Here is a 55647-nt window from a genome sequence, read left to right on the forward strand (position 1 = left end):
TGAACAGGTAGATGAACGGCACCGCGCCGTAAGCGAAGCCGCCGTTCACGAAACCGGTGCGGGCGCCGCGCTTCTCCGGGTACCACTTGCCGACCATGTTGATGCAGGTCGCGTACACCAGCCCGGCGCCGGTCCCGCCGAGCACGGAATACCCGATGAACGCGATCACCAGGTTCCCGCTGTGCGCGATGGTGAAATAGCCGATCCCGCTCAGGACCGCGCCGACGAGCATGGCGGTCTTGGCCGAGACGATGTTCTTCTCGCGCAGCCGCCCGGCGGGGAAGGCGACCCCCGCCTGGAAGACGGCCCAGATGCTGGCCAGCCAGAACGCGTCCGACAGGGACCAGCCGTATTTCTCTTCGAGTGTTCCCTCGACGGCTCCCCAGCCGTACTCGAACACACTGACCGCCATCATGGCGATCCAGGGCAACCAGACCATGAAACTGCGTGAGCGCCCCAGGATGTCGCGGGGACTCTCACCGATCCGGTAGACCCGGCCGTTGTCGTCGATGATCTCCTGGTAAGGCGGTTGGGCTGCGGTCATGAGAGTTCTCTTTCGTCACCGTTGACTTCGGTTCCCTCTTCGTAGCGCGGCGTGCGGTGGATCTTCGTCCTTTCCCTCGGGTGAGGCCAGCCCCTGTGGAGTTTTTTCAGAGCCGGCCCGCGGACCTGGCCCAGCGGTACTTGGCGCCGAGCACGGCCACCGGCTTTTCGGTCGTGTACGGGTAGGCGACGATCCCGTTGGCGTACAGGTGGTCGCTCGCCTCCTCGACCTCGACGTCGCCGGAAAGCGAAGCCACCACGGGCTTGTGGATGCCCTTCCGGCGGAATTCCTCGACGACGTCGACCACCAGCTCGGCGAAGACCATCGGCGGTGTGACGATGGTGTGCCAGTAGCCGAGGATCAGGGAGTGGACGCGCTCGTCGGACAGGCCGAGCGCGATGGTGTTGCGGTAGGTCGACGGCGGCTCGCCGCCGGTGATGTCCACCGGGTTGCCGGCCGCGCCGAACGGCGGGATGAACTTGCGGAACGCCTCGTCGAGGTCGCCGGGGATCTCCATCAGCGACAGGCCGTTGTCCACACAGGCGTCCGACAGCAGCACGCCCGAGCCGCCGGCGCCGGTGATGATCACGACGTTCTCGCCCTTGGGCGTGGGCAAAAGCGGAATGCCGCGGGCGTACTCGAGCATGTCGTTCAGCCCGGGCGCCCGGATCACCCCGCTCTGGCGCAGGATGTCGTCGTAGACCTTGTCGTCGCCGGCCAATGCGCCGGTGTGCGAGCTGGCCGCCTTCGCGCCCTGCGAGGTGCGGCCGGCCTTGAGCACCACCACCGGCTTCTTCAGCGAGACCCGCTTGGCTGTCTCGGCGAACGAGCGGCCGTCCTTGAGGTCTTCCAGGTGCATGGCGATCAGCTGGGTGTTGTCGTCCTGCTCGAAGAAGGTGAGCAGGTCGTCCTCGTCGATGTCGGCCTTGTTGCCCACGCCGACGATCGAGGACACGCCCATCTTCGCCGACCGGCTGAAGCCCAGGATCGCCATGCCGATGCCGCCGCTCTGCGAGGAGAGCGCGACCCCGCCCTTGACGTCGTACGGCGTGCAGAAGGTCGCCGAAAGGTTCTCCGGCGTGTAGTAGTAGCCGTAGATGTTGGGCCCGAGGACGCGCACGCCGTGTTTGCGCGCGATCGCCACGACCTCGTCCTGCAGCGCGATGTTGCCGGTTTCGCCGAAGCCGGACGGGATCAGGATCGCCCCGGCGACGCCCTTCGCGCCCGCTTCCTCCAGCGCGGCGGGCACGAACTTCGCCGGGATGGCGAACACCGCCACGTCGATCTCGCCGGGCACGTCGGCGATGCTGGCGTAGGCCTTGCGGTCCAGGATCTCGCTCGCCTTGGGGTTGATCGGGTGGATCTCGCCCGCGTAGCCGCCGTTGACGAGGTTCTTCATCACCGAATTGCCGATCTTCCCGGCCTCGGCGGAGGCGCCGATCACCGCGATGGCGGACGGCTTCATGATCCGGGTCATCGACGCCAGGATCTCCTCCTGGGTGAACCGCAGCGGCTCCTTCGCCGCCTCCGGGTCGACCAGGATCCGGACGTCGACGGCGGTCGCGCCGGACGCCGTGGCCAGCACCGGGTTGAGGTCGACCTCGGCCAGCTGCGGGAAGTCGGTGACCAGCTGCCCGAGCCGGTGGATGATCCCGGCCAGCGCGGCCTTGTCCACCGCCTCGGCGCCGCGGACCCCGTTGAGGATCTCCGCCGCGGCGATCCCGTCCACCATGGACAGTGCCTCTTCGGTGCTGGTCGGGGCCAGCCGGAAGGTGACGTCCTTGAGCACCTCCACCAGTACGCCGCCGAGGCCGAAGGCGACGACCTTGCCGAAGGTCTGGTCGCTGACCGAGCCGATGATCACCTCCTGCCCGGAGGTCAGCATCTGCTGTACCTGGACGCCGAGGATCTGCGCGTTCGCGTTGTAGGCCTTGGCATTCGCGAGGATGGTGGCGAAGCCTTCGGCCACCTCCTCGACGCTGCGCAGGCCGACGAGCACACCGCCGGCCTCGGTCTTGTGCAGGATGTCCGGCGACACGATCTTCAGCACCACCGGCAGGCCGATCTCCTCGGCCTGGGCGACCGCTTCGGCCGCGGTGGCGGCGAGCCGTTCCTGCGGGGTGGCGATCCCGTAGGCCTCGCAGACCGCCCGGCCCTCGGGCGCGGTGAGCGAACTGCGTCCCTCCGCCGCGGCCCTGGCGAGGATCTTTTCGACCGCGGCGCGGTCGGTTCCCGTGGTCATTCCCTGCTCTCCTTCAGATCACGCCTGCGGTGCGAAGCCGGTCGAGGTCCTGTGGCCCGTAGCCCAGCTCGCCGAGCACCTCGTTGTTGTGCTCGCCCAGCAGGGGCGAGCGCTCGATCTCGACCGGGGAGTCCGACAGCTTCAGCGGGCAGCCGACGGTCTTGAAGGCGCCGCGCTCCGGGTGCTGCACCTCGACCACGGTGCCCAGCTCGGCCAGCGTCTCGTCCTCGATCAGCTCCTGGGTGGACAGGATCGGGCCGCACGGGATGTTGTGCGCGTTGAGCCGTTCCATCACCTCCCATTTGGTGTGCTGCTCGGTCCACTGCTCGACCAGCGCGAACACCTTGTCCAGTTTGGACAGACGGGACTCCGGGGTGGCCCACTCCGGGTCTTCGGCCAGCTCGGGCTGGCCGATCAGCTCCGTGATCGGCGCCCAGCCGACGGGCTGGATGATCACGTAGATGTAGTCGTTGGGGCCGCCGGGCGCGCAGCGCACCGCCCAGCCGGGCTGGCCGCCGCCCGAGGCGTTGCCCGACCGCGGCACCTCGTCGCTGAACACCTCGTTCGGGTACTCCCCCAGCGGGCCGTGCGCCAGGCGCTGCTGGTCGCGCAGCTTCACCCGGCACAGGTTCAGCACGGCGTCCTGCATCGCGACCTGCACCCGCTGGCCACGGCCGGTGTTCGTGCGCTGGTACAGCGCCGCCAGGATCGCGGCCACCAGGTGGATGCCGGTGCCCGAGTCGCCGATCTGCGCGCCGGTCGCCGTCGGCGGGCCCTCCTCGAAACCGGTGGTGCTCATCGACCCGCCCATGGCCTGCGCGATCACCTCGTAGGCCTTGAAGTCGGCGTACCGGCCCGGGCCGAAGCCCTTGATCGAGGCGTAGACCAGCTTTTCGTTGATCTCGTGCAGCTTCTCCCACGGGAAGCCGAACCGGTCGACCACGCCGGGGCCGAAGTTCTCCACCAGCACGTCCACAGAGGACACCAGTTCGGTGAAGAGCTTCTTGCCCTCCTCACTCTTCATGTTCAGCGTGATGCTGCGCTTGTTCGCGTTCAGCATCGTGAAGTAGAGACTGTCCACCCCGGGCAGGTCGCGCAGCTGCCCGCGGGTGATGTCGCCGCGGCCCGGCGTCTCGAGCTTGATGACGTCCGCGCCGAGCCAGGCGAGGATCTGGGTCGACGACGGTCCTGATTGGACGTGGGTCATGTCGAGGACGCGGACGCCCTCAAGTGCCTTTCCCATTTCGGCCTCCGACTACTTGTACATCGTCTGGTTCATGGTCCCGGGGGCGTAGGCGTCCGGGTCGACCCAGACGTTGATCAGCGAGGGCTTGCCCGACTCGCGGGCCCGCTGCAGCGCCGGCGCGATGTCCGCGGGGTCGCGGACCTCCTCGCCGTAGCCGCCGAGCATCCGGGCGAACTCGTCGTAGCGGACGTCGCCCAGGGTGTTGCCGATGCGCTCGCGGGCCACGCCGTACTTCTGCGCCTGGCCGTAGCGGATCTGGTTCATCGAGGAGTTGTTGCCGACGATCCCGACGAACGGCAGGTTGAACCGCACCAGCGTCTCGAAGTCCCAGCCGGTGAGGGAGAAGGCGCCGTCGCCGAACAGCGCGACGACCTCCTTGTCCGGGCGGGCGTGCTTGGCCGCGAGCACGAACGGGATGCCGACACCGAGCGTGCCCAGCGGGCCCGGGTCCATCCAGTGGCCCGGCGACTTCGGCTGGACGACCTGGCCGGAGAAGGTGACGATGTCGCCGCCGTCGCCGATGTAGATCGAGTCCTCGGTGAGGAACTCGTTGATCTCGTGCACCAGCCGGTACGGGTGGATCGGGTTCGCGTCGGAATGCTGCTGCGGCAGGCGCTTCTGCTTCGCCTTCTCCTCCACCGCGCGAAGTTCCTCCAGCCACGGCTTGCGCGCCACCGCACCGGTGTCCACACGTCCGGAAGCGGCCTGCGAGACGGCGGCGAGGACCTGTCCGGCGTCGCCCACGATGCCCAGGTCGATGTCGCGGTTCTTGCCGACGGTGCGGTAGTCGAGGTCGATCTGCACCACCGTGGCGTCCGGCGAAAGCCGCTTGCCGTACCCCATCCGGAAGTCGAACGGGGTGCCGACGATGACGATCACGTCGGCGTTGTCGAAGGCGTACCGGCGCGAAAGCTGGAAGTGGTGCGGGTCGCCCGGCGCCAGGGTGCCGCGGCCGGCGCCGTTCATGTACGCGGGGATGTTCAGCGAGCGCACCAGTTCGGTGGCCGGCTCCGTCGCCCGCGTGGTCCAGACCTGGCTGCCCAGCAGGATCGCCGGCTTCTTCGCGTGCACCAGCAGGTCCGCGAGCTTTTCGATGTCCGCCGGGTCGCCGGCACTGCGGGTGGACGCGCGGTACTGGCCCGCCGACGGGATGCGCGCGTTGGCCAGCGGTACCCGCGCGTCGAGGACGTCACGCGGGATCTCCAGGAACGACGGCCCGGGCGCGCCCGCGAACGCCTCCCGGAACGCCATCGACACCAGGTCCGCCGCCCGCGCCGTGGACGGGACGGTCGCCGCGAACTTGGTGATCGGCGTCATCATGTCCACGTGCGGGAGGTCCTGCAGTGAACCCATCTTGTGCTGCGCCAGCGCGCCCTGGCCGCCGATCAGCAGCATCGGGCTCTCGGCCCGCAGCGCGTTGGCCACGCCGGTGACCGCGTCGGTGGTGCCCGGCCCCGCGGTGACGACCGCGCAGCCGGGCTTGCCGGTGATCCGGGCGTAGCCGTCGGCGGCGTGCGCGGCGACCTGCTCGTGCCGCACGTCGATGACGTTGATGCCCTCGTCCACGCAGCCGTCGTAGATGTCGATGATGTGCCCGCCGCACAGCGTGAAGATCGTGTCGACGCCCTCGGCCTTGAGCGCCTTGGCGACCAGGTGCCCGCCGGAGATGGTGTCCGGGGCCGCCGGGGTGCCGTTCGCGGCCGCCCGGCCCTGCTCGGCGTCCTGGCCCGTGGTGGTTGGCGCCATGGCTCAGCTCCTCTGCTGCTCTCGCGCCGGACCTCTCTGATCCGCGCGCTCGTTCCGGTGTGCTCGTCCGTCCGCGGCCCGGCGTGAGGGCCATCCCTCCAGGTCAGCGGCACCTTCGGGACAAACTGTAGATTGCATACCGTATGCGGTAGGCATTAGGATTACTCTCAGAGTCGCCCGCTGTCCAGGGCTATCCGCAGGTTTTTCCCGGCCCGGGCACCCGGATTCGCGCACTGGCGAGGCCGGTCCCGGCGCGGAGCACCCCCAGCCGAAGCAGAAAGGAATCCGATGGATCTTTTCGAGCACGAGGCGCGCGAGCTGTTCGAGGCCCGCGGCGTACCGGTCCCCCGCGGCCGGGTCGCCGCGAGCCCCGAAGAAGCCCGCGCCGCCGCCGTCGAGATCGGCGGCACCGTGGTGGTCAAGGCGCAGGTGAAGACCGGCGGCCGGGGCAAGGCCGGCGGGGTCAAGCTCGCCGCCCGGCCCGACGACGCCGAGCAGGTCGCCGAGGACATCCTCGGCATGGACATCAAGGGCCACACCGTGCACCAGGTCCTGGTCACCGAGGCGAGCGAAATCGCCGAGGAGTACTACGCGTCCTTCCTGCTGGACCGCGCGAACCGCACGTTCCTGGCGATGGCCTCGGTCGAGGGCGGCATGGAGATCGAGGAGGTGGCCGCCACCAAGCCCGACGCGCTGGCCAAGGTCCCGATCGACGCGCTCACCGGCGTCGACGCGGAAAAGGCGCGCGAGATCGTGGCCGCCGCCCGGTTCCCGGCCGAGGTCGCCGACGGCGTCGCGGAGGCGCTGATCCGGCTGTGGGAGGTCTTCGTCGCCGAGGACGCCACCCTGGTCGAGGTGAACCCGCTGGTGCGCACCAAAAGCGGCGAGATCGTCGCGCTCGACGGCAAGGTCACCCTCGACGAGAACGCCGCCTTCCGCCACCCCGGGCACGCCGCGTTCACCGACCCGGCGGCCGGCGACCCGCTGGAGCGCCAGGCCCACGAGCAGGGCCTCAACTACGTCAAGCTCGACGGCGACATCGGCGTGATCGGCAACGGCGCGGGGCTGGTGATGTCCACATTGGACGTCGTCGCGGACGCCGCGGCCGAAGCCGGCGCGGTGGGCCCGGCGAACTTCCTCGACATCGGCGGCGGCGCCTCGGCCGAGATCATGTCGGCCGGGCTCGGCGTGATCCTCGGCGACCCGGGCGTGCGCAGCGTGTTCGTGAACGTGTTCGGCGGCATCACCGCGTGCGACGCGGTGGCCGACGGCATCGTCAAGGCGCTCGCCTTGCTCGGCGACCGCGCCACCAAACCGCTGGTCGTCCGGCTCGACGGCAACAACGTCGCCGAGGGCCGGCGGATCCTCGCCGAGGCGGCCCACCCGCTCGTCACCGTCGTGGCCACGATGGACGACGCCGCCCGTACCGCGGCCGAGCTGGCCGCCGTCGTCACCCCGGAGGCCTGAGATGGCAATCTTCCTGGACAGCAACAGCCGCATCATCGTGTCGGGCATGACCGGCGCCGAGGGCACGAAGCACACGAAGCGGATGCTCGACGCCGGCACGAACGTCGTCGGCGGCGTCAACCCGCGCAAGGCCGGGCAGTCCGTGGCCATCGGCGGGCGCGAGCTGCCGGTGTTCGGCACCGTCGCGGACGCGATGGCCGCGACCGGCGCGGACGTGGTGGTGCTGTTCGTGCCCCCGCCGTTCGTCAAGGACGCGGTGATCGAGGCCGTCGACGCCGAAATCGGGCTGGCCGTGGTGATCACCGAGGGCGTGCCTGTGCACGATTCCGCGGTGTTCTGGGCGCACGCCGTGACCCGCGGCGGCAAGACCCGGATCATCGGGCCCAACTGCCCCGGGCTGATCTCCCCCGGGCTGTCCGGCGCCGGGATCATCCCCGCCGACATCACCGGGCCCGGCCGGATCGGGCTGGTGTCGAAGTCCGGCACGCTGACCTACCAGCTCATGCACGAGCTGCGCGACCTCGGCTTCTCCAGCTGCATCGGCATCGGCGGCGACCCGGTGATCGGGACGACGCACATCGACGCCGTCGAAGCCTTCGAGAAGGACCCCGACACCGACGTGATCGTGCTGATCGGCGAGATCGGCGGAGACGCCGAAGAGCGCGCCGCCGCGTACGTGCGTGACAACGTCAGCAAGCCCGTCGTCGGCTACGTCGCGGGATTCACCGCGCCCGAAGGCAAGACCATGGGCCACGCGGGCGCGATCGTCTCCGGTTCGGCGGGCACGGCGGCCGCGAAGCAGGCGGCGCTGGAGGCCGCGGGCATCCGGGTCGGGCGGACGCCGAGTGAAACCGCGCGGCTGGTCCGCGAAGTGCTGGCCGGCTGACCGTGGGCGAAATCGACGAGCTGGTCGCCCACGCGCGCGGCTACCACCACCGGCTCGACCACACCCGGCTCGTGCGGCGGCCGCGGCGGCGGGTCGCGGTGATCGCCTGCATGGACGCGCGCATCAGCGTCTACCGGCTGCTCGGCCTCGAGGAGGGCGACGCGCACGTGATCCGCAACGCCGGCGGCGCCGTCACCGACGACGCCATCCGGTCGCTCGCGGTCAGCCAGCGGCTGCTCGGCACGCGGGAGGTGATCCTCGTCCACCACGAGGACTGCGGCATGCGAACCTTCACCGACACCGAGTTCGCCCGGCAGGTCGAGGCGGGCACCGGGATCCGGCCGCCCTGGTCGGCCGAGTCGTTCGCCGATCCGGCGCAGGACGTCCGGCAGTGCCTGCGGCGGGTGCGGTCCAGCCCGTTCCTGCCGCACACCGCTTCGGTGCGCGGGTTCGTCTACGACGAGCGGACCGGGGCGATGACGGAAGTCGACGGCAGAGTTTGAGGAGGCCACGGATGCACTGGGCCGAGGCTCGCCAAACCGCGCGCGATGCGGTGAAGCCGCTGGAGTCGGTCGAACTGCCGCTGGCCGACGCGCTGGGGATGGCGCTGGCGAGCCCGGTCCGGGCGCTGGTGGCGCTGCCCGGCCACGACAACTCGGCGATGGACGGGTACGCCGTCGCCGGGCCCGGGCCGTGGACGGTGGCCGGTGCGGTCCGGGCCGGTGGCGCACCGCATCCGTCGCCGCTCACGCCCGGCACGGCGGTCGAGATCGCCACCGGGGCGCCGGTGCCGCCGGGCACGCGGGCGGTGCTGCCGGTCGAGCACGCCGTCCACAAAGGACGGCGGGTGGCCGGGACGGTGCCCGACGGCAAGCACGTCCGCCGCCGGGGCGAGGACTGCCCGGAAGGCCGCGAACTGCTCGGCACCGCCACCACGATGACCGCGGCCGGGCTCGGCGCGGCCGCCCAGGCCGGGCACGACACGCTGCTGGTGCACCGCCGTCCGCGGGTCGCGGTGGTGGTCACCGGCGACGAGCTGGAGACGTCCGGGCGGCCGCGCCCTGGACGGGTGCGCGACGCGATCGGCCCCATGCTGCCGGGCTTGTTACGCGCTTCCGGTGCCGAGGAGCACGGGCTGACCCGCCTCGCGGACCGGCCGGACGGGCTGACCGAAGCGCTCACCGAAAGCGAAGCGGACGTGGTGGTCGTCTGCGGCGCGACGTCCGCCGGCCCGGCCGACCACCTGCGCGGAGTGCTGCGCGCGCTGCGGGCCGAGGTGCGGGTGAGCGGGGTCGCGTGCCGTCCCGGGCACCCGCAGCTGCTCGCGGTGCTGCTGGACGGCCGGTGTGTCGTCGGCCTGCCGGGCAACCCGTTCGCCGCGCTGGCGGCCGGGCTGACCCTGCTGCAGCCGTTGCTCACCACGCTCGGCGGGCACCGCGTGCCGTCCCCGCTGACCGCGCGGCTCACCTCGCCGGTGACGCCGCATGCCGAAGACACGAAGCTCGTCGCGGTCACGCGATCGGGCGCCACGGCCACCCCCACCGGCCACGACCGGCCGGGCTCGCTGTGGGGCGCGGCGCTGGCCGACGCGCTCGCGGTGCTCCCGCCGGACTGGGACGGCGCCGAGGCCGAACTGCTCCCGCTCCCCCGCTGAGCGGAACCCGAACCCGGGAGGACGGATGGACCTGCGGCAGCTCGAGATCGCCGTAGCGGTCGCCGAGGAAGGCGGGTTCACCGCCGCGGCGCAGCGGCTGCACACCGTGCAGTCGACGGTCTCGACCGTCATCCGCGCGCTGGAGCGGGACCTCGGCACGGCCCTGTTCGAACGCACCACCCACCGGGTCGCGCTGACCCCCGCCGGGCTGGCGTTCCTGCCGGCCGCCCGCGCCGCATTGACCGCGGCCGAACAAGCCCGCGCGACCGTGAACGGGGCTCGGTGGACGGTCAGCGGCTGCGTGCGGATCGGCGTGGTGCCCGGCTGCTGGGCGGAGCCGCACCGGGTGCTGGCCAAGCTGCAGCGCGAGCACCCGGCGGTACGGGCCGAGGTGCGGATGGCGCAGCCGGGCGAGCTGCGGGCGGCCGTGCGGGAGTCCACTGTGGACGTCATGGTGGGCGTGGCGGGCTCGGCCGCCACCGACGGCCTGGCACGGCGGCCGCTGCGGCGGGAGGAAATGGTGCTGGTGACGCCGCCATCCTCGGACGGCGGGGCCGTGACGATGGCCGAGGCGGCCAAACTGGCGGTGGTGGATTTCGCACCGGGCTGGGCGGTGCGGGAGGTGGCCGACCGGGCTTTTCGCGAGGCCGGGGTTTCGCGGGTGATTTCCTGTGAGGTGGCCGAGATCGGCGCGGCCGTGGAGCTGGTCCGCCACGACTTCGGGGCCTGCCTGCTGCCGGAGTCGGTGGCGGAGCGGTTCCCGGAGTTGCGGGTGCGCCGGTTCGCCGGGGCCGGTCCTCGATGGGACGTGGCGGCGTGGTGGGCCGGCGGCGAGGTTTCCGCTGCCGTCAGCGCGGTCGTGAAGGCGCTCGGATGACGCTTCCCGTGCCGCGTGCCGTGCGGCATGATCGGCGGGGTGTTGCTGCGTCAGCTGGAGTACCTCGTCGCGCTTGCGCGGGAGCGGCATTTCGCGCGCGCGGCCGACGCGTGCCACGTGTCGCAGCCGTCGCTGTCGGCCGGGATCCGGAAGCTGGAACAGGAACTCGACACCGCGATCGTGCGGCGGGGCCACCGCTTCGAGGGCCTGACCCCCGAAGGCGAGCGGGTGCTGCTCTGGGCGCACCGCATCCTGGCGGAGTGCGACGGGCTGCGCCACGACCTGTCGACCATGCGCCACAGCCTTTCCGGGGTGCTGCGGGCCGGGGCGATCCCCACCGCGCTGACCGCCGCGACGTTGCTGACCACCCCGTTCTGCGAACGCCACCCGCATGCGCGCGTGAGCCTGGAATCCCTTTCGTCACGGGAAATCACGCGGCGGCTCGGCGAGTTCGAGCTCGACATCGCACTGACCTATGTGGACGACGAGGAGCTGGGCGCCGTCCGGACCTTCCCGCTGTATGAGGAGCACTACCTGCTCCTGACGCCCCGAGACGGAGAGTTCGCCACCCGCGACGTCGTCCGCTGGGACGAGGTCGCGGGCCTTCCGCTGTGCCTGCTGGGCCGGCAGATGCGCAACCGCCGGGTGCTGGACGGGCTGTTCGCCGCCGCGGGCGCGACGGTGGTGCCCGCGATCGAAACCGACACCGTCTCCGCGCTCTACGCGCACGTCGCGTCACGGCGGTGGTCCAGCGTGATCTCGCACGCCTGGCTGCACATGTTCGGGGTGCCGCCGGGCATGCGGGTGGTGCCGCTGGAGGAACCGGCGCACCCGCCGCAGATCGGGCTGGTGCTGGCCGACCGGGATCCCGAGCCCATCCTCGCCCGCGCACTGCTCGACGTGACCGACGGCGCCGATGTCCGGGGGACGCTGGAGCGCGTCCTCGCGCGTTTCCTCGGGCCCGCCCGATAGCCGCGGGCTATGCCCGGATAGGCACGAACGCTTTGACCGCCCGAACGCGCGAGAGGAGGGTAAAAGCATTGAATGCCAACGACTTCTCTCGGGAGACACATCATGGCAAAGGTGCTTTGCGTGCTCTACGACGACCCGGCGGCCGGGTACCCCACGAGCTACGCCCGTGACGACCTCCCCCGGCTCGAGGGCTACCCCGGCGGCCAGACCCTGCCGACGCCGAAGGCACTCGACTTCACGCCGGGCCAGTTGCTCGGCAGCGTGTCCGGTGAGCTCGGGCTGCGGAAGTTCCTGGAGTCCCAGGGCCACCAGCTCGTCGTGACGTCCGACAAGGACGGTGCCGGCTCGGTCTTCGACCGCGAGCTGCCGGACGCCGAAATCGTGATCTCCCAGCCATTCTGGCCCGCCTACCTGACCGCCGAGCGGTTCGAGCGCGCGAAGGAGCTCAAGCTGGTCGTCACCGCCGGCATCGGCTCCGACCACACCGACATCGACGCGGCGATCTCGCACGGCGTCACGGTCGCCGAAGTGACGTACAGCAACAGCATCAGCGTCGCCGAGCACGTGGTGATGATGATCCTCTCGCAGGTGCGCAATTACCTGCCCTCGTACCAGACCGTGCTCGACGGCGGCTGGGACATCGCCGACTGCGTGGCCCGCTCGTACGACGTGGAGGGCATGCACGTCGGCACGGTGGCGGCCGGCCGGATCGGGCTGGCGGTGCTGAAGCGGCTCAAGCCGTTCGACGTCCACCTGCACTACACCGACCGGCACCGGCTGCCCGCCGAGGTCGAGCGCGAGCTGAACCTGACCTTCCACGAGGACGCCGCCGCGATGGTGCCGCACTGCGACGTCGTCACGGTGAACGCCCCGCTGCACCCGGAGACCGAGGGCCTGTTCGGCGACAGCCTGATCTCCGGCATGAAGCGCGGCGCGTACCTGATCAACACCGCACGCGCCCGCATCGCCGACCGCGACGCGATCGTGCGCGCGCTGGAGAGCGGCCGGCTCGCCGGCTACGCGGGCGACGTCTGGTTCCCGCAGCCCGCCCCGGCCGGCCACCCGTGGCGCACCATGCCGCACCACGGCATGACACCGCACATCTCCGGCTCGTCGCTCTCGGCCCAGGCCCGCTACTCCGCGGGCACCCGCGAAATCCTCGAGTCCTGGTTCGACGGCACCCCGATCCGCGACGAGTACCTGATCGTCGACGGCGGCAAGCTCGCCGGCACCGGCGCGCACTCGTACTCCGCCAGCCGCTGACCACACCCGGACGGCTTGCCTGCTGCCACCAGGGAAAGGCTGAAATACGGCCGCGCCGGATCGGTGAAGAAGCACAGCAAAGGCACCGGAGGGAGCCGGCCATGAGTTTCGCCACCGTCGATCCGGCCGGTGGCGGAGCGGGCCCGGATCATCGAGGTCGGCCTCGTCGCCGACACCCTCGATTACTACGCCGCGAACGGTTCCTCGCGGCGCAGGCCGTGCCGGGTGAGACCGGCGCGACCGTGGTCACCGGTCGGGCCTGAAACCGGCCGCCGAGGTGTGGTGGCGGCGGGCGCAGGACTGGATCGAACCGCACCCGGCCCGGGTGCGGTTCGACGTCGACGCGAACTGATCCGGCGCGCGCGGGCCTCGGTGGTCAGCAGCCCTTGAACCGGCCGTCGGCGACCCAGCCGGTGTTGGCCCAGTCCTGGGCAGGGGGTGGCTTGAGGGCGGGGTCCAGTTTCGCCAGTTCCCCGAGCAACCAGCTGGTGAAGCGGGCCGCGCCTTGCGGGCATGGGTGGATCCCGTCGGAGCTGCGGTCGGCCTTGCCTTCGCGCGTCTGCTGGTAGGTGGTGCCCCACACGGCATTCGCGTCGAGCACCGTGGCCCGCCCGGCCGAACTCGCCGCGACTGCTTGCGCGGCGGCGCCGGCGTGGCCGAGCTCGGCCATGTGCGGCTGGTAGAAGTCGTCGGGCCGGATCGGTGGCATGGTGACGAAGACCAGCTTCGCGCCCGCCCCGGTGACGGTGGTCAGCAGCCGGCCGTAAGCGGCCTGCTGCTCAGGCTGGCTGCCCCAGTCGTAGGTGGTGATCTGGTAGACGACCACGGCCGGCTTGGCCGCGGTGATCTGCCCGGGCAGCTGCTCCCAGTTCTTGTCGGCGAAGGGGCCGACCACGTTGCCGCCGCCGTCCGCGGCGATCGACTGGAACGGGGCGCCGCCGGCCTGGAACGCGGCGGTCAGGGCCAGTGCCTCGTCGGCGGCGACGGAGTCACCGGTGAAGAGCACTTTCGGCGGCGCGGCACCGGCAGCCCGGGAGGGCGCGGCGGACGGCTCGGAGCAGGCCGCGGCCAGCAGGAGCGACAGCCCGGCCAGGCCGACGACGAGGTTTCGGGTCTTGGTCATGGCTTCGACCGTGCCGCCGCCGTGTCCCGGCGGTTCCGCGGCCGTGTCCCGGTTGTGTCGCAGGAAGCCTTCGCGGTCGGCGGGCGGGGGCGGCTTTGTCCATACTGGACGGGTGGCAGCGATCCTGTTGATCGAGGACGATCCCCTGGTCCGGCGCGGGCTCCAGCTCGCGCTGGGCCGGCACGGCCACGAGGTCCGCACGGCCGAAACCGGTGAGGACGGCCTCGGCGCGCTGCGGGAGTCCCGGCCGGACCTGGTGGTGCTCGACGTGATGCTGCCCGGGATCGACGGATTCGAGGTGTGCCGCCGGATCCGCGCCGCGGGCGAGGTGCCGGTGATCATGCTGACCGCGCGCGGGGACGACTTCGACGTCGTCGGCGGCCTGGCGGCGGGCGCGGACGATTACGTGGTCAAACCCGCCCAGCCGACCGTGCTCGACGCGCGGATCCGCGCGGTCCTGCGCCGCGGCCCCGGCACCGACGGCCTGCGGGTGCATCGCGACCTGCACCTCGACACGGCGTCGCTGGCGGTGTCCCTGCACGGCGCGCCGGTGCCGCTGACGCCGACCGAAATGCGGCTGCTGCTGACGTTGTCCGGCGCGCCCGGGCGGGTGTTCAGCCGGCAGCAGCTGCTGGAACTGGTCTGGGAGCACGACTACCTCGGCGACTCCCGGCTGGTCGACAACTGCGTGCAGCGGCTGCGCGCGAAGATCGAGGCCGACCCGGCGAGCCCGGAGTACGTCCAGACCGTGCGCGGGTTCGGCTACCGGTTCGGGCCGCTGTGAGACCACGGGCGTGGCCACGCGGGCTGCGCGCCCGGCTGCTGGTCGCGTTTGTCCTGGTCACCGTGCTCGGCGCGGCCGCCGCGGCCTGGGCGAGCGCGAAGTCGGCGAGCACCGCGCTGGTCACCGGCACCCAGCAGCAGCTCACCGCGGCCGTGGCCGGCCAGATCGCCGCGATCACGCCGCAGCTGACCTACCCGCCGAGCCAGACCACCCTGGAGCAGCTGCGCGTCGCGGTCGGCCCGGACACGCTGGTCGGTTACCGGGACCTCCGAGCCGCCGACGGTTCCGGCACCGTCCTGATCACCGACGGGCTGCGCGCGGCCGTACGCAGCCGGAATCAGCTGGTGACGGAGCGAGTGGTCGCCGGCGGCACACCGTGGCTGCTGATCGGCGCGCCGCTCATGATCACCGCGGCGGACGGCGCGCGCACGCCGTCCGGCATCGAGGTGTACGCCGTGCGCGACCTCACCGGCGTCGAGCAGCAGGTCGACGGCCTCACCCGGTCCGCGGGCATCACCGCGGCCGCCGCGGTCCCGTTGGCGGTGCTGCTGGCGCTGCTCGCCGCGGGCAGCGTGCTGCGCCCGGTGCGCGAAGTCCGTGACACCGCGCGGAAACTGGCCGCCGGCGACCTGGGCGCCCGCTCGCCGCCGAAGGGCGTCGACGAGCTGGCCGAGCTGACCGTCACGATCAACGAAATGGCCGAGTCCGTCCAGACGTCGATGGTGGCGATGCAGCGGATGCAGGCCGACGCCAGGCGGTTCGCCGCCGACGTCTCCCACGAGCTGCGCACCCCGCTGAGCACGTTGACGGCGGTGGTGGAGGTGCTGGCCGACACGGCCGAGGAGATGGAGCCGGACGCCCGCGAGTCCGCGCAGCTGGCGATCGCCGAAACGCACCGGCTGGTGCGGCTCGTCGAGGACCTGATGGAGGTGTCCCGGTTCGACGCCGGCACCGCGCGGCTGCGGCTGGAGGAGGTCGACGTGGCCGACGCGGTGCGCGACTGCCTGCGCGCCCGCGGCTGGCTGGACCGCGTGGAACTGGTGGCGCCCCAGGGAATCCGGCTGCGCTCGGACCGGCGGCGGCTGGACGTGATCGTGGCCAACCTGGTCGGCAACGCGCTGCGGCACGGCGAACCACCGGTGCGCGTGCGGGTCTCGGCCTCGCCCGGGGAAGTCCGCCTCGAGGTCGCCGACCACGGACCGGGCCTGCCCGAATCGGTGCTGCCGCACGTGTTCGACCGCTTCTACAAGGCCGACGCCGCGCGCGGCCGCACCCCGGGCAGCGGGCTCGGACTGGCGATCGCGCTGGAAAACGCCCGCCTGCACGGTGGCGACCTCACCGCGGGCAACGCCGAAGGCGGCGGGGCGCGGTTCGTCCTGCGCCTGCCGAGAGACCTGGAGGACCGGTGAAACGAATCTGGCCGGCGGCTTTCCTGCTCGCGGCCGGCGGTCTGCTCGCGAGCTGCGGCGTCCAGCCGGCCGGGCCGGCCGACGCGGGGCAGGCACCGACCGGCCTGGCCCCCGGGGTGACGTTGTACTTCGTCGACGCGCACGAGCGGCTCCGGCCGCAGCTGCGGGAGACCGGCCGTCTCGGCACGATTCCCGAAGCGCTGTCGCTGCTGCTGACCGGGCCGGGAGCCGACGACCCCGGTGTGCACACGGAGATCGCGTCGGCGGGGACCACCCAGGTCGGGGTGACCACCGCGTTCGGCGTGCTGCGGCTGCGGGTCCCGGTCACCGCCGACGACGTGACCCCGCTGGGCATCGACCAGTTCGTGTGCACCGCGCTGGGCCTGGCCACGCAGAGCGGCGACGCGAGGACCGTCAAGGCGCAGGTGCTGTTCACCCGGCCCACCCCGGAATCGGACCGGCTGCGGACTTGCCCGCTGTTCAGCCCAGCCCGCTGACGTCGATGGTCACCGGCGCCGGGGCGGGCAGCGCGAGCCACAGCCCGGCCAGCCCGATCGTGAGCGCCGCGAACAGCAGCAGCCCGGAGCGGCCCTTCGCCCACCCGGCCCGGAACCGGATCGGGTCCTCGATCAGGTACTTCGACGCCGCGGCCAGCCCGATCGAGACGGCACACACCATCGCGGTCCACGCCCACCCCGCCCGCTGCGGGGCGAGCAGCACGATCACCGGCCAGTGCCACAGATAGAGGCTGTAGGAGATCAGTCCCAGCCGGCGCAACGGCTGCCAGGCCAGAGTTCTGGCGACCACGGAATCCGGCGCCTGCGCGCACAACCCGATCAGCAGCGCGGCCGCCGCCGACAGCGCGAAGAGCCCTCCCCGGTACAGCCACAACGAGCCTTCCCCATCCGCGAATGCCCACGCCGCACCGATTCCGGCCACGAGCACCCCCGCCACAACGCCCGTCCAACGGCCAGTCAGCCGGGCGCGCACCGGCCGAGTGGCCACGGCGGCGCCCAGCAGCAACGAGAACGCCCGGGTGTCGGTGCCGGTGTAAACCCGGGTCGGGTCCGCCGGGTCGGTCAGCAGGACCATCACCACCAACGACACCGCCGAAGCGACGGCCGCCAGCACCAGGACCCGGACGTCCAGCCGCCGTCCACATCGGACGGTGATCAGCAGGAGTACCGGCCACACCAGGTAGAACTGCTCCTCGACCGCGATGCTCCACAGGTGCTCGAAGACCCGCGGCGAGCCGAACCGGTCCCAGTAGCTCGCCGACTCCGCGAGCAGGTGCCAGTTGGCCAGGTTCGCCTGCACCCACGGGCCGTCGGAAAGCGTGGTGCGCACCAGATCCGGCGGCCCCACCACCCAGACCAGCACGGTGACGCCGACGAGCATGGCGGCCAGCGCGGGCACCAGCCGGCGGACCCGTCGCCCCCAGAAGGCGACCAGTGAGACGCCGCCGGTCTCGCGTGCCTCACGCAGCAGCAGGTCGGTGATGAGGTACCCGGACAGCGTGAAGAACAGGTCCACGCCCAGGAATCCGCCGGGCAGGTGCCCGGTGTGGAACAGCAGGACCCCGAGGATGGCCAGGCCCCGCAGCCCGTCCAGCGCGTGAAGGTGCGTCTTGCCGGTGGCCCGGGCCGGCTGAACTGATGTCATGCCCTAGACCTTGCGACGCGGGTGTCGGGGCGCCGTCTCCGCCGCGTCGCAGTCCTGTCGCGACTCAGCGTGCGAGCTGGTCGAGCCAGTCGCGCAGGAGGGCGGTTTCGGCCGGGCGCAGCGGCGGCCGGTCGGTGGCGGCGAGGGCGGCGTCGAGCGCGAGCGCCCGCGACGCCAAGCCGGGATCCGCGACCGGAGCCGGGCCGGTGGTGAGGGAGTCGATCACGGTGTCACGCAGTCTCGGGGAAAGCTCCGGGTCACGGTCTTCGGCGGCGGTGCCGACCAGCGACAGCGTGACGCCGACGATCGCGGCCGAGGACAAGCCGGCGGCCAGCGGGGCCGGCACCCGGAGCCGGCCCGCGGCGGCGATCCGGTCCAGGGCCTTCATCAGGCGATCGTGGGCCTCGTCGGCGGCGGGCGGCCGGCGGCCCGGGCGGCCGGTGCCGAACATCAGCAGGTAGAACGCGGGGTGGCGCAGGCCGAAGTCGACGTGGATGTCCCAGCCGCGGCGGAAATCCTCGACCGGGTCGTCGGAGTGCGCGAGGTTCTGCTTCTTCGCCAGGTAGCTGTCGAACGCGTGGATGGCCAGCGCTGAGAGAAGGCCGTCCTTGTCGCCGAAGAGCTGGTACAGCGAGGCGGCGCGGATGCCGGCCGCCGCGGCGACCGAACGGGTGGACACGGCCTGGGCGCCGTCCCGTTCCAGGATTTCGGCCGCCACTTCGAGGATCTGCCGCCGGGTCCGCGCCTTGGTGTCCGCCACGGTTGCGATGCTACGCCATTTCGCGTATCACTGAAACACGCAGTGCTACGCGATTCGTCGTGGCAGTGATACAGCAAGGGAGCGCCCATGAACCAGGTCGGGTACGGCGCCATGCAGCTCGCCGGTCCGAAGGTCTGGGGACCGCCGGACGACCCGGATTCGGCGCGGCGGCTGCTGCGCCTGGCGGTCGAACTGGGCGTCACGTTCTTCGACACCGCGAACGCGTACGGGCCGCGCGTGGTGAACCGGCTGATCGGCGAGGCGCTGCGGCCGTTCCCGGAGGGCGTGATCGTCGGCAACAAGGTCGGCGCCGGACGCGGGCCGGACCGGTCGTGGATCATCACCGACCACCCGGACACAGTCCGCCGCCAGGTGCACGAGGCACTGGCCGACTTCGGCACCGAGACGAGCGAGCTGACCTACCTGCGGCTCGGCGGCGACGGCCCCGCCCCGCCGAGCGGCGTGCCGCTGGAGGACTCGCTCGGCGCGCTCGTCGAACTGCGCGAGCAGGGCCTCATCCGCCGCATCGGCCTGTCCGGCGCGTCACCGGAAATGCTGGCGCGCGCCCAGAAACTCACCCCGATCGCGGCCGTGCAGAACCGGTTCAACCTGCTCGACCGCAGCGGCGCCGGGGTGCTGGCCGGCTGCGAGGCCGACGGCATCATGTTCGTCCCCTACTTCCCGCTGGCCTCGGGCCGCCTCAGCCGCCACGACGCGCTGACCGCCCCCGCCGAACGCCTCGGCGCGACAGCGTCCCAGATCGCGCTGGCCTGGCTGCTGCGCCGTTCCCCCGCCATCGTGGCCATCCCCGGCACGGCGAACCCCGGGCACCTGCGCGCCAACGTCGCCGCCGCCTCGATCGCCGAGCACCTGACCGACGCCGAAGTCGCCCGCCTGACCGGCCTCGTCGACGAGTCGGCGGCCGTCCTCGACCAGCCGACCTGATCAGCGCGGCTCAGTGCGGCCGGGAGAGATCGCCGGGCTTGAAGGCGCTCACCGTGTCGGTGACGAGCTTGCCGAGGTCCTTCTGGTACTCGGCCGGGTAGACCCAGCGCAGCCCGGCCGTCGAACCGGTTCCGATGGACTCGTGCTCGTAGTAGACCTTGCCGTCGCCCTGGTAGCCGGAAACCGTGTAGCCGTCGCTGTCGGCGGAGTGGACGGTCACCCGGCCGCCGTTGCCTTCCAGCGAGGTGACCAGCTGGTCCATCTTCGCCGCCGGGCTGAGGCCGCCGGAGCCGGTTCCCGAATTGGTTCCCCACACCGTCAGCGTCGCGCCGAAACCGTCATCGATGAAGCTCATCCCCTCGCCGTTCTCCGGGGTCCACTTCAACGCGGCGTAGCCCGGCGGCACCTGCGTGGTGAACCCGAAACGGGCGTTCGTGTACGTGGCCCCGGTGCCCGGCTGCCCCGGCGTTGACTGCGAGGTCGGGGCAGCGGCCGTCTTTCCCAGCATCGTCAGGAACTTCGGCAGCAGCAGGTCTTGGAGTTCGGCGTACGGCAGCGCCACGCTCTCACTCCCGGAAGCGCTGGCACAGCCGAGTTCGTACCAGCGGATTTCGAACTCCGCGCCGGTCTCGGTGAACCCGAACGTCGAGGCCGGCACGTGGTCACCGCCACCGACCATGTCCGCGGCGTCCATGGTGGCCTTCCGCGTCGGATACCCGTCGACCGTGGGTATGGTGCAGAACTCACCCACCTGCGGCTCCAGCCGCTGAGTCAGCCGCCGCATGCCGACGGCGGTCAGGATCTCGGACCGGAACATGTCCTTCGGCCCCAGCACCTTCCCCGTGGTGAGGTCGACGGAGAACGCTTCGGGGAACCGCCAGGTGGTGTGGCCCAGCACCGTCGAGTCGAGATCATGGTCGTACCGCACGGAAAGCACGTCCGGCGTCTGCAGCAGGATCCGCGCGGACGAGTGCAGCGCGGCCGTTTCGCCCTGCTGCCGGAACATGTCGAGCGTGCTCGGGACGGCGACCCCGTCCCGCACCGACTTGAGCCGCTTGTCGATCGGCGCCCGCAACGCGTCGTTGACCCGTTGCCGGAGCCCGGCGTCCGTACCGCCGGACACCTGCGGGTACTGCAGCTCGTAGCTGATCGGCAGCGCCTGATCCCGCCCGGACAGGGTTTGCATGGCCACCGTCAGCGGCGGCGGGGCGGGCGGGTCGTCCCCGGGCCGGAAGACCACCAGCCCGCCGGCGACCAGCCCGGCGACGACCACGACCGCGATGGCGATCTTGCCCACCACCGTCGCGGTCACCCCGGCCCCGGTGCTCGTGGCCACACCCGTCCCGGTGCCCGCCGCCACCCCGGTCCCCGCCGTCACTCCGGTCCCGGCACCGGCCGCCGCGATCGGAGCGGCGGCCGTGCCGGCGGAGGTCAGGAGCGCCAACGGGGTCAGCGCCGTCAGCGCCGCGGCCGAGGTGGCCAGCCGCTTCCAGCCGCGCTTCTCCCAGTTCTTGCCGTAAGCCTTGCGGGCCACGGTTTCCAGCTCGGTCACGAAGGCAGCCGCCGTCGCCGGTCGCCACGCCGGGTCCTTCGCCATGCCTCGCGCGATCAGCGGGCGCAGCGCCTCCGGCACCGCTTCCAGCGGCACCGACGCTCCCCCGTGCATGGCGCGCAGCTGCTCGCTCGTGTCCGCCTCGAACGGCCGGTGCCCGGTGATGCACTGGTAGAACACGCAAGTGGCCGCGTACACGTCGGTGGCGGGCAGGCCGGGCTGCCCGGCCCACTGCTCCGGCGCCATGTAGGACGGCGAGCCTGCGGTCAGTCCGTTGTGGCCGTCCAAAGTGGCCAGTCCGAAGTCGACCAGCTTCGACGCGCCCTCCCGCGACACCAGCACGTTCGCCGGCTTGTAGTCCCGGTGGACGACGCCGGCCGCGTGCGCGTCGGCGAGGCCGAGCAGCGAGCCCTTCAGGATCGTCAGCGCCGCCTCGGGCGCCAGGACGTTCTCCGCCGCCAGGAGCGCGCGCAGCGACACGCCGGGCACCGCCTCCATGACCAGCGCGGCGCCCTGCGGCGTCTCGACGAAATCGAAGAGGCGGACCACGTGCGGGCTCCGCACGCCGGACAGCATCCAGGCCTCGTGCCGGAACCCGGCCACGATCCGCGCGTCGGCGAGGAAGTCCGCGTGCAGGTACTTGATCGCGGCCATCTTCCCCGAGTCCTCGTGCTTGGCCAGCACGACCCGCCCGAAACCACCGGTGCCGAGCACGTCCACTTCGGCGTACCCGGGCACACGCCAGGTGTCGTTCATCCCCGCCGCTTCCCCTCGCTGCGCCCTCGCACAGAGGGCCTTCGACCACCGGCTCCACGATCCGGATGTGGCATCTTACCCAGAATTGTCACAGCTGCGCCGGACAATTCAGGCGAAAGTGCCACTCTTGGCCGGTGGCGACGCTAGCCCGCGGGCAGCAAGGACTTCGGCCGTCCCGGCTGGGTGAGACGGCCGGTGAGCAGGGCGCCGGCCAGGCTGAGCGCGGCGGCCGCGGCGAACGCGCCCGAGTAGCCGTGCGAGGTCACCACGATCGCGGCCAGGCCGACGCCGAGGACCGCGCCGACGGCCTTCGCGCTGTAGAGCACGCCGAAGTTCTGCATCATCGACTCCTCGCCGAAGTACTCGCGCACGAGCCCGACGAGCAAGGTGTAGCAGCAGCCGTTGCCGAGGCCCGCCAGTGCGACGCCGAGGATCAGCCCGGCCGCGTGGTGGTGCTCGCCGGCGTAGGACAGCACCAGCTGCCCGATCCCGCCGGCCACCAGGGCGAGCCGCAGGACGCGGCGCCGGCCGAGCCGGTCGGAGAGCCAGCCCAGCAGCACCCGGCCGGTGCCGGTGACCCCGGCCAGCACCGCGAGCGCGACCGCGGCGAGGCCGGGGCCACCGCCCTGCTCGGCGACGGACGTGGCGAGGTAGGCGAGGTCGAACAGCAGCACAGCGGCCGCCAGCACCACCGTCAGGTACAGCGAAAGCGTTGTGCCACAACGAAACAGCTCGGCCGGCCGGTAGTGCCGCACCGCCGGGCGGTTGGCCGAGACGCTGCGGTTGCGCACCTTGTCGAGCGCCCACGCCCGCGGGTCCGGCTCGGCGGGCCACCAATGACGCGGCGGGAAGCGCAGCAGCGCGCCGGCCGCGGCGATGACCACGAGCACCACCGCCGCCGTCACGTCGAGCAGCATCGCGCGGTTGCCGATCGACAGCCCGAAGCCCGCGATGAGCACAAACGGCACGCTGCCGTAGGCGAAAGCGCCGCTCACCGCGCCGACGCGGGCGGCCGTGCGGTCCGGGAACCAGCGCATCACCGCGCCGACGCAGGTGGCGTACACGAGCCCGGTGCCGATGCCGCCGAGCACCGAGTAGCCGAGGAACACCGCGGTCAGGCTGGACGCGTGCCCGAGCGTGACCAGACCGGTCGCGCACAGCACCCCGCCCACGGTGACCGCCACGGCAGCCGGGAGCTTGCCGTGCTCGCGCAGCCACGCGGCGGGGAACGCGACGCTCGCCTGGCACACCGCCCAGAGCGCCAGCGACAGGACGACCTCGGTGAACGTCCAGCCGTGCGCGCCCGTCAGCACCGGCGCGATCACCCCGAACCCGTACTGCTGCACGCCGGCCGCGAACATCGCCGCCCCGCCGAGCCAGATCATCCACGCCCGCGACCGGCCGATCAGCTGCCGGTCGGTCTCCCCCACCCGGTACCGCCGCCCGTAGACGTCGCGGACCTCTTTCACCTCGGGCGTCTCTCGCACCGGCAGGACGGTCTGGGGCTCGGACATCGCGCCACCCACTTGACTGTATGTTGTATGCAGTATGGAGTACGCCGTTTATAGCATCCGTGGTGAGTGGTGTCCACGGGTCTGCCCCGTCCGGCTCAAGCCCCCGGCCTCACCCGGCGGAGTGCGCTCCGGTCATCAGCGCCGCGAGGTCGTCGGGTTCGAGGAACGACGGGGGCGGCGGCGGTCCCCAGGCGTAAAGCCCTTGCAGGCCCTGGAGCACCTCGGGACTCCACAGTTCGTCCTCGGGCACGGTGTCCATGTCGGAGTAGTACTCGGAGAAGTTGCCGGCCGGGTCCTTGAGGTACCAGAAGAAGTTCGCGCCCGCGTAGTGCCGGCCCAGTCCCCAGATGTGGCGTTCCGGGTTGCCTTCGAGCATCGCGTGCGCGCCCCGGCCGACCTCGTCGACGTCGTCGACCTGCCAGCTGGTGTGGTGCAGGAAATTCACCGGCGCCGCCATCACCAGCACGTTGTGGTGCTCGACCGAGCAGCGCAGGAACGCGGCCTTGTCCCCCATGTAGTCGCTGACCTTGAAGCCGACGCCCTCGGTGAAGAACCGCATCGTCGTCTCCAGGTCGGTGCTGCCGAGCACGGCGTGGCCGAGCTTGTGCGGCCGCACCGGGCCGCTGCGGGCGATGAACGGCGCCCGCCCCCACCGGTCGATCCGGCCGGGGCCGTTGTAGCGCGTCGCCGGCACCGGGGGCTCGACCACGATCCGGGGTCGCACCGCGACGCGGATCCCGGTCCCGGTGACCGGCTCGACGGCGCGCACGACCGTGGTCGTCGCCTCCACGGCGATGTCCAGGGCACGCAGCCGCCGGGCGATCGCCGCGATGTCGTCGGGGTCGTCGGCCGCGACCGTCAGTTCCACCAGGCGGCGGGTCGGCGCCTGGACGATCCGGAGCTGGTCGCCCCCGTCGAGGGTCGCGAAGGAGCCGTCGCCGCGGTGCTGCAGCCCGAAGTCGGTGTAATAGGCGATGGTCTCCGCGACATTGGGCACGCCGATGACGACGTTTCCCAGTCCGTGCAGTGGCATGAGGAGTCTCCTTACCTGGCGGCCGGGGCGGGAACGAAGGTCTGGTGCAGTTCGCCGATGCCGGCGATCCAGCTGTCGAGCCGCTCGCCGGCGCGCAGGAACCGTTGCGGCTCCCGGCCCATCCCGACGCCGGCCGGGGTGCCGGTGAAGATCACGTCGCCCGGGTGGAGCGTGACGTTCCCCGACAGGGCCGCGATCACCCGGGGAATGCCGAAGATGAGGTCCCTGGTTTGTCCTTTCTGGACTTCCACGCCGTCGATCGCGCACCCCAGCTCGAGGTCGCCGGGGTCGGCGAACTCGTCCGGGGTCACCAGCCACGGCCCCTGCGGGGAGAATCCCGGGTACGACTTGCCCAGGCCGAACTGCGGCGCGGGGCCCCGCAGCTGCGTGAGCCGCTCGGACAGGTCCTGGCCCGCGGTGAGCCCGGCGACGTACGACCAGGCGTCGGCTTCGGCTACATCGCGTGCTTCCCGGCCCACGACGACGACGAGCTCGATCTCCCAGTCGACGTTGCCCCCTGGCGGCAGCACGACCTCGGTGTCGGGCCCGGAGAAGCTCGACACGTACTTGGTGAACACCGGGGGCAGGTCGGTGGGCGCGGTGAAACCGGACTCGGCGGCGTGTGCGCGGTAGTTCAGGCCGAGCGCGAAAACCTGGCGTGGCGCGGGCGAGGGCGCGCCGAGCCGGGCGCGGTCGACCGGCACGAGCTGCTCGGCCGGCACGTCCGCTTCGGCCGCCCAGGCGGTGACCTCCGCCCAATCCCGGAAGACCTCCGGCAGCCCCGGGCCCCATCGGCCGTCCGACGCGCTGGCGAGGTCGAGAGCCTTCTCGGCGCCGTCCTGCCCGATGACGAGGGCGGCCCGGTTGTCGATGTTGGCTAGACGCATGAGATCGGTTCTCCCGTGGCAGTGGTGACGAGGTCGCGGTAACGGGCAACGAGTTCTTTCGTGTCGGCGAGGTCGGTGACCGCGCCGAAGATGTAGTGGTCGGGGCGGATGAACACCGCGCGGAGGCGGTGGGCTTCGAACCAGCGCGCCCAGGCCCCGTCCGGGTCACGCAGGTCGGTGCCGATCGTGAAGGCACGCCCGTCGAAGTCCTCGCTCACCTCGTCGAGGGTCAGGAGCACGGCGCCGTCGCCGGTGGCATCGTCGAGCAGCGCGCGTTGGCCGGCCCGCCCGACCGGGAACTGCGGGGCCAGGGTGCCGCGCAGCGTGCTGGTGGCGGGGCTGTCGGCGAGGACGCCGTCGCCGAGCACGGGCAGCGCGGACACCGGGAGGACACGGGCCGGGTCGGCGCCGCCGGCGATCATGCGCCGGTCGCGGTCGGCGGCCTGCCGCTCGTCCAGGACGCAGATGACGCGTCCCAGCTCGACGGACATCGCGATCGCGTGCTGCAGGTGGGCGCGGCGTTCGGAGGTGTAGGTGTCCAGCAGCGCGAACGCCGATTCACCGCGCAGCACCCGGTCGAGCTTCCAGCAGAGGTTGGCGACGTCGCGCAGGCCCGAGCACAGGCCCTGCCCCGCGAAGGGCGGCATCTGATGGGCCGCGTCGCCCGCGATCGCCAGCCGGCCGCGGTTCCAGCGGTCGGCCCAGCGGGCGGCGAACGTGTAGACGGCGTGCCGCTCCAGGCGGGAGTTCTCCGGCGTGCGCCCCCACGGGCCGAGCAGTTCCCAGGCCTTCTCGGCGGTGTTGAGCTCTTCCCGGGTTTCGCCGGGCAGCCGCATGAACTCCCAGCGGCGCCGGCCGGGGCCGCCGGAGACGATCGTGGTCGGCCGGGCCGGATCGCACAGCTGCCAGTTCTGCGGCGACCAGTCCCGCTCGTCGAGGGGGATGGTGTCGACGATGAGCCAGTCGTAGAAGAAACCCTGATCGTGCCAGCCAACGCCCAGGTGCTCGCGGACGAAGCTGTTCGCGCCGTCGCAGCCGATCACGAACCGGGCCCGCGCGCTGCGGTGCCCGACGGCCGTGTACGTCACCAGCACGTCCTCGGCCCGTTCCTCGACGCCCACGACCTCGGCGCCGCGGAGCAGAGTCACCTCCGGCATCGCCTCGACGGCCTCGGCGAGCACCTTCTCCAGATCCGGCTGGGAGAAGAAGCTCGCCGTCGGCCAGCCGCCGGGCCCGAGCCCGGACCAGTCGATCCGGACCAGGGATTCGCCGGCGGCGTTACGCCACTCGTAGTGGTCCGGCACGGCTTCGGAGATCGCCTTCACCGGCCCGGCGAGGCCCAGGCCCTGGAAGACCCGGCCGATCTCGTCGTCGAAGTGCACGGCCCGCGGCCGCGGGTACGGCTCCGGCCAGCGCTCCAGCACCAGCACGGAAAACCCGCGCCGGCCCAGCATCCGGGCCGCGGCGAGGCCCACCGGGCCGGCGCCGACGACCACCACATCGTGAACTGTGTCCATACCGCCCGCTTCGTCGGAGGTCTTTCCTGACGGTCTTTCCTGACTACGCCTCCATGTTCGAGATGTCAATGAACTTTCGAATCTCACGTGGGTAGTTGAATGTTGCTAGGCTGGCCGGTATGACCGGCACCGGCTCGACCCGCGCGGAGGGCGTTTACCAGCGCTTGCGCCACGACATCCTCGGCGGCCGCCTCGTCCCCGGCGAGCGGCTGAAGTTCCCGGACCTGTGCCGGCGCTACGAAACCAGCGTCGGCGCGGCCCGGGAGGCGTTGACGCGCCTGGTCGCCGACGGCTTCGTGCGAACGCAGTCCAACCTCGGCTTCAGCGTGATGCCGCTGTCCCACGAGGATCTGGCGGAGCTGACCTACGCCCGGCTGGAGATCGAGTCACTGGTGCTCAGGCTGTCGGTGCGCGACGGCGACATGGCCTGGGAGGCGGCCGCGGTCGCCGCCCACCACCTCCTCAAGCGCACGCCGTTCCTGGCGCAGGACGACGCGACGCACCCGACGAACGCGTGGTCCGCCGCGCACGCCGCGTTCCACCGCGCGTTGCTGGCCGGGTGCCGCAACCACCGGCTGCTCGCCACGGCCACCGGGCTGCGCCAAGAGGCCGAGTTGTACCTCCAGTGGTCGGTCTCGTTCGGCCGGGAGCCCGACCGCGACCTCACGGGGGAGCATCAGGCCCTGCTCGACGCCGCCGTGGCCCGCGACGCCGACCGGGCCGCGGAACTGCTGCGCGATCACCTCGCCCACACCGCCCAGCTGCTGATCAGCGTCGCGACCGACGAGCCGAACCCGGCCCAGCCCGCGCGTCCATGACGAGCACCCGCGACCACCGGACCGACCGTCCGGAGAGGTCAGCTCGCCACCGCGAGACCGGAGTGCGTGCCGAAGACCCGGCGCGCGTAGACCAGCGGAGCGGTGGCGGTCGGCTCGGCCTCTTCGACGCCGACGACGAGCAGGACGTGGTCACCACCGTCCACGTGGCGTTCGACGCGCCCCGCCGTCCAGCCCGCGGACCCGGGCAGGTGGGGCAGCCCGGCCCGGACGGTCCAGGTGACGCCGTCGAACTTCCCGCCCGGTCCCCGGTGCGGCCGCGCGAAGGCCGAGGCCAGCTCCTGCTGGTGGGCCGCGAGGATGTTCACGCCCACCCGGCCGCCCGGCCGGAGCCGGGCCAGCAGCCCCGAGCCGCGGTCCAGGGCGAAGCTCACCAGCGGAGGGTCGAGGGAGAGCGAGGCGAAGCTCGACACGGTGCTGCCGTGCGGCCGCCCGTCCGCGGTCATCGCCGTCACCACGGTGACCGGGGCACACACCCCGCTCATCAGCTCGACGAAGGTCTCTCGGTCGATCATCACGCGCCTCCCGGTGGGTCCGCCTGGGTCGGGGTGCGCGGCCTCGTGGGAGCACCGCGTCCGACGATCACCGAGTCAACTCCGGTTCGCGGGACGGCCGCTTGGTCCGCGGGCTCAGGATCCCGTGCGCGCGTTGGTCTGCCGCACCTGGGGCGAAAAGGACGGTGAAGATCATGGACGACGAGTGCGACTGGCTGGCCTCACTGGTCCCGTCGACGGGCATCGGCCTGGACCGGGCGGCGTCCTCGGCCGCGGCCGTCGCCGATGCGGTGGCACGGGTCGGCGAGCAGCCGGTGTGCTGGGCCATCGAGCAGGGCGAGCTGGCCGCCGCTCGCATCAAGGCCGAGATTCCGCCCTTCACCGGTGGCAGCACCGCCGACGAGGTCTTGCGACGCGGCAGCGAGGCCGCGAGTCTGCGGGCCCTGCTGGTACTCGCCGAGCCGTCCGCGAACCTCGCGCCGGTCAGCGACGCGGCGCTGGCCGGGATCCGTGACTTCGTGCGCCGGAACATCCCGCTGGACCGGGTCCTGCGGGCGATCCGGATCGGCCACGCCCAGCTGGCACAGGCGTACCTGCGGGCCTGTGAAGAGCTGGCCGCGCCGGACCGGCTCGGCTGGGAGATGAAGCGCGTCAGCGACGAGCTGTTCCGGTTCGTCGACGGGTTCTCCGACGGCATGACCCAGGAGTACCTCGCGGAGTACGACCGCTGGGTCACCAGCGCGGCCGCCACCCGCGCGGCGACGGTCCGCGCGCTGCTGGCGGGCGAGACCACCGACGTCGCGGCGGCGTCCCGGACGCTCGGCTACCACCTGGCCTGCACCCACGTGGCGGCGATCGTCTGGGCCGCGGCCCCGGCCGAGGACCCCCGGCTGCACTCGGCGGCCGAGGGGCTGCTGCGCGGGAGCGGCGCCACCACCACCTTGGTGGTTCCGGTCGGAGCGGGCCGGGTTTGGGCCTGGGGAACGGTTCCGGCCACCGCGCGGCCGCACGGGCACCTCGACGTCGAGGAAGGGCTCCGAGCCGCGGTGGGGACTCCGGGCACGGGGATCGAGGGCTTCCGCCGGACGCACCGGGAAGCGGCGCGCACCGAGTGGCTGCGCGGCGTCGACGGCGCGGACCGGCCCCGGGTGACCGGCTACGACGAAGTCGTCCTGCCGGTGCTGCTCAGCGCCGACCTGGAGGCGGCCCGGGAGTTCACGCGCCGCGAGCTGGGCGACCTGACCGGTCCCGGCGAGATGATGCAGGCGCTGCGCACCACGCTGCTGCACTACCTGTCCGCCGAGCGGAGCCTCGTCCGGGTCGCGGCGGAGCTGCACATCGCCCGCGGCACCGTGGCCTATCGCGTCAAGCGGGCGCAGGAAATCCTCGGCGGCGGGATCGCGGACCGCGGCTTCCGGCTCCAGGCCGCGCTGCTCCTGGCCGAAGAGATCGGCGAGGCGGTCCTCGGCTCCACGCCCGCGCCGCACCGGCCGTTTCCCGGCCCGCCGGCCACCTGACCCGGCAGCCGCGGACCCGGGGTCCAGCCCGGCCGCGGGATGTTGGACCCGGGGACCAAGCGAATCGCCCCGGCCCGGGGGTTGGGTGGGAACTCCGGCCGCCACGGCGGCACACCCGGACCTCGAGGAAGTGGACCGATGCCGATCACCCTGGACCGCCCCGGAGCCAGCACCGCCGACCGCGAGCTGCGCGCCGAGCTGGTGGATCGCGCCGCGAAGCTGCTCCCGCTGCTGGCCGGAAACGCCGACCGCACCGACCGCGACCGGCTGGTGGTGAAGGAGAACATCGACGCCATCGCCGGCGCCGGGCTGTTGTCCATCCTGCAGCCGGCCCGCTACGGCGGCCTCCAGACCGACTTCCGGACCTGCTTGGAGGTGTCCCGGGAGATCGCGCGGGCGTGCGGTTCGACCGCCTGGTCGACCACGCTGCTCAACGTCTGCGCGTGGTACGCCGGGCTGTTCCCGGGCCAGGCCCAGGACGACATCTGGGCCCGGGAGCCCGGCACCCGGATCGCGGGTGTCCTCGCCCCCACCGGCACCGCGCGCGAGGCCGACGGCGGCATCGTCGTCAGCGGCCGCTGGAGCCCGGCGTCGGGCTCGGCCCATGCCCAGTGGGCGATCCTCGGTGTGCTGCGCGGGACCGGCGACGGCCTCGAACCGGGGCTGGTCCTGGTCCCGATGGCCGAGCTGGCCGTCGAGGACACCTGGTTCGTGGCCGGCATGCGGGGCACCGCGTCCAACACGCTGGCCGCCGACGAGGTTCTCGTTCCCGGGCACCGTTATCTGGCCATGCCGGACGCCTTGGAGGGCCGTTACCCGACCCCGCACACCGACGTGGCGCTTTACCGTTCGGCCTTCGTCCCGGTGTCCGCGCTGGTACTCGCCGGGCCGCAGCTCGGCCTGGCGCAGGCCGCCCTCGACCTGGTCGTGGAGAAGGCGCCCCATCGGAAGATGACCTACACCTTCTACGACAGCCAGTCCGCGGCTCCCACCACGCAGCTCGCCTTGGCGCAGGCGGCGTCGCTGATCGATTCGGCGCACCTGCACGCCTACCGGGCCGCCGCCGAGATCGACGAGGCCGCCGCGCGCGGCACGTATCCCGGCTACGACGCCCGCGCCCGCCTGCGCATGGACACGGGCGTGGCCGCGGTCAACGCCCGCGAGGCCATCCGCATCCTGATGTCCGCCCACGGCGCCGGCAGCTTCGCCGAGGCCAATCCCCTGCAGCGCATCTGGCGTGACAGCGAGACCGGCAGCCGGCACGCGATCGTCAGCCCCGAGGTCAGCGCGGAGGTGTACGGAAAGTCGCTGCTCGGCATCCGCGGCACCGTCACCGACCTCGTCTGAGGTCCCCGTTCCGCTCAGGCGCCGAGGACGGAAAGCCTCGCCGTTCGCGCAAGCGCCGAGGTCGGTGCCGTCGGCGGCGGACAGCGCCAGTCCGGCCACCGTTGCCGCACGCGACGGGTCTCCGGCATCCGGCCGTTCTCCCCGCCGCGGCCGGGAAGCGCTCAGTCCGGCAGGATCCGGGGCGCGGGCAGGACCGCTTCCGCCGCAACGGCTTGCCAGGACGGCAGCCCGTCCGGCCCGGGGACGACGCGGCCGAAAACCTGGTCCCCGAAATGGCAGGCGAACCCGACCGTGTCCGGGCGAGCGAGTTCGGCGGCCAGCCGGCGGCGGGCGGCGAGCACACCGGCGGCGTCGACGTCGGGGCGCGAGGGCCACTCGGGGTGCGCGATCTGGCCCGGGAAGTGGAAAACGTCGCCGAACGCGATCACCCGGAGCGGCCCGGCCTCGATCACGTACGAGGTGTGGCCCGGGCTGTGGCCGGGCGTCACGAGGGCCCGCACGCCCGGGAAGACCTCCTCGCCATCGGCGATCTCGGTGCGGCGAGCGGCGAGCGGGCCGAGCACGGCTTCACGCGACGGCGCGCCCGGCAGCGTCTCGCCGCTCTCGTGCGGCGCCCATTCCTCGGCGGCGACCAGGTAGCGGGCGGCCGGGAAAACCGGCTGCCCGCCGTCGAAGGCCCAGCCGGTGTGGTCGACGTGCAGATGCGTGAAGGCGAGCGCTTCGAGCTCCGCCGGCGCGATTCCCAGCGCTGCCAGCGTCTCCGGCAGCGCGCCGGAATCGGCGAACCCGATCGACGCGCCGCCGACCCCCATTCCCCGGCTCACCACCCCGAGCCCCGCGTCGATCAGCAGCGCGCGGCCGTCGCGCTCCACGAGCAGGCCGCCGGCCGACATCGCCACGCGGCCCGCGCCGTCGAGGGCCTCCGGGTGCTCGGTCCAGTACGACTCCGGCACCTCCGGGAAGAACCCCGCCGGGGTGAGCCCCATCGCGCCGTCCACCGCGTAGGTGCACCGGACGCCGCCGGAGACCAGCACCCGCACGGCCGACTGCTCGTTCAGCGCTCCCGGCATCCCGTGGTCTCCCTTGCTGCGTGCGCCCCCGGTTCGATCATGCTCCGACCAGGGACCGCGTGCCCGGCGGAAGGTGACCGGCCCCACCCTCGCCGTGCAGGAACCGGACGATGCCGTCCTGCAGCGCCCGCACCGCGCGCGGCTGCTCGACGTCACGGCGGTAGGCCAGGCGCACCACCCGGCTGAGCCCCGGCTCGGTGAACTGCGTCATCCGGAACCGGTCCCCGACCACGGTGCTCGGCACCACGGCCAGCCCGATGCCCGCCTGCACCAGCTCCAGCACGGCGTCCATCTCCCCGCCCTCGATCGCGAAGACCGGGTCGAAACCCTCGGCACGGCAGGCGTTCACGGTCGCCTCGCGCAGGTCGTACCCGCGCCGGAACATCACCAGCGGCCGGTCCCGCAGGTCGCCGATCGCCAGCCGGCCGCGCACCGGCGCCCGCGCGGCCTTCGGCGAGATGACCACCAGCTCCTCGACGAACAGCGGCGTGCTCGACAGCCGGGGGTCGTCGTGGACCCGGCTGTCGACGATCATCGCGAGGTCCAGCGCGCCCTCGGACAGCTCGGTCTGGAGGTCGCGCGAGCCGCTTTCGTGCAGTACCAGCTCGATGCCCGGGTACGCGCGGCGGAACGCGGCGAGCATGGCCGGCAGCAGGCCGGTGCACAGGCTCGGGGTCGCGCCGAGCCGGACGCGGCCCCGGCCCAGCTCGTCCAGCTCGCGGATCGCCCGGTACGCCGTCTCGGTCTCGGCGAGGATGCGGCGCGCGATCGGCAGCAGCGTCTCCCCCGCCTCCGTCAGCGTCACGTTGCCGCGGATGCGGTGGAAGAGCGTGGCGCCGACGTCGCGTTCGAGGGCCCGGACTTGTTGCGACAGCGAGGGTTGCGCCACCCGCGCCTGTTCCGCCGCGCGCGTGAAATGACGCGTTTCCGCGACCGCCACGAAGTAGGCAAGCTGCTGGAACTGCATGAACCCATCATAGCCGTAAGCTCTGATGACCAGAGAAATCGTGTGTTTGCCCTCTGATCGAACCGCACCTACCGTCGAAGACGTGGCACGTGAACTCGCGACGGCGCGGCGAAGCAAGCCGGCCCTGCGGCTCTTCTGGGACTCGACGATCGGCAAGAAGGCCGTGATGGCGGCGACCGGTCTGCTGTTCGTCGTCTTCCTGCTGGCGCACATGGCCGGCAACCTCAAGATCTTCTTCGGCGCGGGCACCTTCGACCACTACGCGAGCTGGCTCCGCACGATCGGCGAGCCCGTGCTGCCGTACGCGTGGTTCCTCTGGATCCAGCGGGTGGCGCTGGTCGTCGCGCTGGTGCTGCACGTCGTGGCGGCGGTGCAGCTTTCGCGGCGGGACCGCAAGGCCCGGCCGGTGCGCTACGTCCACGGGCAGCGGCCGCGCGCGAGTTTCGCCACGCACACCATGCGGTGGGGCGGCGCCACGCTGGCGGTGTACATCGTCTGGCACATCCTCGACCTGACGGTCGGCGTGGCGAACCAGGACTTCGTGGCGGGGCAGCCGTTCCACAACGTGGTCGTGGACTTCCAGGTGTGGTGGGTCGACGTCATCTACCTGGTGGCGCTGCTCATGCTGGGGCTGCACATCAACCACGGCTTCTGGAGCGCGGCGCAGACGCTCGGCATCAAGAGCGCTTCGCGGGACCGGACGATCAAGACGGTCGGCAGCGTGCTCGCCGTGGTGATCACCGGCGGCTTCATGATCGTGCCGATCGCCGTCATGGCGGGATGGGTGAGTTGAGATGCTCGAATACACCGTGGGCGCGCCGATCGCCGACGACAAGGCGCCGGACGGCCCGATCGAAGGCCGCTGGGCCGCGCGCAAGTTCTCCGCGAAGCTGGTGAACCCGGCGAACCGGCGCAAGCACCGCGTGATCGTCGTGGGCACCGGGCTGGCCGGCGGGTCGGCGGGAGCCACGCTCGCGGAGCAGGGCTACCACGTCGTCCAGTTCTGCTTCCAGGACTCGCCCCGGCGGGCGCACTCCGTGGCCGCGCAGGGCGGCATCAACGCGGCGAAGAACTACCGCAACGACGGCGACTCGGTGTACCGGCTGTTCTACGACACCGTGAAGGGCGGCGACTTCCGCTCGCGGGAGTCCAATGTGTACCGGCTGGCGGAGGTCTCCGCGCAGATCATCGACCAGGCCGTGGCGCAGGGGGTGCCGTTCGCCCGCGAGTACGGCGGGCTGCTCGACACCCGCTCGTTCGGCGGAGTCCAGGTGCAGCGCACGTTCTACGCGCGCGGCCAGACCGGCCAGCAGCTGCTGCTGGGCGCGTACCAGGCGCTGTCGCGGCAGATCGACGCCGGGAACGTCGAGCTGCACGCGCGCACCGAGATGCTCGACCTGGTGGTCATCGACGGGCGGGCGCGCGGGATCGTCGCGCGCGACCTCGTCACCGGCGAGGTCACCACGCACCTGGCCGACGCCGTGGTGCTGGCCAGCGGCGGCTACGGCAACGTGTTCTACCTGTGCACCAACGCCAAGGGGTCCAACGCGACCGCGATCTGGCGGGCCCACAAGCGCGGCGCGTACCTGGCGAACCCGTGTTTCACCCAGATCCACCCGACCTGCATCCCGCGCTCGGGCGAGCACCAGTCGAAGCTCACGCTGATGAGCGAGTCGCTGCGCAACGACGGCCGCATCTGGGTGCCCAAAACCCAGGGCGACCCGCGTCCGCCGGGCGAAATCCCCGAGGACGAGCGCGACTACTACCTGGAGCGGATCTACCCGAGCTTCGGCAACCTCGTCCCGCGTGACATCGCCTCGCGCGCCGCGAAGAACATCTGCGACGCCGGTTTCGGCGTCGGCCCGGGCGGGCTCGGCGTGTACCTCGACTTCGCCGACGCCATCGAGCGGATGGGCCGCCCGGCCGTGGAAGCCAAGTACGGCAACCTCTTCGACATGTACCAGCGCATCACCGCGGAGAACCCGTACCAGGTCCCGATGCGCATCTACCCCGCCATCCACTACACGATGGGCGGGCTCTGGGTCGACTACGACCTGCAGGCCACCGTCCCCGGCCTGTTCGTGATCGGCGAGGCCAACTTCTCCGACCACGGCGCGAACCGGCTCGGCGCGTCCGCGCTGATGCAGGGGCTCGCGGACGGCTACTTCGTCCTCCCGTCCACCCTGAACGACTACATCGCCCGCGGCGGGTTCGCCGAGGTGAGCGCCGCCGACCCCGCCGTCACCGAGGTCGAGACGCAGGTCCGCGCGCGGATCGACCGGCTGCTGTCGGTCGGCGGCACGCGCAGCGCCGACTCGTTCCACCGCGAGCTGGGCCACCTGATGTGGGAGTTCTGCGGCATGTCCCGCACCGAGGAGGGCCTGCGCAAGGCGCTCGAACGGGTGCCTGAGCTGCGCGCGGAGTTCTGGCGGGAGATCCGCGTGCCCGGCTCCGGTGCCGAGCTGAACCAGGAGCTGGAAAAAGCCAACCGCGTCGCCGACTTCCTGGAGCTGGCCGAACTGCTCCTGCTCGACGCCCTCGTCCGCGAGGAATCCTGCGGCGGGCACTTCCGTGAGGAGTACCGGACTCCCGACGGCGAGGCCCGGCGCGAAGACGAGCGCTTCAGCCACGTCTCGGCCTGGGAGTACGGCCAGACACCCGTGCTGCACAAGGAAGAACTGACTTTCGAGCACGTCCACCCCACCCAGCGGAGCTACACATGAAACTCACCGTGCGCGTCTGGCGCCAGGCCGGGCCGGACGCCGAGGGCCGCCTGGTCGGCTACCCGGTCGACGACGCCAGCCCGGACATGTCGTTCCTGGAGCTGCTCGACGTGCTCAACGAGGGCCTCGTCGAGGCGGGCGAGCAGCCGGTCGCGTTCGACCACGACTGCCGCGAGGGCATCTGCGGCTCCTGCGGCGTGGTGATCAACGGCCGCGCCCACGGCCCCGAGCGGACCACCGCCTGCCAGCTGCACCTGCGCTCGTTCGCCGACGGCGACGTGATCGACGTCGAACCCTGGCGTGCCAAGGGTTTCCCGGTGATCAAGGACCTCGTTGTGGACCGGTCGGCCTTCGACCGAATCATCCAGTCCGGCGGTTACGTCACCGCGCCCACCGGCAGCGCGCCGGACGCCCACGCGACCCCGGTGCCGAAGCCGGACGCGGACCTCGCGTTCGACAACGCCACCTGCATCGGCTGCGGCGCCTGTGTCGCGGCCTGCCCGAACGGCTCGGCGATGCTGTTCACCTCGGCCAAGGTGGCGCACCTCAACAGCCTGCCGCAGGGCCGGCCCGAGCGGGCGCGGCGCGTGCTGGACATGGTGGACACCATGGACGCCGAGGGTTTCGGCGGCTGCACCAACACCGGCGAGTGCGTCGCGTCGTGTCCGAAGGGCATCCCGCTGACCAGCATCGCGAACCTCAACCGCGAGTTCCTCAAGGCCGCGCGCACGTCACGGAAGTAGCGCTCACTCCGCGAGCACGCGCCGCAGCCAGTTGACGCGTGAGGCGCGGGCTTCGCGGGACATCGGCGCGTGCGGCAAGACCTCGTCGAACCCGTGGCAACCGCCCGGCCAGACGTGCAGCTCGGCCTGACCGCCGGCCTGCCAGAGGCCCGACGCGTAGGCGACCGCCTCGTCGCGGAACGTCTCCACCGCGCCAACCTCAACGAAGGCCTGCGGAAGTCCGGAAAGGTCGGTGGCGCGCGCGGGCGCGGCGTACGGCGACACTCCCTCGCCGCCCGCCGCGTCGCCGAGCAGGGCCGTCCAACCGGTGGCGTTGGAAACGCTGTCCCACACGCCTTCGCCGACGAGTTCCGTGCTGGAAGGCGTGATCGCGCGGTCGTCGAGCATCGGGCAGACGAGCAGCTGACCGCGCAGCTCCGGGCCGCCTCGGTCGCGCGCGAGCAGCGCGGTGCCCGCCGCGAGCCCGCCGCCCGCGCTGCCCCCGGCGATCACCAGCCGTCCCGGGTCGATGCCGAGTTCCGTCAGATGGTCGCCGACCCAGCGCAGCCCGGCGTAACAGTCCTCGACGGGCGTGGGATGCGGGTGCTCGGGCGCGAGGCGGTAATCGGCGCTGACGGCGACCATCGGGATCTCCGCCATCCAGTCCAGCGCCCGGTCGATCCCGGTGCGGTGGGTGCCGGCCATCATCCCGCCGCCGTGCAGGAAGTACAGGCCGGGCAACGGAATCGCCGGGTCGGTGCCCTTCGGCCGCAGCACCAGCAACGGCACGTCGCCGGCCGTCGTCTCCTCGACGTCGGCGCGCCGGCGGATCTCGTCCAGCGACGGCGTGTGCCCGGCGTCCGTCAGCGCGCGCAGCCGGCCGACCAGCTCGGGCGTGATCGACGACGGCAGCGCCGCGTTCACCGCCGCCAGCGCCGCCGCGATCTCGGGGTCGAACGGGGGATGCGGCATCGGGCGCTCCTTCTCGGTCGGCACGCTTTCGGGGCCACGTTAAGGCCGGCGGTGCGGTGGGTCAGCCCGTCGCGTGGCGGCTTTTTCCCGCCGTGTGGCGGTTCAGCGGTTGCGTCGCAGCAGCCGCAGCGCCAGGGCGATGGTCAGCCGGGTCCGGCCCGCGGGCGTGGTCACGGCGTAACCGAGCCGGTGTTCGAGCACCTCGACGCGGCTCTGCAGGGTCGAGTGGTGGACGTGCAGCACCCCGGCCGCACCCCTCAGGCTGGCTTCCGCCGCGACGGCGGTGAGCGTCGCCAGCGCCCAGGAGTGCGCCGCCGTCACCCGTTCCAGCCCCGCGACCTCGGCCACCGCCGCCGGGGAGTCGCACCCCTCGGCCAGCGCCGGCAGGCCACCCAGGTCCACCGTGTCCACATGAGACGGACCGGGCGCACCGGCGAGCCGCAGCCCGATCCGGGCTTGCCGATACCCCACCGGCAACTCCCGCACCCCGACAACCGGCCCGGCCGCCGACCGCTCCCCTCGCCGGAGCCGGGGCCGGCTCGCTGGTTCGATCGTCACCTCCACGTCGCCGAGCCGTACTGCCCACGACTGGTGTCCCGCCGCATCCGCGCTGCCGGCACCCTCGGCAGTGCCCAGCTCGACCGAGGCCACGGTCACCACGAAATCGCCGTCCGGTGCGAGGCCCAGCCGACGGGCGGCGGCCAGGCGGGTGGCCTCGGCCGCGCCCGCGTCCAGGAGCAGTTCCACCGCGCCCGGGTCCACTTCGGACACTCCGGTTCCGGTGCGGTCCAGGACGGTACCGGCGGTGGCGGCGAGGCGGTCGAGCACCACACGATCGAACTCGGCGTCGCCCGGCGGGGAGCGGTCCAGCCAGGTGACGGCGCCCTCGTGTCCCGGCACCGGAGCCACCACGCCACCAGGTCCGCCGTCGACGCGGCGCCCGTCCGGCTCCACCCGCATCAGCAGCCGCCGTGCCGGAATCGCGAGTCCGGCGGCGCAGCCGGCCAGCACGGCGGCCGTCCGGACGGTCGCCTCCAGGCCGGCGCGGGCCTCAACCAGGGCATCGAAATGGGCGATCACCTGTAACGCCGCCCCGGCGCCGGGGTCGACCGACTGCATCCGCCCGGCCAGTTCACGCACGTCGCCCAGCTTAGAAGAACGTCAGCGGCGGATCAGTGCGTCCAGCAGCAGGCCGACGAGCCGGGCCGACTGCTCCGGGCTGCCGGCCTGGCCCGCGGACTGGGCGATGCCGCTCATGAACAGCAGGACGTCGTCCGAAGTGAGGTCCGTGCGCAGGCTCCCGTCCTCGGCGCCGGCGGTCAGCAGGGTGCCGACGGCCTCGCTCAGCAGGGCGCGGCTGTCCGCGTACGGGTCGGTCCCGGACGCGATCACCGCGTTCAGCGCCTGGGCCATGCCGTACTTCGCCGTGGCGTAGGCGACGAAATGCTCCATCCACGCGTGCATGGCCTCGGCAGCCGTCCGGCCGGGCAGGAGTTCGGCGGCCTTCTCGCAGACGAGTGTCAGCTGACGCCGGTAGGCGGCGTCGATCAGGGCCTCGCGCGTCGGGAAGTGGCGGTAGAGCGTGCCGACCCCGACGCCCGCCCGCTTGGCGATGACCGCCGGCGCGGCGTCCAGCTCCTGCTCGGCGAAGACCTGCGCGGCGACCTCCAGCAGGTGTTCCCGGTTCTGCCGGGCGTCGCTCCGGGTTCGGCGAGGTGGTGGCGGCATGCGGGTTCCTTCACGAAGCAGGCATGGTTGCGTTCCGGAATGCATTCCGCTTAAGCTGAAACGGAACAGATTCCGCAACCACCCTAACCGAGGACACCTCATGACCTCCTTCGCGGACAAAGCCGTACGCCACTGGTTCATCACCGGGGCCTCCGGCGGCCTGGGCCGTCAGCTCACCGGACACGCCCTCCGCCAGGGCGACCGCGTCACCGCGACCGTCCGCCGCCCCACGGCGCTGGACGAACTGCGCGCCGAGTACGGCGACCGGCTGGCCGTGGAGATCCTCGACGTCACCCACCCGGCCGACATCGACGCGGTCACCGGCCGGGTCCTCGCGGCCGGCCCGGTCGACGTCGTGGTCAACAACGCCGGCTACAGCGTCGTGGGCGCCACCGAGGAGATGACCCACGAGCAGGTCGGGCACCAGCTGGAAACCCTGCTGCACGCGCCGATCCGGATCACCAGGGCGTTCCTGAAGCCGATGCGCGAACAGGGCGGCGGCCGGATCATCCAGATCTCCAGCATGGGCGGCCAGATGGGCGCCCCCATCGGCAGCGCCTACCACGCGGGCAAGTGGGGGCTGGAGGGCTTCACCGAGGGCGTCAGCCGCGAAGTCGCCGGGTTCGGCATCCACTTCACGCTGGTCGAGCCCGGCGGCACCAGCACCGGCTTCCTCTCGGGCCTGAACTACACCACCGAAACGGACGTCTACCGCGACAGCCCGGTCGGCGAGATGCGGCGCTGGCTGCAGCACGAGGCCGTGCTCACCGGTGATCCGGCGAAGGTCGCCGCCGCCGTCTACGACACCACGCGGCTCGCGGTCCCGCCGTTGCGGCTCACCCTCGGCGCCGACTCCTACGAGGCCGTCCACGCCGCCCTCACCGAGCGGATCGGCGAACTCGAGGCCCAGAAGGACCTCGCCGCTTCGGTCGCCTTCACCGACTGACCACAGTGGACGCTCCGGCCGGGGCGCGGCGAAAAGGGCGCGCGCCCGCCGCCCCCGGCTTGCTAACGTCCCCGCCATGGGTGTCTTCGCACTGACCCGGATCCGCTGCTCCTGAGCGGCGGACCCGACTCTTCGCTCGGCCTGCTCCGCCGCACTCCGGCCCCAGCCGGTGCGGCCGCTCGTGCTGCCCGGCTCCACCTCGTTCCACTGTGGAGTGCGCACCCATGCCTGCTGTCCCGTCCGTCGGCGGACGCCATGAGCTCGGCCAGAACTTCCTGGTCGACCCCGCCGTCATCACCACGATCTGCGCGGCCGTCCGCGCCACCACCGGCCCCATCGTCGAGCTCGGCCCCGGCGACGGCGCGCTGACCGTCCCGCTGAGCCGCTCCGGCCGGGAGATCACCGCGGTCGAGCTGGACCCGCGCCGCGCCCGGCGGCTGGCCGCGCGGACCGGCGCCAACGTCACGGTGGTCACCGGAGACCTGCTGCGCCACCGCTTTCCCCGCGAACGGCACACGGTCGTCGGGAACATCCCGTTCCACCTCACCACCGCCACCCTGCGCCGCCTGCTGAACCAGTCCACTTGGGACACTGCCGTGCTGCTGGTGCAGTGGGAGGTCGCCCGCCGCCGCGCCGGGATCGGCGGGGCCACGCAGCTGACCGCCGCCTGGTGGCCGTGGTACGAGTTCGCGGTGCTGACGCGGGTCCCGGCACGCGCGTTCCGCCCCGTGCCAGGAGTGGACGGAGGGGTGCTGACCGTGCGCCGCCGTCCCTCGCCGCTGGTCGCGGAATGCCGGCCGTACCAGGATTTAGTGCGCGAGGTCTTCACCGGACGCGGTCACGGGCTGGCCGGGATCCTGCCGCGCACCGGCCGCCTGGGCCGTCGCCGCGCCAACGCCTGGCTGGCCGCGAACGGCCTGGGCCCGGCCACCCTGCCCCGCGCGCTGACCGCCGCGCAGTGGGCTTCGCTCTGGGAGCTGGTGGGCGAGGCTCAGTGACCGCGGCGGGTGTTGAGCCGCGCGGCCTGGCGCATCAGGTGGTCGCGCTCGGCGAGGTTGGGCGCTTTCTCCGCCGCCTCGACGTACAGCCGCGCCGCCTTCGCCAGGTCGCCGTCGCGCTCGTGGAGGTAGGCCGCCACCGCGGTGTGGCGGGGCAGGGTGTCGTGCAGTTCCGCGAGCGCCGCCAGCCCGGCGCGCGGCCCGTCCGCCTCGCCGACGGCCACCGCGCGGTTGAGCCGGACGACCGGGCTTCCGGTGAGGCGCACGAGTTCGTCGTACCACTCGACGATCTGCACCCAGTCGGTCTCCGCGGCGGTGCTCGCGTCGGCGTGCAGCGCCGCGATGGCGGCCTGGGCCTGGAACTCGCCCAGCCGGTCGCGGGCGAGGGCCGCCTGCAGGATCTCGACGCCCTCGGCGATCATCGCGGTGTCCCACCGGCCGCGGTCCTGCTCGGCGAGCGGCACCAGGCTGCCGTCGGGCGCGGTCCGCCCGGCGCGCCGGGCGTGGTGGATCAGCATGAGGGCGAGCAGGCCGGCGACCTCGGGGTGGTCGATCGAGGCCGCGAGCTGGCGGGTGAGCCGGATGGCCTCGGCGGCCAGGTCGAGCTCGCCGGAGTAGCCCTCGTTGAAGACCAGGTACAGCACGCGCAGCACGGTGGCGGCGTCGCCCGGCTGGTCGAACCGCACCCCGGAGACGGTCCGCTTGGCCCGGCTGATGCGCTGCGCCATCGTCGCCTCCGGCACCAGGTAGGCCCGGGCGATCTGGCGGGTGGTCAGCCCGCCGACGGCGCGCAGGGTGAGCGCGACCGCCGACGAGGGCGTCAGCGACGGGTGGGCGCAAAGGAAGTAGAGCTGGAGCGTGTCGTCCACTCCGGACACCGGCGCAGGCTCCTCGTCGACGACGTCCTCACGCCGCCGGCGGGCGGCGTCGGCCCGGGTCGCGTCGAGGAACCGGCGCCAGGCAACGGTGACCAGCCAGCCCTTCGGGTCCCGCGGCGGGTCCTCGGGCCAGACGCGGACCGCCTCGACCAGTGCGTCCTGCACGGCATCCTCGGCCGCCGCGAAGTCGGCTCCGCGGCGGACGAGGATGCCCAGCACACCCGGTGTGAGGCTCCGGAGCAGGGCCTCGTCCATGCTCACTCCGTGATGACGGGCGGCTCGGTCAGGAACGGGCGCAGCTCGAGCCATTCGTGCAGCGGCTTCCCGCCCTGCCCCGGCGCGGCCGACAGCTCCCCCGCCAGTTCGAGGGCGCGCTCGTAGCTGTCGGCGTCGATCACCATCCAGCCGGCGATCAGGTCCTTGGTCTCGGCGAACGGGCCGTCGGTCACCGGCGGGCGACCCTCGCCGTCGTAGCGGACGAACGTCCCGCCGGGCGCGAGCGCCTGGGCGTCGACGAACTCGCCGGTCCCCTCGAGCCTGGTCGCGAAGTCACGCATGTACTGCACGTGCGCCGAAATCTCGTCCGGCGTCCACTGCTCCATGGGCACGGTGCTGACCGGCTCCGGCCCGCCGCGGTAGTGCTTGAGCAACAGGTACTTGGCCATCGGGTTCTCCTCGGTGCTGGTGCGACCCGTTCCGGTCGCGTTCGCAGCGGGGACGGAGCCGGACCCGGGTTCTCGACATCACCGGGGAACGGAAATCCGGCCGGTCACCGCTTGCGGCCGACGACCCCCGCGACGCAGCGGGCCGACTCGCTCAGCGGGGTCAGCCGCGGGCCGTCCGGCCACCACTCGTCGGCGACCGAGAGGCCGGGGCCCGACGTCGCGTTCGGGGGCAGCAGCTCCAGGCCCGGCAGCATCGCCTCGATCTCCACCCTGGTGCGGAAGCGGCCGGCGCCGAGCGGGCCGGACACCAGGATCTCCTCGATCCGCTTGGCGACCGCGGTCAGCTCCTCGACCTCGGGGTCGTAGAAGTGCGCCAGCGCCACGAACGAGCCCGGCGCGAGCGCGTCGATGTACTCGCGCATCACGTCGACGGCGCCTTCGCCCTCGTAGTGGTGCATGGTGCCGATGTGCAGCAGGCCGAGCGGCTGGGAGAAGTCGATGTACTCCCGCACGGTCTCGTTCTCCAGCACCTGGGACGGCTGGAAGATGTCCGCCTCGACCATGTGCGTGAAGTCGTTCTCGGCCAGCAGCGCGCGGCCGTGCGCGAGCACCACCGGGTCGTTGTCCACGTACACCACGTGCGCGTCGCGGTGCGAGCGCTGCACGATCTGGTGGGTGTTCTCGGCCGTCGGCAGGCCGGAGCCGCAGTCGAGGAACTGCCGGATGTCGGTCTGGCCGGCGAGCATGCGCAGCGCGCGGTTGTGGAAGCCGCGGTTGCCGCGCGCGATGTGCACGGCCTCGGGCACGGCCGCGCTGATCTTGTCCATGACCGCGCGGTCGACCTCGTAGTAGTGGTTGCCGCCGAGGAATCCGTCGTAGATCCGGGCGACGCTCGGCCGGTGCGGATCCACGCCGACCGGGACCTGGCTGGGCGAGAGCGTGGACGGCGGAGCGGTGGACATGGCGACCTCACCAGACGGGCTCGGGAGTGGCAGGGGCAACACGATCCCACTCAGCGTAGTACTCGGGCACCCGACGGTTACGGCAGGTCGCCCGTTCAGCGGCCCGGCGCGCAAGACCTGCGGTTTCGCGGTGACCGGGGATCACCGGTGCCGGCGCGGCGGGTTCTGCTGGTCGCTCCACTCCTGGATGTAGGAGTTGACGGCCGAGCTGAAGTAGCCGGCCAGCGGGTCGTCCGAAGTGGTCTTGGAGGCGGCCGCACCGCCGGCGGGCTTGCTCGGGGCGCGCCGGTCGTCCGTGGTGCGCACGGTTGTGTGCGAGACCTCGTCGGACGCGACGGGCGGCTCCGGGCTCGCGCTCAGCGTGGCGACCGCGGGCGGCGCGCTCGACGACGGCGGCGGGGCGGGCACCTCGGCCGGTTTGCCCGCCGTCCCGTTCACCGGGGCGGGCCACAGGGCCCACGTGCCGAGGCCGGCCAGTGCCACCGCCGCGGCACCGGCGATCACGAAGCGCCGGGCGGGCCGCCGCCCGGCCGGCGGGGGCGCGGTCGCGGCTCGCGCGGGTTCCGACGTGCTCATCAGCGCGTCCAGTTCCGCGGGCAGCTCGCCGGCGACGGGCTGGGGCCGGGTCGGAGGACCGTCGGGCGGGGCCGGCGGCGGCTCTTCCCCGGAGATGCGCGGCATCGGCGCCGTCATCGACAGGCTCACCAGTTTCGCGACCGAATCCAGATCACTGCTGCCGGCCCGGTCACTGCTGTCACTGCGCTCACTGTTGTCGCCGGGCTCCGTGTGAGCCATGCAGACCTCCACCCTGCCGGGACCGCGGGCACCCGCGGCGCGTCCGGCCGCCGGATCCTATGAACCCCGGGCGATCTTGTAAACCCGCCCCCCTCCGACGGCGCCGGGGCCGCGGCCGCGCGGGACGGGACTCGGCCGTCCGGCGGCGGAAATCCACCCGTCCGGGCGCGCGAATCGGCGCTTGAGCACGGGGTCGGCGGGTAATCCCCCGCCCATGACAGCTGACGTGGCCGTGGTCGGCCAGATCGCACGAGACCTGGTAGTGCTCGTTTCCGGCAGACCCGTGCCCATCCGGGAGCGCCGGGAGCTGATCGGCGGGAAGGGCGCCTCCATCGCGGTCGGGCTCGCGCAGCTCGGCGCTTCGGTCGGGCTGCTCGGGGTGGTGGGCGACGACGAGCCGGGCGGGCGGCTGCTGCGCCGGGCCGCGGACGGCGGCGTCGGCACCGGCTGGGTGGTCCGGCGGCCGGGCACCGCGACCGGGCTGATCGTCGACGTGCTCGGCGAAGACGGCCGGTGGCGCTACCTCGAAGAGCTGCCACGCGCCGTCCGGCTGACCCCGCGTGACGTCGCCGCCGCCCGGCCGTTGCTGGCCTCGGCCGGGACCGTGGTGATCCAGCCGCAGCAGCCGGCCGACGCGACGCTCGCCGCCGCGGAATGCGCGCGGGACGCGGGACGGCGCGTGGTGCTCGACGGCCACCCGGGCGAAGACCCGCGGACGCGCGCCCGGCTGCTGGCCGCGGTCGACGTCCTCCGGCTCGACCGCGCGGAAGGCCCGCTGCTGGCGGGTTTTCCGCTCGACACTGTGGAAGCCGGACTGCGGGCGGCCGACGAGCTGCTGCGGCTCGGCCCCGCGCTGGTCGTGCTGGACCTGGGCGATCCGGGCTGCCTGTTCGTCTGGGCGGACCAGCACCTGCTCCTGCCGCATCCGGGCGGCCCGCCGTCCGGCGCCGCGGCGTTCACCGCCGCTCTCGCCTGGGGCCTGACGCGCGGCCAAGGTCCCCGCCGCGCGGCACGTCTGGCTGTCGCCGCGGCGGGGGTCGCCGTCCCCCATCCCGGTGGCCGCCCGGAGCTCACCGCCGAGGCGCTGGCACGCCGGCTCGCGGAGCTGGACCGGCATTTCGCGCCGGCGCGCTGAACCGGGACCCCTCCCGGTGCCGCCCGCCTACCCTCACCGGTATCGGCGAGGGGAAGGAACCGGCATGCGGGTCAGGGGCCAGGCCGTCGCGGCGGTGGTTCTGCTGGGATTCGCGGCGGCGGCGTGCACCACGGGCGGGCACGCGCTGCCCGCGCCGCTGCCGGCCGTGCCCGCCGCGACGCGGGCGCTGGTCGGCTGGTCGGTGGCCGTGTGCGCGGCGACGACGGCGGCCGACGGCCTGCGCTCCGGGATCGACGACGTCGACCGGACCGCCGCCGACCCCGGCCAGGCGGACTTCCTCGACTCGAGCATCGACTCCTACCTCAGCCGCACCGGCTCCGACATCGATCAGCTGCGCGGGCAGCTGAAGGACGTGCCGGCGTCCGGGGTCAAGGGCGCGGACGCATACGTCGCCGCGCTCGGCAAAGCCTTGGGGGAACTGCAGAAGAGGGTGCCGGCGACCACGGCGAAGCAGCCGCTGGCGAAGGCCCGTGAAGTCGCCGCCGCGGCCGCGGCGCTCAAGCCGGCGACGGCGGACCTGCAGAAAGCGGTCCGGGGTGACGCCAAGCTGAACGCGTCGTTCGACGTCGCGCCGGGCTGCTCCCCGGTGCGGCAGTTCGGCCCGGTCGACGCGGCCTCGCCCACGCCGGCGCTGGTCGCCTGGTCGGACACGATGTGCACGGCGGCCGCGTCGGTGACCTCGCTGCGCGCGCAGAAGCTGGGCGACATCGCCGGTGACGACCCGCGGTTCGCCGGGTTCGGCGGCTTCGAGCTGGGCAACTTCATCGGCGGGGCGGGCCGTCAGGTCGGGCAGCTGACCGGCACCCTCGCCCCGCTCGCGCCGACCGGGGTCCAGGAGGCCGACGCGTACCGGGCGGGCCTGCTCGCGGCGTTGCAGGCGGTGGCGCCGAAGCTGCCGCAGGACCAGCAGGGCATGGCCGATCTGTCGTTCCAGCCGGTCGACCAGCTCAAAACCCAGGCCCAGCAGGTGATCGACGTGCTCGCGACCATCACGATGCCGTCCCCCGACCTGCCGGCCGCCGTCGCGCACAGCAAGGTGCTGGCGAACTCCTACGACGTCGCGCCGAACTGCCGGCCGCTCGGCTCTCCCCCGCTGGCGCTGCCCGCCGCCGCCAACGGCACCGACCTCGGCGCCTGCCAAGCGGGCAAATGCCAGGTGCAGGTGTCCGGCGTCGCCGACCTGACGGTCAGCGGTATCCGGTTCACCCTCTCGATCGGCCCGGCCTCCGTCCGCGTGCTGCAGGACACCGGCGAGATCGTGCTCAGCACCGGCGGCAGCGGCAAGTTCGGCACGGCCGGGCACACGGTCAGCGTCCGCGTCACCGCGCTGCTCGACGGCAAAGCCGTGCTGGACATCTCGACCGAATGACGACGCTCAGCTCCGCGCGAGCGTGACGGACATTTCGCGGAATCCGTGCTCACGGTAAAAGGCGATCGCCGGAGAGTTCGCCGAGTAGGCGGTCACCGAGAAATGGCGGGCACCGCGTTTTCCGGCCCACACTCCGAATCGCGCGACGAGTGCGGATCCCACTCCGGACCGCCGGGCCTCCGGCGCGACCCGCATGCTTTCGAGAACCGCGGTGACGGCGTCCGCGCGCAGCGGCGCGCCTCCGCCGATCCGGCCGACGAGATGGCCGACCACAGTGTTTTCCCGCTGGGCCACCAGGCAGAGCGCGTTGTCGTCGGAGAGCAGCGCCGAGTAGTACTGCCGTCCGCCACGCCTCGGCCAGCCGAGGTCCATCCGGCCGTCGTGCCGTCCGCCGTCCTCGGCGAACAATTCGTGCACGGAATCCACCAAGCCGGACAGGTGCGCCGGACCGGCCACCACGATCGCCGTTTTCATGCCAGCGACGTTAACGCGCCGGATTAATCCTGTAAATATCGAATTCAGAACCCCGGCCAGCCCTGCCGAAGGTGGTCGAACGCGGTCTCCAGGGCGTGGCGCGGATCGGGTTCCGAGCCGGCCAGGTCAGGGATCTCCAGGACGTAACGGGCGAGCACCCGCACCGAAAGATCGTCCGCCGGCCGGTCCGCCGCCTCCGCGATCACGGCCGCGAGCACAGCGTTGTTCTCCGTCCAGAGTTTCCTCGCGTAGGCGCGCAGGGCGGGGGTCCGCATGACGAGGTCCGTGCGGCGGCGGAACCCCGGGCTCCGGCGCGGGTCGAACGGGCCGCGAGTGGCCAGGAACGCCTGCAGGGCATCGAGGATCGACACGTCCGGGCCGCGCTCGCGCACCGCGGCGGTCAGGGCGGCCGCGCGCTCCGCGCCGTCACCGAGGATCAGGGCTTCCTTGCCGCCCGGGAAGTGCGCGAACAGGGTGGTGACCGCCGCGTCCGCGGCTTCGGCGACCTGCGCCACGGTCACCTTGTCGAAGCCCCGCTCCAGGAACAGCCGCAACGCCGCCTCGGACAGGGCCTGGCGGGTGGCGGCCTTCTTGCGCTCGCGGCGCCCGGTCGTCTCCGGCATGCCACCCACCATACCCGAAGTGACTACGAACTCGTAGTCATTGCGGTTTTTCCGTCGCCGTGGTTTTCTCGAAGTCATGGAAACCAAGACCGTCCTGGTCACCGGGGGCAACGCCGGGATCGGGTACTTCGTCGCCGAGCAGCTGGCCGCGCGCGGCGCCACCGTGGTGATCGGCAGCCGCAGCGCGGCCAAGGCCGAAGCCGCGCTCGGCTCGATCCGGGCGCAGGTGCCGGGCGCGCGGGTGCGGCACGTGCCACTGGACCTCGCCGACCTCCCGTCGCTCAAGGCCTCCGCCGACGCGCTGGAGCTGAGCCGCCTCGACGCCGTGGTGCACAACGCCGGCGTGTACCTCGACGGGCCGCAGCGCCGGGAAACCGCGGCCGGGCACGAGCTGACGTTCGGCACCAACCACCTCGGCCACTTCGCGCTGACGCACTGGCTCGCGCCGCTGCTGGCCGGCGGCGGCCGGATCGTGACCACCGGCAGCTTCACCGCGAAGCGCGCCGAACTCGACTTCGACGACCTCCAGAACCAGAACGATTACGAGCCCAAGCGCGCGTACGCCCGGTCGAAGCTCGCGCAGATGCTGTTCGGCTTCGAGCTGGACCGCCGGCTTCGCGCCGCCGGTAGCAGCGCGATCAGCGTCGTGACGCACCCGGGCGGCGCGCTGGACTCGCTGACGCCGTCCCGCCCGCCGGTGCACGTCCGCAAGCCCGGCCTGTCCCCCGCGGGACTTCTCTTGCAGGGCAAGGACGCCGGAGCGTGGCCGGCCGTCCACGCGGTGCTCGAACCGGGCGTCGAGGGCGGGCAGCTCTGGGGCCCGCGCATGCTGGGCATGCGAGGGCGGCCACACCTCGAAACGGCGCGCGGCCGGCTGGCCGACCCCGAGGCCGCGGCCCGCGTGTGGGCGGCGAGCGTCGAGCTGACCGGCGTGGACCCGTTCGCCTGATTCCACAATGGACACAGATAAACCAGGTGCCGCAGGACGGGCCCGCCGGTAGCGTGGCCGGGTTGCCCCCCGACTGGAGGATCACCGTGGCCGACTCGTTCCCGATGCCCGAACCCCACGACCACGGACTGCTCGACGTCGGCGACGGGAACCGGGTCTACTGGGAGGCCAACGGCAATCCGGACGGCAAGCCCGCGCTGGTCGTGCACGGCGGCCCCGGCGGGGGCGGGAAACGCGCCAGCCGCACGTCCTTCGACCCGGAGAAGTTCCGGATCATCCGGTTCGACCAGCGCGGCTGCGGCCGGAGCCTGCCCCACGCCGGTGACCCGTCGGTCAGCCTGGAGCACAACACCACCGAGCACCTGATCGCCGACATGGAACGGCTGCGCGAGCACCTCGGCATCGGGAAATGGCTGCTGTTCGGCGGTTCCTGGGCCCCGACGCTGATGCTCGTGTATGCCGAGCGGTACCCGGAGCGGGTCTCGGAGATGGTCATGATCGCCACGTTCACCGCGGGGCCCGAGGAGGTCGACTGGCTCTACCGCGACGTCGGCCGGCTGCTGCCCCGCGAGTGGGAGGCCTTCCGCGACGCGGTGCCCGAGGCCGACCGCGAAGGCGACCTCATCGCCGCGTACGGACGGCTGCTGGAGAGCCCCGACGAAGAGGTCCGATTGCAGGCGGCGCGCGCGTGGTGCACGTGGGAGGACGCGGTGATCGCGCATGAATCGAAGGGGAGCCCGGGCCAGTACAGCGCGAAGGAGGGCGCGGACCTCGTCGCGTTCGTCCGCATCTGCGCGCATTACTTCGGCCACGCCGGCTGGGTCGAACCGGGCGCGATCCTGCGTGACGTGCACCGGCTGCACGGCATCCCCGCCGTCTTCGTGCACGGCCGGCTGGACCTCAGCGTGCCGATGAAGCCCGCGTGGGACCTGGTCCAGGCGTGGCCCGACGCCGAGCTGGTGGTCATCGACGACTCCGGCCACACCGGCAGCCCCGACATGGGCGAGGCGATCCGGGCGGCCGTGGCGCGCTTCGCCGACCGCTGACCACTCAAGCGAAGGCGTCGAAGAGGACGTCCAGCCGGTGCGGGCTGTTCAGCGAAAGGCCTGCCTGCCGCGGGATCCCGGCGCCGCCGGCGAGGCGGAAGTTGGTCGTGCGCGCCAAGAGCTCCTCGAACGCGATCGCCAGCTGGATGCGGGCGAAGTGCAGGCCGAGGCAGCGGTGGATGCCGAAGCCGAACGCCAGGTGGGGCACGTTCGGGCGGTCGAACACCAGCTCGTCGGGGCGCTCGAACCACACTGGGTCCCGGTTGGCCGCGGCGAAGAGCACCGCGATCCGTTCGCCCTCCTTCACCGGCACGCCGCCGATTTCGGTGTCGCGCACTGCGGTGCGCGCCATGAACGCGACCGTCGTCTCGTAGCGCAGGAACTCCTCCAGCTCACGCTGCCAGCCGCCCGGACGGCGCAGGATCGGCTCGACGTCCGGGCGCGTGGCCAGGTGGCAGGCGATGTTCGCGATCACGCCGCGGGTGGTGTCGAGGCCGCCGAGGAACAGCGTGGTCACCATGCCCAGCCGCTCCTCCAGAGTGAGCGGGCGGCCGCCGACGGTCGCCGTCGCCAGCGCGCGCAGCACGGTGTCCTCGCCGCCGCCTTCGGCTTCGGCCAGCGCCTCCACCGCCAGGCCGGCCAACGCCTGGAACGACTCGGGACTGCTGGTCAGCGCCGCCTGCTTCGCCGCCGCGACCCCGCGGGCGACGAGGTCCTGGTTCTCCGTCGCGAACACGACCCGCGCCAGCGAGCCGGCACTGAACGGGATCGCGAAGTCCTGCACCACGTCGCACGCACCCTTGTCCACAAAGGACGCGATGGCGGCGCGGGCGATCTCGCGCAGCTGCCCCTCGTACCGCAGCAGGAAACTCCGCGCGAAGTACGGGTTCAGGATCTTCCGGTACTCCCGGTGCAGCGGCGGGTCGGAGTCGATCGGGATCACCCGCACCGGGACGCCGCGGATGCCCGGCTGCCTGGAGCTGAACCGCTCGGGGTCCGCGCAGACAGTGCGCACGTCCTCGTAACGGGTGAGCAGGTGATAGCCGCCGTCGGCGTCCGTGTGCGGGATCGGGGACCGGGTCCGTGCGGCGGCGGCCGCCGCCAGCAGGTTCTCGCGCTGGTCTTCGGCGTAGAGGTCGACGTTCGCCAGGATCTCCTCGACCGACTTGGCCATGCGTCCTCCCGGGTCGCAGGGGACCCTCCACCGTAGGACCGGCCCGCCGCGCCCGGCATCGGCCACGCGGGCGGAAACCGCGCGCGATCGAGTACACCGCGTCAGCCGGTCAGCTCGCGAAGTCGACCGAACGGCCGAGCTCCGCCCACCGGGCGTCTTCCGCCCTCAGCTTTTCCGTGCCGGCCTTGATCATTTCGACCGCGTCGCGGCCCAGCACCAGGTGCAGCGGCGGCTCGTCCAGCTCGGTGATCTCGAGGAACACCCGCGCCACCTTGGCCGGGTCGATCGGCTCCGCGCCGCGGGCGCCGGCCAGGTGCTCGAGCAGCGGGCCGATCGTGGGCTCGTACTCCGGCTTGTACGGCCGGACCGTCATGGACGGGCCGGACCAGTCCGTGCGCATCAGGCCCAGCTCGGCCATGGTGACCTTGACCCCGAGCCGCGAGACCTCGTCGTTCAGCACGCCGGAGAAGCCCTCCGTCGCGAACTTCGCGCTCTGGTAAGCGGAAACGCCCGGCGCGGTGCCGCGGCCGCCGATCGAGGTGACCTGGATGAAGTGGCCCGAATGCTGCGCGAGGAACACCGGCAGCGCCGCCTTGGTGACGTGCACGGTGCCGAAGAAGACCGCTTCGATCTGCGCGCGGAAGTCGTCCAGCTCGACCTCTTCGACGGACGCCGTGTTCGCGTAGCTCGCGTTGTTCACCACCACGTCCAGCCTCCCGAACCGCTCGACGGCCGCCGCGACCGCCGCCTGCGCCTGCGCGGGATCGGTGACGTCGAGCGGGAAGCGCAGCAGCGTCTCCGCGTAACGCCCGTCGAGGTCCTTGAGCGAATCGATGCTCCGCGCCGTGGCGACGACCTGGTGGCCGGCCGCGAGCGCCTCTTCCACCACCGCCCGGCCGAGTCCGCGTGAGCCGCCCGTGACCAGCCAAACCTTGCCCATGTCCGTGTTCCCTTCGAAGACCGCGGGCCCGAGCACAAGGAGCAGCGCCGCGAAGCGATCCTCGCCGCGGCGCGGGAGCTGGCGACCCGCAAGGGCGTGCGCTCGGTGAACCTCGGCGACATCGCGGGCGAGGTGGGCGTGCACAAATCCGCGCTGCTGCGGTATTTCGAGACCCGCGAGGAGATCTACCTGCACCTCACCGCGGCCGGCTGGCACGAGTGGGCGCGCGCCCTGCACGAGCGGCTGGACGGCCGGACGGACGCGACTCCAGCCACCGTGGCCGCCGCGATCGCGGGCTCGCTCACGGACCGCCCGCTGTTCTGCGACCTGCTCGCGCACGCCCCGATCACGTTGGAGCGGCACGTGTCGATGGAGTCGGTGCGCAGCTTCAAGCTGTCCGCGCTCGACGCCCTCGACGACCTGGTCGCGCTGTTCACCCGGCTCCTGCCCGGGCTCGGCACGTCCGGCGGGCGCAACGCCGTCGCCGCGGTGACGGCACTCGCCGCCGCGCTCTGGCAGACGTCGCACCCGCCGGACACGCTCGCCCGGCTCTACGCCGAGGACCCGCGGCTCGCGCACGCCGTGGTCGATTTCGCGCCCCGGCTGGAGCACCTGGCCCGGGCGGTCCTCACCGGCCTGCTGGCCTCAGCCGAGGACGCGTAACCACAGGTTCGTCGCCCCCGGCGCCTCGCTCTGGTGCAGCCGCTCGAGCCGGACCGGCTTCCCGTCCGGCCGGTCGAACAGCCGGATGCCGCCGCCGAGCAGCACCGGCGCGATGCAGACGAAGATCTCGTCGAGCAGCCCCGCTTCGAGGCATTCCCGCCCGACCGTCGCGCCGAGCACGTTCACGTACTTCTCCCCCGACGCCGCCTTCGCCGCGGCCACCCCACCGGCCAGATCGGCCACGAAGGTCACCCCGGGCACCGGCTCGGCCGGCGCGTGGTGGGTCAGCACGAACTGCGGGCCCTCCCAGCCGCCGCCGAACGGCTTGCCCTCCTTCTCCGTGCCGCGGTGCGGGTCGTCCCCGCCGAACGTGCGCGCCCCGACGAGCAGGGCCCCGATGTCCCCGATCAGCTCGCCGACCACCGGGTTCGGCCCGAGGTACGGCACCGCCCAGCTCATGTCCCCGCCCGGCCCGGCGATGAACCCGTCGAGCGACATCGTGGCCGAGTACAGCAGCTTTCCCATGTCCTGCCTCCTGGTTTCCGTGCCTGCCCCCGTACTGACCGGGGCCGGCCCGAAAACTCATCGCTTCAGCGGGGCAGGGCGCGCCAGGCCTCCCGGCGCGCCCGCTGCCGCGCGGGGTCCGCGACCGGCGCGGCCGCCACCAGGCGCCGTGTGTAGTCCTCGCGCGGCGAGCCCAGCACCGACGCCACCGGGCCCTCCTCCACGACCTTGCCCCGGTGCAGCACCACGACGCGGTCGGCGACCTGCTCGACCACCGCCAGGTCGTGGCTGATGAACAGGCAGGCGAAGGACAGCTCCCGCTGCAGCTCGGCCAGCAGGGCCAGCACCGACGCCTGCACCGAGACATCGAGGGCGCTGGTCGGCTCGTCCGCGATCAGCAGCCGGGGCCGCAGGGCCAGCGCGCGGGCGATGCCGACCCGCTGGCACTGGCCGCCGGACAGCTCGTGCGGATACCGTCCGGTCCACTGTGGATCGAGCCGGACGGCGGTCAGCAGCTCGGTCACCCTGGCCCGGTGGTCACCGTCGAACCCGTGCACCACCAGCGGTTCCGCGATGCTCGCGCCGATCGTCGCCCGCGGGTTGAGAGCGGAGGCCGGGTTCTGGAACACGATGCCGATCCGGCGCCGCACCTCGCGCCACTGCCGTGCCGACGCCGTCGCCAGGTCGGTCCCGGCGACGCTGACCGAGCCGGCCGACGGCGTCACCAGCCCGGTCAGCACCGACGAGATCGTGCTCTTGCCCGAACCGGACTCGCCGACCAGGCCGAGCACCTCGTCGGCCGCCACGCTCAAGGTGACGCCGTCCACCGCGCGTACCGGCGCCGCGCCGCCGCCCCGGCGATAGGTGACCTCCAGGTCCCGTACCGAAACCAGCGCCTCGGCCGACGAGGCCGCCTCCTCGCCGGCCCCGGTGCCCAGCGACAGCACGGCGTCCAGCAGCTCCCGTGTGTAGGCCGCCTTCGGCGCGGCGAACAGCTCCGTGACGGAGTTCTGCTCGACCACCTGGCCCTCGCGCAGCACCACGACCCGGTCGGCGAGGTCGGCGACCACGCCCATGTCGTGCGTGACCAGCAGGATCGCCGTGCCCAGCCGGTCCCGCAGCGAGCGCAGCAGCGCCAGGATCCCGGCCTGCACCGTCACGTCCAGCGCGGTGGTCGGCTCGTCCGCGACGAGCAGCGCGGGCTCGTGCACCAGCGCCATCGCGATCACCACGCGCTGCAGCTGGCCGCCGGACAGCTCGTGCGGGTACGAGCGAAGCACCCGCCCCGCCTCCAGCTCGACCAGTTCCAGCAGCTCCGACGCCCGCTTCTTCGCTTCCGCACGCGACACCTTGCGGTGCGCGCGGACGGCGTCGACGAGCTGCGTGCCGATGCGGAACACCGGGTTCAGCGCGCTCATCGGCTCCTGGAACACCATGCCGATGTCGCCGCCGCGGACCTCGCGCATCGCGGCGGCGTCCAGGCCGTACAGCTCGCGGCCCGACAGCAGCGCGGAGCCGGTCACCGTCGCGGTCGGCGGCAGCAGGCCAAGCAGCGAAAGGGCGGTCACCGACTTGCCGGAGCCGGACTCCCCTACCAGGGCGAGCACCTCGGCGGGCGCCACCTCGAAGCCGATCCCGCGAACGGCGGCGCCGGCGTCCCCGAACCGGATCGAGACGTCGCGGAGGGCGAGCAGCTGTTCGGTCACGGCCCTACTTCGCCAGCCCGATCTGCAGGTAGTTGGGGTAGGCCGGGAACTCTCCGATGGCGAAGTCGCCGACCTTCGAGCCGTGCAGGAACGAATTGCGGGTGTAGATCAGCGGGACCACGGGCGAGTCCTGCAGGATCCGCCGGTCGGCCCGCGCCCACAGCTTGCCCGCGGCGGCCGGGTCGACGGTGCCCTGCGCCTGCGCGATCAGCGCGTCCACCTCGGGCACCGAGTAGCGCGACTCGTTGTAGCCGCCGTTGCCGATCTCCGAGGTGCCGAACAGCGGCTCGATGTTCGCGTTGGCGCTGGGGAAGTCCGGCTGCCAGGAGCCGAGCGTCAGGTCGTACGAGCCCTCGTTGCCGGTGACCACGGCGGTCCAGGCGTCGTCGTCGAGCGGGCGCAGCTTGGTCCGGATCCCGGCGCGCTGCAATGCGGCCTGGAGCGCCTGGGCCTTGTCGGCGTCGTTGTTCGCCGTCGAGACCGGGAAGTCCAGGTTGTCGAGCCCGTTGGGGAACCCGGCCTCGGCGAGCAATTGCCTGGCCTTGGCCACATCGCCGTTCGGCGGCGCCGGGTACAGGTCGAAC

At 72.5% G+C, this 55647-nt stretch carries 53 protein-coding genes (2 of these 53 only partly in view); 24 read left to right on the plus strand and 29 right to left on the minus strand.

Annotated elements, in window-relative coordinates:
- The 4 genes from BMY97_RS06780 to BMY97_RS06795 all read right to left on the minus strand — a co-directional run.
- Positions 1–544, minus strand: the start of a protein-coding gene (locus BMY97_RS06780) for an OFA family MFS transporter (protein WP_091614058.1). Its footprint begins 869 nt before the window's first position; only the first 544 of its 1413 coding nucleotides appear in the window; its start codon is at positions 542–544; its stop codon lies beyond the left edge, outside the window.
- Between the two features lie 106 nt (positions 545–650).
- On the minus strand, positions 651–2786 hold the full coding sequence (locus BMY97_RS06785; protein WP_091614062.1) for an acetate--CoA ligase family protein: 2136 nt from the start codon (positions 2784–2786) through the stop codon (positions 651–653).
- Between the two features lie 13 nt (positions 2787–2799).
- Complete coding sequence (gene frc / locus BMY97_RS06790; protein WP_091614065.1) at positions 2800–4029, minus strand: formyl-CoA transferase; 1230 nt, start codon at positions 4027–4029, stop codon at positions 2800–2802.
- 12 nt (positions 4030–4041) lie between these two features.
- Entirely contained in the window at positions 4042–5778 is a 1737-nt protein-coding gene (locus BMY97_RS06795; RefSeq protein WP_091614066.1) for a thiamine pyrophosphate-binding protein, read from the minus strand.
- A gap of 288 nt (positions 5779–6066) precedes the next feature.
- On the opposite strand from BMY97_RS06795, the gene sucC reads away from it, so the two are divergent.
- From sucC to BMY97_RS06830, 7 genes are all read left to right on the plus strand, one after another.
- Entirely contained in the window at positions 6067–7245 is a 1179-nt protein-coding gene (gene sucC / locus BMY97_RS06800; RefSeq protein ID WP_091614069.1) for an ADP-forming succinate--CoA ligase subunit beta, read from the plus strand.
- Between the two features lies 1 nt (position 7246).
- Positions 7247–8131, plus strand: a complete 885-nt coding sequence (gene sucD, locus BMY97_RS06805; protein ID WP_091614072.1) for a succinate--CoA ligase subunit alpha — start codon at positions 7247–7249, stop codon at positions 8129–8131.
- A gap of 2 nt (positions 8132–8133) precedes the next feature.
- Positions 8134–8634, plus strand: a complete 501-nt coding sequence (locus tag BMY97_RS06810) for a beta-class carbonic anhydrase (protein WP_281246884.1) — start codon at positions 8134–8136, stop codon at positions 8632–8634.
- An 11-nt stretch (positions 8635–8645) separates the two neighbouring features.
- Positions 8646–9785, plus strand: a complete 1140-nt coding sequence (locus tag BMY97_RS06815) for a molybdopterin molybdotransferase MoeA (protein WP_091614075.1) — start codon at positions 8646–8648, stop codon at positions 9783–9785.
- 25 nt (positions 9786–9810) lie between these two features.
- Positions 9811–10662, plus strand: a complete 852-nt coding sequence (locus BMY97_RS06820; protein ID WP_091614078.1) for a LysR family transcriptional regulator — start codon at positions 9811–9813, stop codon at positions 10660–10662.
- A gap of 39 nt (positions 10663–10701) precedes the next feature.
- On the plus strand, positions 10702–11634 hold the full coding sequence (locus BMY97_RS06825; RefSeq protein WP_091614643.1) for a LysR family transcriptional regulator: 933 nt from the start codon (positions 10702–10704) through the stop codon (positions 11632–11634).
- 102 nt (positions 11635–11736) lie between these two features.
- On the plus strand, positions 11737–12897 hold the full coding sequence (locus tag BMY97_RS06830; protein ID WP_091614081.1) for an NAD-dependent formate dehydrogenase: 1161 nt from the start codon (positions 11737–11739) through the stop codon (positions 12895–12897).
- A gap of 376 nt (positions 12898–13273) precedes the next feature.
- Here BMY97_RS06830 and BMY97_RS06835 read toward each other — a convergent pair whose 3' ends face one another.
- Entirely contained in the window at positions 13274–14020 is a 747-nt protein-coding gene (locus tag BMY97_RS06835) for an SGNH/GDSL hydrolase family protein (protein ID WP_177231216.1), read from the minus strand.
- A 112-nt stretch (positions 14021–14132) separates the two neighbouring features.
- Between BMY97_RS06835 and BMY97_RS06840 the strand changes: the two genes are divergently transcribed.
- From BMY97_RS06840 to BMY97_RS06850, 3 genes are read left to right on the plus strand one after another with little or no spacing between them, the layout of a single operon-like run.
- Positions 14133–14804, plus strand: a complete 672-nt coding sequence (locus BMY97_RS06840) for a response regulator transcription factor (RefSeq protein ID WP_091614083.1) — start codon at positions 14133–14135, stop codon at positions 14802–14804.
- Positions 14801–16213: a sensor histidine kinase gene (locus BMY97_RS06845; RefSeq protein WP_091614086.1), complete on the plus strand. Its 1413-nt coding sequence runs from the start codon at positions 14801–14803 to the stop codon at positions 16211–16213. The genes BMY97_RS06840 and BMY97_RS06845 overlap by 4 nt, the downstream gene beginning before the upstream one ends.
- Positions 16210–16710 (plus strand): hypothetical protein, encoded by a 501-nt coding sequence (locus BMY97_RS06850; protein WP_091614089.1) that lies wholly within the window; start codon positions 16210–16212, stop codon positions 16708–16710. The genes BMY97_RS06845 and BMY97_RS06850 overlap by 4 nt, the downstream gene beginning before the upstream one ends.
- Here BMY97_RS06850 and BMY97_RS06855 read toward each other — a convergent pair.
- Positions 16694–17875, minus strand: coding sequence for an acyltransferase family protein (locus BMY97_RS06855; RefSeq protein ID WP_091614091.1), 1182 nt, complete (start codon positions 17873–17875; stop codon positions 16694–16696). The two genes, BMY97_RS06850 and BMY97_RS06855, sit on opposite strands and share 17 nt — an antisense overlap.
- 64 nt (positions 17876–17939) lie before the next feature.
- The gene (locus BMY97_RS06860) at positions 17940–18635 is read right to left on the minus strand and encodes a TetR/AcrR family transcriptional regulator (protein ID WP_091614094.1); all 696 of its coding nucleotides are present in this window, start codon (positions 18633–18635) and stop codon (positions 17940–17942) included.
- 87 nt (positions 18636–18722) lie between these two features.
- Between BMY97_RS06860 and BMY97_RS06865 the strand changes: the two genes are divergently transcribed.
- Complete coding sequence (locus BMY97_RS06865; protein WP_091614096.1) at positions 18723–19580, plus strand: aldo/keto reductase; 858 nt, start codon at positions 18723–18725, stop codon at positions 19578–19580.
- A gap of 10 nt (positions 19581–19590) precedes the next feature.
- On the opposite strand, the gene BMY97_RS06870 is transcribed toward BMY97_RS06865, so the two are convergent.
- From BMY97_RS06870 to mhpA, 5 genes are all read right to left on the minus strand, one after another.
- On the minus strand, positions 19591–21888 hold the full coding sequence (locus tag BMY97_RS06870) for a serine/threonine-protein kinase (RefSeq protein WP_091614099.1): 2298 nt from the start codon (positions 21886–21888) through the stop codon (positions 19591–19593).
- A 143-nt stretch (positions 21889–22031) separates the two neighbouring features.
- Positions 22032–23402, minus strand: coding sequence for an OFA family MFS transporter (locus tag BMY97_RS06875; protein ID WP_091614648.1), 1371 nt, complete (start codon positions 23400–23402; stop codon positions 22032–22034).
- 109 nt (positions 23403–23511) lie between these two features.
- Entirely contained in the window at positions 23512–24435 is a 924-nt protein-coding gene (locus BMY97_RS06880) for a VOC family protein (RefSeq protein WP_091614102.1), read from the minus strand.
- 11 nt (positions 24436–24446) lie between these two features.
- Positions 24447–25322 (minus strand): fumarylacetoacetate hydrolase family protein, encoded by an 876-nt coding sequence (locus BMY97_RS06885; protein ID WP_091614104.1) that lies wholly within the window; start codon positions 25320–25322, stop codon positions 24447–24449.
- Positions 25313–26839, minus strand: coding sequence for a bifunctional 3-(3-hydroxy-phenyl)propionate/3-hydroxycinnamic acid hydroxylase MhpA (mhpA, locus tag BMY97_RS06890; protein ID WP_091614107.1), 1527 nt, complete (start codon positions 26837–26839; stop codon positions 25313–25315). The genes BMY97_RS06885 and mhpA overlap by 10 nt, the downstream gene beginning before the upstream one ends.
- A 119-nt stretch (positions 26840–26958) precedes the next feature.
- Here mhpA and BMY97_RS06895 point away from each other — a divergent pair, with 119 nt between their 5' ends.
- Positions 26959–27657 carry a GntR family transcriptional regulator gene (locus BMY97_RS06895; protein WP_091614110.1) on the plus strand — a complete coding sequence of 233 codons (699 nt, stop codon included), beginning with the start codon at positions 26959–26961 and terminating at the stop codon, positions 27655–27657.
- A 38-nt stretch (positions 27658–27695) separates the two neighbouring features.
- On the opposite strand, the gene BMY97_RS06900 is transcribed toward BMY97_RS06895, so the two are convergent.
- Complete coding sequence (locus BMY97_RS06900; RefSeq protein WP_091614113.1) at positions 27696–28190, minus strand: flavin reductase family protein; 495 nt, start codon at positions 28188–28190, stop codon at positions 27696–27698.
- Between the two features lie 173 nt (positions 28191–28363).
- Here BMY97_RS06900 and BMY97_RS06905 point away from each other — a divergent pair, with 173 nt between their 5' ends.
- Both BMY97_RS06905 and BMY97_RS06910 read left to right on the plus strand, forming a co-directional pair.
- Positions 28364–29686, plus strand: coding sequence for a PucR family transcriptional regulator (locus BMY97_RS06905; RefSeq protein ID WP_091614651.1), 1323 nt, complete (start codon positions 28364–28366; stop codon positions 29684–29686).
- Positions 29687–29824: 138 nt separating this feature from the next.
- On the plus strand, positions 29825–31033 hold the full coding sequence (locus BMY97_RS06910) for an acyl-CoA dehydrogenase family protein (RefSeq protein ID WP_091614115.1): 1209 nt from the start codon (positions 29825–29827) through the stop codon (positions 31031–31033).
- A 161-nt stretch (positions 31034–31194) separates the two neighbouring features.
- Here the strand turns inward: BMY97_RS06910 and BMY97_RS06915 are convergent, their stop codons facing one another.
- Together BMY97_RS06915 and BMY97_RS06920 are read right to left on the minus strand one after the other, a co-directional pair.
- Positions 31195–32103: an MBL fold metallo-hydrolase gene (locus tag BMY97_RS06915; protein ID WP_091614118.1), complete on the minus strand. Its 909-nt coding sequence runs from the start codon at positions 32101–32103 to the stop codon at positions 31195–31197.
- Between the two features lie 37 nt (positions 32104–32140).
- Positions 32141–33070, minus strand: coding sequence for a LysR family transcriptional regulator (locus BMY97_RS06920; protein ID WP_091614121.1), 930 nt, complete (start codon positions 33068–33070; stop codon positions 32141–32143).
- Between the two features lie 82 nt (positions 33071–33152).
- Here BMY97_RS06920 and BMY97_RS06925 point away from each other — a divergent pair, with 82 nt between their 5' ends.
- The 3 genes from BMY97_RS06925 to BMY97_RS06935 are packed head-to-tail and all read left to right on the plus strand — an operon-like array spanning position 33153 to position 36536.
- The gene (locus tag BMY97_RS06925; RefSeq protein ID WP_218156704.1) at positions 33153–33863 is read left to right on the plus strand and encodes a succinate dehydrogenase cytochrome b subunit; all 711 of its coding nucleotides are present in this window, start codon (positions 33153–33155) and stop codon (positions 33861–33863) included.
- A gap of 1 nt (position 33864) precedes the next feature.
- Positions 33865–35793, plus strand: a complete 1929-nt coding sequence (locus BMY97_RS06930) for a fumarate reductase/succinate dehydrogenase flavoprotein subunit (RefSeq protein ID WP_091614126.1) — start codon at positions 33865–33867, stop codon at positions 35791–35793.
- The gene (locus BMY97_RS06935) at positions 35790–36536 is read left to right on the plus strand and encodes a succinate dehydrogenase/fumarate reductase iron-sulfur subunit (RefSeq protein ID WP_091614129.1); all 747 of its coding nucleotides are present in this window, start codon (positions 35790–35792) and stop codon (positions 36534–36536) included. Before BMY97_RS06930 ends, BMY97_RS06935 begins: the two co-directional genes overlap by 4 nt.
- Positions 36537–36539: 3 nt before the next feature.
- On the opposite strand, the gene BMY97_RS06940 is transcribed toward BMY97_RS06935, so the two are convergent.
- The 3 genes from BMY97_RS06940 to BMY97_RS06950 all read right to left on the minus strand — a co-directional run bounded on the left by BMY97_RS06940 (position 36540) and on the right by BMY97_RS06950 (position 39215).
- The gene (locus tag BMY97_RS06940; protein ID WP_091614654.1) at positions 36540–37487 is read right to left on the minus strand and encodes an alpha/beta hydrolase; all 948 of its coding nucleotides are present in this window, start codon (positions 37485–37487) and stop codon (positions 36540–36542) included.
- 102 nt (positions 37488–37589) lie between these two features.
- Positions 37590–38627 (minus strand): helix-turn-helix domain-containing protein, encoded by a 1038-nt coding sequence (locus BMY97_RS49060; RefSeq protein WP_091614132.1) that lies wholly within the window; start codon positions 38625–38627, stop codon positions 37590–37592.
- Between the two features lie 21 nt (positions 38628–38648).
- Complete coding sequence (locus tag BMY97_RS06950; RefSeq protein WP_091614134.1) at positions 38649–39215, minus strand: TetR/AcrR family transcriptional regulator; 567 nt, start codon at positions 39213–39215, stop codon at positions 38649–38651.
- Positions 39216–39315: 100 nt separating this feature from the next.
- Between BMY97_RS06950 and BMY97_RS06955 the strand changes: the two genes are divergently transcribed.
- The gene (locus BMY97_RS06955; RefSeq protein WP_091614137.1) at positions 39316–40161 is read left to right on the plus strand and encodes an SDR family oxidoreductase; all 846 of its coding nucleotides are present in this window, start codon (positions 39316–39318) and stop codon (positions 40159–40161) included.
- A 224-nt stretch (positions 40162–40385) separates the two neighbouring features.
- Positions 40386–41159 (plus strand): 23S ribosomal RNA methyltransferase Erm, encoded by a 774-nt coding sequence (gene erm, locus BMY97_RS06960; protein WP_091614139.1) that lies wholly within the window; start codon positions 40386–40388, stop codon positions 41157–41159.
- Here the strand turns inward: erm and BMY97_RS06965 are convergent.
- The 4 genes from BMY97_RS06965 to BMY97_RS06980 all read right to left on the minus strand — a co-directional run bounded on the left by BMY97_RS06965 (position 41153) and on the right by BMY97_RS06980 (position 44459).
- Positions 41153–42292, minus strand: coding sequence for an RNA polymerase sigma factor (locus tag BMY97_RS06965; protein ID WP_091614142.1), 1140 nt, complete (start codon positions 42290–42292; stop codon positions 41153–41155). The genes erm and BMY97_RS06965 overlap by 7 nt on opposite strands.
- 2 nt (positions 42293–42294) lie before the next feature.
- Entirely contained in the window at positions 42295–42702 is a 408-nt protein-coding gene (locus BMY97_RS06970) for a YciI family protein (RefSeq protein WP_091614145.1), read from the minus strand.
- Positions 42703–42806: 104 nt separating this feature from the next.
- Positions 42807–43664: an SAM-dependent methyltransferase gene (locus tag BMY97_RS06975; protein WP_091614148.1), complete on the minus strand. Its 858-nt coding sequence runs from the start codon at positions 43662–43664 to the stop codon at positions 42807–42809.
- A gap of 141 nt (positions 43665–43805) precedes the next feature.
- Positions 43806–44459 (minus strand): hypothetical protein, encoded by a 654-nt coding sequence (locus BMY97_RS06980; RefSeq protein ID WP_245787187.1) that lies wholly within the window; start codon positions 44457–44459, stop codon positions 43806–43808.
- A 214-nt stretch (positions 44460–44673) separates the two neighbouring features.
- Here BMY97_RS06980 and BMY97_RS06985 point away from each other — a divergent pair, with 214 nt between their 5' ends.
- Both BMY97_RS06985 and BMY97_RS06990 read left to right on the plus strand, forming a co-directional pair.
- Positions 44674–45594, plus strand: coding sequence for a PfkB family carbohydrate kinase (locus tag BMY97_RS06985; RefSeq protein ID WP_091614151.1), 921 nt, complete (start codon positions 44674–44676; stop codon positions 45592–45594).
- A 64-nt stretch (positions 45595–45658) separates the two neighbouring features.
- Positions 45659–46984: a hypothetical protein gene (locus BMY97_RS06990; protein WP_091614153.1), complete on the plus strand. Its 1326-nt coding sequence runs from the start codon at positions 45659–45661 to the stop codon at positions 46982–46984.
- Positions 46985–46990: 6 nt separating this feature from the next.
- On the opposite strand, the gene BMY97_RS06995 is transcribed toward BMY97_RS06990, so the two are convergent.
- Positions 46991–47458, minus strand: coding sequence for a GNAT family N-acetyltransferase (locus BMY97_RS06995; protein ID WP_091614156.1), 468 nt, complete (start codon positions 47456–47458; stop codon positions 46991–46993).
- A gap of 44 nt (positions 47459–47502) precedes the next feature.
- Positions 47503–48081: a TetR/AcrR family transcriptional regulator gene (locus tag BMY97_RS07000; protein ID WP_091614660.1), complete on the minus strand. Its 579-nt coding sequence runs from the start codon at positions 48079–48081 to the stop codon at positions 47503–47505.
- Between the two features lie 76 nt (positions 48082–48157).
- On the opposite strand from BMY97_RS07000, the gene BMY97_RS07005 reads away from it, so the two are divergent.
- Complete coding sequence (locus BMY97_RS07005; protein WP_091614159.1) at positions 48158–49030, plus strand: SDR family NAD(P)-dependent oxidoreductase; 873 nt, start codon at positions 48158–48160, stop codon at positions 49028–49030.
- A gap of 62 nt (positions 49031–49092) precedes the next feature.
- Positions 49093–50076: a prolyl aminopeptidase gene (gene pip / locus BMY97_RS07010; protein ID WP_342744005.1), complete on the plus strand. Its 984-nt coding sequence runs from the start codon at positions 49093–49095 to the stop codon at positions 50074–50076.
- Positions 50077–50080: 4 nt separating this feature from the next.
- Here the strand turns inward: pip and BMY97_RS07015 are convergent, their stop codons facing one another.
- Positions 50081–51250: a cytochrome P450 gene (locus tag BMY97_RS07015; RefSeq protein WP_091614162.1), complete on the minus strand. Its 1170-nt coding sequence runs from the start codon at positions 51248–51250 to the stop codon at positions 50081–50083.
- 109 nt (positions 51251–51359) lie between these two features.
- Entirely contained in the window at positions 51360–52190 is an 831-nt protein-coding gene (locus BMY97_RS07020; protein WP_091614665.1) for an SDR family NAD(P)-dependent oxidoreductase, read from the minus strand.
- A 57-nt stretch (positions 52191–52247) separates the two neighbouring features.
- Between BMY97_RS07020 and BMY97_RS07025 the strand changes: the two genes are divergently transcribed.
- On the plus strand, positions 52248–52853 hold the full coding sequence (locus BMY97_RS07025; RefSeq protein WP_091614164.1) for a TetR/AcrR family transcriptional regulator: 606 nt from the start codon (positions 52248–52250) through the stop codon (positions 52851–52853).
- Here the strand turns inward: BMY97_RS07025 and BMY97_RS07030 are convergent.
- The 3 genes from BMY97_RS07030 to BMY97_RS07040 all read right to left on the minus strand — a co-directional run.
- Positions 52836–53378 carry a dihydrofolate reductase family protein gene (locus BMY97_RS07030; RefSeq protein ID WP_091614167.1) on the minus strand — a complete coding sequence of 181 codons (543 nt, stop codon included), beginning with the start codon at positions 53376–53378 and terminating at the stop codon, positions 52836–52838. The genes BMY97_RS07025 and BMY97_RS07030 overlap by 18 nt on opposite strands.
- 65 nt (positions 53379–53443) lie before the next feature.
- A complete protein-coding gene (locus BMY97_RS07035) occupies positions 53444–55063 on the minus strand; it encodes a dipeptide ABC transporter ATP-binding protein (protein ID WP_091614170.1) in 1620 nt (539 codons plus the stop codon).
- A gap of 4 nt (positions 55064–55067) precedes the next feature.
- A protein-coding gene (locus BMY97_RS07040; protein ID WP_091614173.1) for an ABC transporter substrate-binding protein crosses the window boundary here: on the minus strand, positions 55068–55647 show its 3' end. It continues 1112 nt past the right edge of the window; only the last 580 of its 1692 coding nucleotides appear in the window; its start codon lies off the right edge, out of view; its stop codon occupies positions 55068–55070.

It is taken from the genome of Amycolatopsis saalfeldensis (genome assembly GCF_900110575.1).
Classification (GTDB): Bacteria; Actinomycetota; Actinomycetes; order Mycobacteriales; family Pseudonocardiaceae; genus Amycolatopsis; species Amycolatopsis saalfeldensis.

Bases quoted from the DNA above. Each gene is read 5' to 3' on its own strand.
- BMY97_RS06895 (WP_091614110.1), top strand. From the start codon at position 26,959: ATGACCGGCACCGGCTCGACCCGCGCGGAGGGCGTTTACCAGCGCTTG.
- BMY97_RS06900 (WP_091614113.1), bottom strand. From the start codon at position 28,190: ATGATCGACCGAGAGACCTTCGTCGAGCTGATGAGCGGGGTGTGTGCC.
- BMY97_RS06935 (WP_091614129.1), top strand. From the start codon at position 35,790: ATGAAACTCACCGTGCGCGTCTGGCGCCAGGCCGGGCCGGACGCCGAG.
- frc (WP_091614065.1), bottom strand. From the start codon at position 4,029: ATGGGAAAGGCACTTGAGGGCGTCCGCGTCCTCGACATGACCCACGTC.
- BMY97_RS06950 (WP_091614134.1), bottom strand. From the start codon at position 39,215: ATGCCGCCACCACCTCGCCGAACCCGGAGCGACGCCCGGCAGAACCGG.
- BMY97_RS06830 (WP_091614081.1), top strand. From the start codon at position 11,737: ATGGCAAAGGTGCTTTGCGTGCTCTACGACGACCCGGCGGCCGGGTAC.
- BMY97_RS06855 (WP_091614091.1), bottom strand. From the start codon at position 17,875: ATGACATCAGTTCAGCCGGCCCGGGCCACCGGCAAGACGCACCTTCAC.
- BMY97_RS06865 (WP_091614096.1), top strand. From the start codon at position 18,723: ATGAACCAGGTCGGGTACGGCGCCATGCAGCTCGCCGGTCCGAAGGTC.
- BMY97_RS07005 (WP_091614159.1), top strand. From the start codon at position 48,158: ATGGAAACCAAGACCGTCCTGGTCACCGGGGGCAACGCCGGGATCGGG.
- BMY97_RS06980 (WP_245787187.1), bottom strand. From the start codon at position 44,459: ATGGCTCACACGGAGCCCGGCGACAACAGTGAGCGCAGTGACAGCAGT.
- erm (WP_091614139.1), top strand. From the start codon at position 40,386: ATGCCTGCTGTCCCGTCCGTCGGCGGACGCCATGAGCTCGGCCAGAAC.
- BMY97_RS06910 (WP_091614115.1), top strand. From the start codon at position 29,825: ATGCCGATCACCCTGGACCGCCCCGGAGCCAGCACCGCCGACCGCGAG.
- BMY97_RS07020 (WP_091614665.1), bottom strand. From the start codon at position 52,190: ATGGGCAAGGTTTGGCTGGTCACGGGCGGCTCACGCGGACTCGGCCGG.
- BMY97_RS06795 (WP_091614066.1), bottom strand. From the start codon at position 5,778: ATGGCGCCAACCACCACGGGCCAGGACGCCGAGCAGGGCCGGGCGGCC.
- BMY97_RS06880 (WP_091614102.1), bottom strand. From the start codon at position 24,435: ATGCCACTGCACGGACTGGGAAACGTCGTCATCGGCGTGCCCAATGTC.
- BMY97_RS06875 (WP_091614648.1), bottom strand. From the start codon at position 23,402: ATGTCCGAGCCCCAGACCGTCCTGCCGGTGCGAGAGACGCCCGAGGTG.
- BMY97_RS06815 (WP_091614075.1), top strand. From the start codon at position 8,646: ATGCACTGGGCCGAGGCTCGCCAAACCGCGCGCGATGCGGTGAAGCCG.
- BMY97_RS06835 (WP_177231216.1), bottom strand. From the start codon at position 14,020: ATGACCAAGACCCGAAACCTCGTCGTCGGCCTGGCCGGGCTGTCGCTC.
- BMY97_RS06905 (WP_091614651.1), top strand. From the start codon at position 28,364: ATGGACGACGAGTGCGACTGGCTGGCCTCACTGGTCCCGTCGACGGGC.
- mhpA (WP_091614107.1), bottom strand. From the start codon at position 26,839: ATGGACACAGTTCACGATGTGGTGGTCGTCGGCGCCGGCCCGGTGGGC.
- BMY97_RS06920 (WP_091614121.1), bottom strand. From the start codon at position 33,070: ATGCAGTTCCAGCAGCTTGCCTACTTCGTGGCGGTCGCGGAAACGCGT.
- BMY97_RS06990 (WP_091614153.1), top strand. From the start codon at position 45,659: ATGCGGGTCAGGGGCCAGGCCGTCGCGGCGGTGGTTCTGCTGGGATTC.
- sucD (WP_091614072.1), top strand. From the start codon at position 7,247: ATGGCAATCTTCCTGGACAGCAACAGCCGCATCATCGTGTCGGGCATG.
- BMY97_RS06975 (WP_091614148.1), bottom strand. From the start codon at position 43,664: ATGTCCACCGCTCCGCCGTCCACGCTCTCGCCCAGCCAGGTCCCGGTC.
- BMY97_RS07030 (WP_091614167.1), bottom strand. From the start codon at position 53,378: ATGGGAAAGCTGCTGTACTCGGCCACGATGTCGCTCGACGGGTTCATC.
- BMY97_RS07015 (WP_091614162.1), bottom strand. From the start codon at position 51,250: ATGGCCAAGTCGGTCGAGGAGATCCTGGCGAACGTCGACCTCTACGCC.
- BMY97_RS06985 (WP_091614151.1), top strand. From the start codon at position 44,674: ATGACAGCTGACGTGGCCGTGGTCGGCCAGATCGCACGAGACCTGGTA.
- BMY97_RS06870 (WP_091614099.1), bottom strand. From the start codon at position 21,888: ATGAACGACACCTGGCGTGTGCCCGGGTACGCCGAAGTGGACGTGCTC.
- BMY97_RS06940 (WP_091614654.1), bottom strand. From the start codon at position 37,487: ATGCCGCATCCCCCGTTCGACCCCGAGATCGCGGCGGCGCTGGCGGCG.
- BMY97_RS07000 (WP_091614660.1), bottom strand. From the start codon at position 48,081: ATGCCGGAGACGACCGGGCGCCGCGAGCGCAAGAAGGCCGCCACCCGC.
- BMY97_RS06955 (WP_091614137.1), top strand. From the start codon at position 39,316: ATGACCTCCTTCGCGGACAAAGCCGTACGCCACTGGTTCATCACCGGG.
- sucC (WP_091614069.1), top strand. From the start codon at position 6,067: ATGGATCTTTTCGAGCACGAGGCGCGCGAGCTGTTCGAGGCCCGCGGC.
- BMY97_RS06915 (WP_091614118.1), bottom strand. From the start codon at position 32,103: ATGCCGGGAGCGCTGAACGAGCAGTCGGCCGTGCGGGTGCTGGTCTCC.
- BMY97_RS06995 (WP_091614156.1), bottom strand. From the start codon at position 47,458: ATGAAAACGGCGATCGTGGTGGCCGGTCCGGCGCACCTGTCCGGCTTG.
- BMY97_RS06785 (WP_091614062.1), bottom strand. From the start codon at position 2,786: ATGACCACGGGAACCGACCGCGCCGCGGTCGAAAAGATCCTCGCCAGG.
- BMY97_RS06885 (WP_091614104.1), bottom strand. From the start codon at position 25,322: ATGCGTCTAGCCAACATCGACAACCGGGCCGCCCTCGTCATCGGGCAG.
- BMY97_RS06930 (WP_091614126.1), top strand. From the start codon at position 33,865: ATGCTCGAATACACCGTGGGCGCGCCGATCGCCGACGACAAGGCGCCG.
- BMY97_RS06970 (WP_091614145.1), bottom strand. From the start codon at position 42,702: ATGGCCAAGTACCTGTTGCTCAAGCACTACCGCGGCGGGCCGGAGCCG.
- BMY97_RS06965 (WP_091614142.1), bottom strand. From the start codon at position 42,292: ATGGACGAGGCCCTGCTCCGGAGCCTCACACCGGGTGTGCTGGGCATC.
- BMY97_RS06820 (WP_091614078.1), top strand. From the start codon at position 9,811: ATGGACCTGCGGCAGCTCGAGATCGCCGTAGCGGTCGCCGAGGAAGGC.